57 protein-coding genes and 1 riboswitch (2 of these 58 only partly in view) are annotated in these 57,207 nt (G+C 64.8%); of the genes, 13 read left to right on the top strand and 44 right to left on the bottom strand.

The features are described 5' to 3' along the window. On the bottom strand, positions 1–266 hold the 5' portion of the coding sequence (locus tag AO716_RS11745; protein ID WP_055242217.1) for a DinB family protein. It extends 256 nt beyond the left edge of the window; the window shows 266 of its 522 coding nt (coding positions 1–266); its start codon is at positions 264–266; its stop codon lies off the left edge, out of view. Positions 267–353: 87 nt separating this feature from the next. On the opposite strand from AO716_RS11745, the gene AO716_RS11740 reads away from it, so the two are divergent. Further along, positions 354–773, top strand: coding sequence for an Hsp20/alpha crystallin family protein (locus AO716_RS11740; protein ID WP_055241008.1), 420 nt, complete (start codon positions 354–356; stop codon positions 771–773). Here AO716_RS11740 and AO716_RS11735 read toward each other — a convergent pair. The 13 genes from AO716_RS11735 to pyrR all read right to left on the bottom strand — a co-directional run bounded on the left by AO716_RS11735 (position 770) and on the right by pyrR (position 15,886). Next, positions 770–3,043: a primosomal protein N' gene (locus AO716_RS11735; RefSeq protein WP_160317930.1), complete on the bottom strand. Its 2,274-nt coding sequence runs from the start codon at positions 3,041–3,043 to the stop codon at positions 770–772. The two genes, AO716_RS11740 and AO716_RS11735, sit on opposite strands and share 4 nt — an antisense overlap. Positions 3,044–3,048: 5 nt before the next feature. Next, positions 3,049–4,275: a methionine adenosyltransferase gene (metK, locus tag AO716_RS11730; RefSeq protein WP_055241007.1), complete on the bottom strand. Its 1,227-nt coding sequence runs from the start codon at positions 4,273–4,275 to the stop codon at positions 3,049–3,051. A gap of 120 nt (positions 4,276–4,395) precedes the next feature. After that, positions 4,396–5,676 carry a bifunctional phosphopantothenoylcysteine decarboxylase/phosphopantothenate--cysteine ligase CoaBC gene (gene coaBC / locus AO716_RS11725; protein WP_055241006.1) on the bottom strand — a complete coding sequence of 427 codons (1,281 nt, stop codon included), beginning with the start codon at positions 5,674–5,676 and terminating at the stop codon, positions 4,396–4,398. 33 nt (positions 5,677–5,709) lie between these two features. Beyond that, positions 5,710–5,970: a DNA-directed RNA polymerase subunit omega gene (gene rpoZ / locus AO716_RS11720; protein ID WP_055241005.1), complete on the bottom strand. Its 261-nt coding sequence runs from the start codon at positions 5,968–5,970 to the stop codon at positions 5,710–5,712. 39 nt (positions 5,971–6,009) lie between these two features. Beyond that, positions 6,010–6,579, bottom strand: coding sequence for a guanylate kinase (gene gmk, locus AO716_RS11715; protein ID WP_055241004.1), 570 nt, complete (start codon positions 6,577–6,579; stop codon positions 6,010–6,012). Positions 6,580–6,643: 64 nt separating this feature from the next. Beyond that, on the bottom strand, positions 6,644–6,961 hold the full coding sequence (gene mihF / locus AO716_RS11710) for an integration host factor, actinobacterial type (protein WP_055241003.1): 318 nt from the start codon (positions 6,959–6,961) through the stop codon (positions 6,644–6,646). Between the two features lie 142 nt (positions 6,962–7,103). Further along, positions 7,104–7,967 carry an orotidine-5'-phosphate decarboxylase gene (pyrF, locus tag AO716_RS11705; protein ID WP_055241002.1) on the bottom strand — a complete coding sequence of 288 codons (864 nt, stop codon included), beginning with the start codon at positions 7,965–7,967 and terminating at the stop codon, positions 7,104–7,106. Beyond that, the gene (gene carB / locus AO716_RS11700; RefSeq protein WP_055241001.1) at positions 7,960–11,256 is read right to left on the bottom strand and encodes a carbamoyl-phosphate synthase large subunit; all 3,297 of its coding nucleotides are present in this window, start codon (positions 11,254–11,256) and stop codon (positions 7,960–7,962) included. Before carB ends, pyrF begins: the two co-directional genes overlap by 8 nt. Then, the gene (carA, locus tag AO716_RS11695; protein WP_082413517.1) at positions 11,256–12,392 is read right to left on the bottom strand and encodes a glutamine-hydrolyzing carbamoyl-phosphate synthase small subunit; all 1,137 of its coding nucleotides are present in this window, start codon (positions 12,390–12,392) and stop codon (positions 11,256–11,258) included. Before carA ends, carB begins: the two co-directional genes overlap by 1 nt. Before the next feature lie 38 nt (positions 12,393–12,430). Then, positions 12,431–12,946 (bottom strand): hypothetical protein, encoded by a 516-nt coding sequence (locus AO716_RS11690; protein WP_321164370.1) that lies wholly within the window; start codon positions 12,944–12,946, stop codon positions 12,431–12,433. After that, positions 12,934–14,322, bottom strand: coding sequence for a dihydroorotase (locus AO716_RS11685; protein WP_414826584.1), 1,389 nt, complete (start codon positions 14,320–14,322; stop codon positions 12,934–12,936). The genes AO716_RS11690 and AO716_RS11685 overlap by 13 nt, the downstream gene beginning before the upstream one ends. Next, a complete protein-coding gene (locus tag AO716_RS11680; RefSeq protein ID WP_055240999.1) occupies positions 14,310–15,308 on the bottom strand; it encodes an aspartate carbamoyltransferase catalytic subunit in 999 nt (332 codons plus the stop codon). The genes AO716_RS11685 and AO716_RS11680 overlap by 13 nt, the downstream gene beginning before the upstream one ends. Then, positions 15,305–15,886, bottom strand: a complete 582-nt coding sequence (gene pyrR / locus AO716_RS11675; protein WP_055240998.1) for a bifunctional pyr operon transcriptional regulator/uracil phosphoribosyltransferase PyrR — start codon at positions 15,884–15,886, stop codon at positions 15,305–15,307. The genes AO716_RS11680 and pyrR overlap by 4 nt, the downstream gene beginning before the upstream one ends. A 112-nt stretch (positions 15,887–15,998) precedes the next feature. Here pyrR and AO716_RS11670 point away from each other — a divergent pair, with 112 nt between their 5' ends. Next, the gene (locus AO716_RS11670) at positions 15,999–17,192 is read left to right on the top strand and encodes a PrsW family intramembrane metalloprotease (RefSeq protein ID WP_055240997.1); all 1,194 of its coding nucleotides are present in this window, start codon (positions 15,999–16,001) and stop codon (positions 17,190–17,192) included. A gap of 80 nt (positions 17,193–17,272) precedes the next feature. Here the strand turns inward: AO716_RS11670 and nusB are convergent, their stop codons facing one another. From nusB to AO716_RS11600, 14 genes are all read right to left on the bottom strand, one after another. Then, positions 17,273–17,683, bottom strand: coding sequence for a transcription antitermination factor NusB (gene nusB, locus AO716_RS11665; protein ID WP_055240996.1), 411 nt, complete (start codon positions 17,681–17,683; stop codon positions 17,273–17,275). Next, positions 17,680–18,243 (bottom strand): elongation factor P, encoded by a 564-nt coding sequence (efp, locus tag AO716_RS11660; protein ID WP_055240995.1) that lies wholly within the window; start codon positions 18,241–18,243, stop codon positions 17,680–17,682. Before efp ends, nusB begins: the two co-directional genes overlap by 4 nt. A 71-nt stretch (positions 18,244–18,314) precedes the next feature. Continuing rightward, positions 18,315–19,436, bottom strand: a complete 1,122-nt coding sequence (gene aroB, locus AO716_RS11655) for a 3-dehydroquinate synthase (protein ID WP_055240994.1) — start codon at positions 19,434–19,436, stop codon at positions 18,315–18,317. Beyond that, positions 19,437–19,952 (bottom strand): shikimate kinase, encoded by a 516-nt coding sequence (locus tag AO716_RS11650; RefSeq protein WP_235472071.1) that lies wholly within the window; start codon positions 19,950–19,952, stop codon positions 19,437–19,439. Beyond that, entirely contained in the window at positions 19,945–21,156 is a 1,212-nt protein-coding gene (aroC, locus tag AO716_RS11645) for a chorismate synthase (RefSeq protein ID WP_055240993.1), read from the bottom strand. The genes AO716_RS11650 and aroC overlap by 8 nt, the downstream gene beginning before the upstream one ends. A 32-nt stretch (positions 21,157–21,188) precedes the next feature. Further along, positions 21,189–22,094 carry a shikimate dehydrogenase family protein gene (locus tag AO716_RS11640; RefSeq protein WP_055240992.1) on the bottom strand — a complete coding sequence of 302 codons (906 nt, stop codon included), beginning with the start codon at positions 22,092–22,094 and terminating at the stop codon, positions 21,189–21,191. After that, positions 22,095–23,438 carry an endolytic transglycosylase MltG gene (mltG, locus tag AO716_RS11635; protein ID WP_235472070.1) on the bottom strand — a complete coding sequence of 448 codons (1,344 nt, stop codon included), beginning with the start codon at positions 23,436–23,438 and terminating at the stop codon, positions 22,095–22,097. Next, complete coding sequence (ruvX, locus tag AO716_RS11630; protein WP_055240991.1) at positions 23,435–24,004, bottom strand: Holliday junction resolvase RuvX; 570 nt, start codon at positions 24,002–24,004, stop codon at positions 23,435–23,437. Before ruvX ends, mltG begins: the two co-directional genes overlap by 4 nt. Positions 24,005–24,011: 7 nt before the next feature. Then, positions 24,012–26,705, bottom strand: a complete 2,694-nt coding sequence (alaS, locus tag AO716_RS11625) for an alanine--tRNA ligase (protein WP_055240990.1) — start codon at positions 26,703–26,705, stop codon at positions 24,012–24,014. 61 nt (positions 26,706–26,766) lie between these two features. Continuing rightward, positions 26,767–27,021 (bottom strand): hypothetical protein, encoded by a 255-nt coding sequence (locus AO716_RS11620; RefSeq protein WP_154578147.1) that lies wholly within the window; start codon positions 27,019–27,021, stop codon positions 26,767–26,769. Between the two features lie 36 nt (positions 27,022–27,057). Next, a complete protein-coding gene (locus AO716_RS11615) occupies positions 27,058–27,432 on the bottom strand; it encodes a DUF948 domain-containing protein (protein WP_055240989.1) in 375 nt (124 codons plus the stop codon). Positions 27,433–27,631: 199 nt separating this feature from the next. Beyond that, the gene (rpsD, locus tag AO716_RS11610) at positions 27,632–28,258 is read right to left on the bottom strand and encodes a 30S ribosomal protein S4 (protein WP_055242205.1); all 627 of its coding nucleotides are present in this window, start codon (positions 28,256–28,258) and stop codon (positions 27,632–27,634) included. Between the two features lie 318 nt (positions 28,259–28,576). Beyond that, positions 28,577–29,971, bottom strand: a complete 1,395-nt coding sequence (locus AO716_RS11605; RefSeq protein WP_404320089.1) for a replication-associated recombination protein A — start codon at positions 29,969–29,971, stop codon at positions 28,577–28,579. 104 nt (positions 29,972–30,075) lie between these two features. Then, positions 30,076–30,912 (bottom strand): PhzF family phenazine biosynthesis protein, encoded by an 837-nt coding sequence (locus AO716_RS11600; protein ID WP_055240988.1) that lies wholly within the window; start codon positions 30,910–30,912, stop codon positions 30,076–30,078. Positions 30,913–30,981: 69 nt separating this feature from the next. Here AO716_RS11600 and AO716_RS11595 point away from each other — a divergent pair, with 69 nt between their 5' ends. From AO716_RS11595 to AO716_RS11585, 3 genes are all read left to right on the top strand, one after another. Next, positions 30,982–32,016, top strand: a complete 1,035-nt coding sequence (locus AO716_RS11595; RefSeq protein ID WP_055240987.1) for an MFS transporter — start codon at positions 30,982–30,984, stop codon at positions 32,014–32,016. A 257-nt stretch (positions 32,017–32,273) separates the two neighbouring features. After that, positions 32,274–32,393: riboswitch (SAM riboswitch) on the top strand. A gap of 51 nt (positions 32,394–32,444) precedes the next feature. Beyond that, on the top strand, positions 32,445–32,951 hold the full coding sequence (locus AO716_RS11590; protein WP_055240986.1) for a flavin reductase family protein: 507 nt from the start codon (positions 32,445–32,447) through the stop codon (positions 32,949–32,951). A gap of 134 nt (positions 32,952–33,085) precedes the next feature. Further along, complete coding sequence (locus AO716_RS11585) at positions 33,086–33,943, top strand: PhzF family phenazine biosynthesis protein (RefSeq protein WP_055240985.1); 858 nt, start codon at positions 33,086–33,088, stop codon at positions 33,941–33,943. A gap of 111 nt (positions 33,944–34,054) precedes the next feature. Here AO716_RS11585 and aspS read toward each other — a convergent pair whose 3' ends face one another. Beyond that, positions 34,055–35,848 carry an aspartate--tRNA ligase gene (gene aspS / locus AO716_RS11580; RefSeq protein ID WP_200907618.1) on the bottom strand — a complete coding sequence of 598 codons (1,794 nt, stop codon included), beginning with the start codon at positions 35,846–35,848 and terminating at the stop codon, positions 34,055–34,057. Positions 35,849–35,976: 128 nt separating this feature from the next. Between aspS and AO716_RS11575 the strand changes: the two genes are divergently transcribed. Further along, on the top strand, positions 35,977–37,284 hold the full coding sequence (locus AO716_RS11575; protein WP_055240983.1) for an APC family permease: 1,308 nt from the start codon (positions 35,977–35,979) through the stop codon (positions 37,282–37,284). Here AO716_RS11575 and AO716_RS11570 read toward each other — a convergent pair. The 5 genes from AO716_RS11570 to AO716_RS11550 form a co-directional block, all read right to left on the bottom strand. Continuing rightward, entirely contained in the window at positions 37,281–38,282 is a 1,002-nt protein-coding gene (locus AO716_RS11570; RefSeq protein WP_055240982.1) for an adenosine deaminase, read from the bottom strand. The two genes, AO716_RS11575 and AO716_RS11570, sit on opposite strands and share 4 nt — an antisense overlap. Before the next feature lie 115 nt (positions 38,283–38,397). Then, entirely contained in the window at positions 38,398–39,432 is a 1,035-nt protein-coding gene (locus AO716_RS11565; protein ID WP_055240981.1) for a nitronate monooxygenase, read from the bottom strand. 28 nt (positions 39,433–39,460) lie between these two features. After that, positions 39,461–39,667, bottom strand: a complete 207-nt coding sequence (locus AO716_RS11560) for a helix-turn-helix transcriptional regulator (protein WP_055240980.1) — start codon at positions 39,665–39,667, stop codon at positions 39,461–39,463. Next, positions 39,667–40,128, bottom strand: a complete 462-nt coding sequence (locus AO716_RS11555) for a hypothetical protein (protein WP_055240979.1) — start codon at positions 40,126–40,128, stop codon at positions 39,667–39,669. Before AO716_RS11555 ends, AO716_RS11560 begins: the two co-directional genes overlap by 1 nt. A gap of 666 nt (positions 40,129–40,794) precedes the next feature. Next, the gene (locus tag AO716_RS11550) at positions 40,795–41,547 is read right to left on the bottom strand and encodes a DMT family transporter (protein ID WP_235472110.1); all 753 of its coding nucleotides are present in this window, start codon (positions 41,545–41,547) and stop codon (positions 40,795–40,797) included. Positions 41,548–41,716: 169 nt separating this feature from the next. Between AO716_RS11550 and AO716_RS11545 the strand changes: the two genes are divergently transcribed. Then, entirely contained in the window at positions 41,717–43,135 is a 1,419-nt protein-coding gene (locus AO716_RS11545) for a PLP-dependent aminotransferase family protein (protein WP_055240978.1), read from the top strand. Between the two features lie 35 nt (positions 43,136–43,170). On the opposite strand, the gene AO716_RS11540 is transcribed toward AO716_RS11545, so the two are convergent. Further along, positions 43,171–44,001, bottom strand: coding sequence for a MerR family transcriptional regulator (locus AO716_RS11540; protein WP_055240977.1), 831 nt, complete (start codon positions 43,999–44,001; stop codon positions 43,171–43,173). A gap of 112 nt (positions 44,002–44,113) precedes the next feature. On the opposite strand from AO716_RS11540, the gene AO716_RS11535 reads away from it, so the two are divergent. The 4 genes from AO716_RS11535 (at position 44,114) to AO716_RS11520 (ending at position 47,011) form a co-directional block, all read left to right on the top strand. Further along, on the top strand, positions 44,114–44,794 hold the full coding sequence (locus AO716_RS11535; RefSeq protein ID WP_055240976.1) for a hypothetical protein: 681 nt from the start codon (positions 44,114–44,116) through the stop codon (positions 44,792–44,794). Positions 44,795–45,039: 245 nt separating this feature from the next. Continuing rightward, positions 45,040–45,690: a maleylpyruvate isomerase family mycothiol-dependent enzyme gene (locus AO716_RS11530; protein WP_235472069.1), complete on the top strand. Its 651-nt coding sequence runs from the start codon at positions 45,040–45,042 to the stop codon at positions 45,688–45,690. Positions 45,691–46,200: 510 nt separating this feature from the next. Continuing rightward, on the top strand, positions 46,201–46,455 hold the full coding sequence (locus tag AO716_RS11525) for a hypothetical protein (protein ID WP_055240975.1): 255 nt from the start codon (positions 46,201–46,203) through the stop codon (positions 46,453–46,455). A gap of 268 nt (positions 46,456–46,723) precedes the next feature. Continuing rightward, positions 46,724–47,011 (top strand): hypothetical protein, encoded by a 288-nt coding sequence (locus AO716_RS11520; protein WP_152969953.1) that lies wholly within the window; start codon positions 46,724–46,726, stop codon positions 47,009–47,011. A gap of 601 nt (positions 47,012–47,612) precedes the next feature. Here the strand turns inward: AO716_RS11520 and AO716_RS17090 are convergent. The 4 genes from AO716_RS17090 to AO716_RS11500 form a co-directional block, all read right to left on the bottom strand. Continuing rightward, a complete protein-coding gene (locus AO716_RS17090) occupies positions 47,613–48,155 on the bottom strand; it encodes a DinB family protein (RefSeq protein WP_082413515.1) in 543 nt (180 codons plus the stop codon). A gap of 259 nt (positions 48,156–48,414) precedes the next feature. Next, on the bottom strand, positions 48,415–48,723 hold the full coding sequence (locus AO716_RS11505) for a hypothetical protein (RefSeq protein WP_055240971.1): 309 nt from the start codon (positions 48,721–48,723) through the stop codon (positions 48,415–48,417). Between the two features lie 1,129 nt (positions 48,724–49,852). Further along, complete coding sequence (locus AO716_RS17085) at positions 49,853–50,323, bottom strand: RES family NAD+ phosphorylase (RefSeq protein WP_082413609.1); 471 nt, start codon at positions 50,321–50,323, stop codon at positions 49,853–49,855. Positions 50,324–50,435: 112 nt separating this feature from the next. Next, positions 50,436–50,975 carry a chloramphenicol phosphotransferase CPT family protein gene (locus AO716_RS11500; RefSeq protein ID WP_055240970.1) on the bottom strand — a complete coding sequence of 180 codons (540 nt, stop codon included), beginning with the start codon at positions 50,973–50,975 and terminating at the stop codon, positions 50,436–50,438. 181 nt (positions 50,976–51,156) lie between these two features. Between AO716_RS11500 and AO716_RS17300 the strand changes: the two genes are divergently transcribed. Continuing rightward, positions 51,157–51,624 carry a hypothetical protein gene (locus AO716_RS17300; RefSeq protein WP_152969952.1) on the top strand — a complete coding sequence of 156 codons (468 nt, stop codon included), beginning with the start codon at positions 51,157–51,159 and terminating at the stop codon, positions 51,622–51,624. Between the two features lie 674 nt (positions 51,625–52,298). Further along, positions 52,299–52,802, top strand: a complete 504-nt coding sequence (locus tag AO716_RS11490) for a hypothetical protein (RefSeq protein WP_152969951.1) — start codon at positions 52,299–52,301, stop codon at positions 52,800–52,802. Between the two features lie 313 nt (positions 52,803–53,115). Here the strand turns inward: AO716_RS11490 and AO716_RS11485 are convergent, their stop codons facing one another. The 5 genes from AO716_RS11485 to AO716_RS11465 form a co-directional block, all read right to left on the bottom strand. Continuing rightward, the gene (locus AO716_RS11485; RefSeq protein WP_055240967.1) at positions 53,116–54,258 is read right to left on the bottom strand and encodes an ABC transporter substrate-binding protein; all 1,143 of its coding nucleotides are present in this window, start codon (positions 54,256–54,258) and stop codon (positions 53,116–53,118) included. Between the two features lie 72 nt (positions 54,259–54,330). Beyond that, the gene (locus tag AO716_RS11480) at positions 54,331–55,182 is read right to left on the bottom strand and encodes an ABC transporter permease (RefSeq protein WP_082413513.1); all 852 of its coding nucleotides are present in this window, start codon (positions 55,180–55,182) and stop codon (positions 54,331–54,333) included. Continuing rightward, entirely contained in the window at positions 55,179–56,039 is an 861-nt protein-coding gene (locus AO716_RS11475) for an ABC transporter ATP-binding protein (protein WP_055240966.1), read from the bottom strand. The genes AO716_RS11480 and AO716_RS11475 overlap by 4 nt, the downstream gene beginning before the upstream one ends. After that, a complete protein-coding gene (locus tag AO716_RS11470; RefSeq protein ID WP_055240965.1) occupies positions 56,036–56,926 on the bottom strand; it encodes an ABC transporter permease in 891 nt (296 codons plus the stop codon). Before AO716_RS11470 ends, AO716_RS11475 begins: the two co-directional genes overlap by 4 nt. Then, positions 56,923–57,207, bottom strand: partial view of a TIGR03842 family LLM class F420-dependent oxidoreductase gene (locus tag AO716_RS11465; protein ID WP_055240964.1) — the final stretch only. The gene runs 732 nt beyond the window's last position; only the last 285 of its 1,017 coding nucleotides appear in the window; its start codon lies off the right edge, out of view; its stop codon occupies positions 56,923–56,925. The genes AO716_RS11470 and AO716_RS11465 overlap by 4 nt, the downstream gene beginning before the upstream one ends.

The raw sequence follows: 57,207 nt of genomic DNA, 5'->3' as shown, positions 1-57,207 counted from the left end.
TCCGTGTCCACCATCAGCAGCAGCCGCATCCGGTAGACCTCGCACAGGTCGCGGACATGCGCGGCGTATTCAAGCGGGGACCAGGTGCTCTCATCCGGCCGCTGGGCCGCGTCCGTCCGCTCGAGAACGTCCTGCCAGGCGTCGGCATTGGCCCGGAGCATTCGGGGTATGTCTTCAAAGTTCGTCTCCGATGCAGTGAAACCGCATTCGGGGCAGGTCCGGTCCAGGACCCAGGTCCAGTTCTTGGTATCGGGGGTTATGGCCATTGCCACACTGTAGAGGATTCGGACCGTGAGCCCTACCGCTCCTAAAATTGCTACACCGGCACAGCGTTTTTTCAGGAGATGATGACAATGCCCACGGGGCCCGCGCCCAGGGACCGGGAACGTCTAAGAGCCATGCTGGAAGCCCGCAGCCAGGCACGCGGCGGAACCGCCGTCGACCTGTACCGCGACGGCGGGTATCTGGTGCTCAATGCGGACCTGCCCGGCATTGATCCGGGTTCCCTCTCGGTGGAACTGGACGGCCACTTCCTGCTGATCAGGGCGCACCGTTCCCTCCGCGGCCTGGACCGCGAGACCCGCTGGGATGTCCGTGAGCGGGAGGACGGAATGATCCTGCGGCGCGTTCCGGTGGGCAGCAGAGTGGCAGCGGACCGGATCGCCCCGCACTATGCCAACGGCATTCTCAGCCTTCACATCCCCCTCGCGGAATCTGGCCACCAGCGCAGTGTCCCCGTGCAGTACCGGGGCAGCGCTCCGGAAGCCGCTTAGAGGCCATCCGGCGCATCGACCCGGACATAGACCGGGTCGCCCGTACGGCGGGCTGAAAGTGCTGCCTTCGCGGCCCGCATTGCCGATGTGACGGCCGGGGCCTCCCCGTACGGGAAGAAGCACAGGGTGCGCCAGCGGGCTGCCCCGTTGAGGGTTTCAGCGTCCTCGCCACGGTACGACGGCGGTTCCTCCACGGGCGCCGGGCCTACGGTCCGGGCGTCCCGGGGCAGCTCCAGGCGGGACGCGAAAGCGTCCAGGGCATCCCGGGAACCGGACAGTTCGGCATAGCGGACTGCCGGAGGAAGCCCCAGCTCACGGCGGAGTGCGAGTTCGCGCTCCGCAGCTCCTGCCGGATCCCAGCGCAGCAGGTGCCCAACCGTGGCGGTGTCATCCGCGGTCACGACCACAACTCCCCCGTCCGCTGCCGGACGCACCAGTGCCGCCGCAGTGAGCCAGCGGCGCAGGGTTTCTTCCTGGGCACGCAGGGATTGCCGGGAGAGCATCATGGTTCCGTCCAGCAGCAGCGCTGCGGCATAGCCCGACGGCGCCACGGGTTCCGCGCCGGGGGTAGCCACTACCAGCGCGGGCGTGTCCGGGACCTCGGCCCGGATATGGTCACCGGCTGAGGAGACGACGGTTACCGAGGGGAAAGCGCGTCCAAGTTCTTCGGCCGTCCGGCCGGCGCCGGCGGTGGAGGCCCGCAGCCGGAAGCTGCCGCAGTGCGGACAGTGCCACCGGGGTTCCGGCCGCGCACACCAGCGGCAGGCGGGCGGAGAGTTCCTCCGGCTTTGAGCCAGCGGACCCTGGCACTGGCGGCAGCGGGCCGGTTCCCGGCAGTCCTGGCAGGAAAGCGCCGGGGAAAACCCGGTCCGGGCCACCTGCACCAGGACCGGACCGTGCTTCAGCCCGTCCTGTGCGGCTTTCCAGGCTGCGTGGGGAATCCGGGCACGGGCCGCCAGCGGATCACGCTCCATGTTGAAGGTATCGGCGGTGCTCATCACCCGTGGTGTGGAAGCCCGGACTACGGGGCGTTCAGCGTTCAGCGCTGCAGCCCACCCGGATTCGACGAGCCGCTGGGCCTCCGTGCTGCGGGTATGTGAGGCAACGAGCATCGCGGCGCCTGCAGCTTCCGCGCGCAGCAGCAGTACGTCGCGGGCGTGCTGATAGGGAGCGCGCTGTTCTGCATGCAGGTCATCGGCGTCGTCCCAGATACACACCAGGCCGAGGTTGGCCACGGGTGCGTAGGCAGCAGAGCGGGTGCCGACAGCCACGGCGGCATCCCCGTAGAGGAGCTGCAGGAAGCTCCGGTAGCGCGGCGTGGGTCCGTCCTCGGCGGTCAGCCGCACCGCGGTTCCGTTGGGAATGCGCTGCTCGAGTGCCGCCATGACACGGGCAAGGTCTTTCTGGTCCGGGACCACAACGACGGCGCCTCGCCCGGAGAGCAGGGTGGCTTCCACGGCTGCCGCGATCTCTTCCGGCCAGGCATCCGGGCCGTAGCCGCGCAGGGAACTCAGTACTGCCCTCGGACTGTGGCCGGCTGCGAGGTGGCTCAGGAAGCGGGGGCCGTGCGGGTAGCGGCGGTAAGGGCTCGCGGCGGCATCCCGAGCAGGCGCGGCGTCGTTATCCGTACCTGATTCCTTCCCCGGCTGCGCACCGTCCGGCCGGGCACCGTCCGGCCGGGCACCGTCCGGCCGGGCACCGTCCGGCGCCTCCGGGACGCGGACGCCGGGGGTACGGCCGGAGAACTCCTTCTCCACCCGCGCCACGCGGGGAGGCACCGCCACGCGGAGCACATCGTGGACGCTGCCGGCATACCGTGCAGCAACAGCCTCGGCCAGGGAGAGGACCTCAGGGCTCAGTACGGGGACTCCCGAGACGACTTTGCCCAGGCTGACCAGCCGGGCAGTGGTAACAGTGGTGGCAAGCCGTTCGGTGAGGAATCCGGGGAGCTCCTGCCCGCCAAAGCGGACCTTGACCCGGACGCCGGGCACTGCATCGCCGTCGAGCTCTGCCGGAACCAGATAATCAAAAGGCCGGTCCAGGTGGGGCAGCGGGGAATCCAGCAGGACCCTGGCAATCGGCAGCTCCGGGGCGGGCAGGGACTTGCCCACGGGTGCTGCGGGCGGCGCGAAGCCGTGCAGCAGGGACAGCTGCACGCCCTGGTCTTCGCCGGTACCCGGTTTCCTTGCCGCGGGCTGGTCGGCAGAGGCGCTCCGTTCCGGCGAAGCGCGCCCATCCTTCGACGCGCGCTGGAACGGACGCTCTTCCATGGGTACTAGGCGTTAAACCAGCGGCGCAGTTCCTCGACCTTGTCGAGGCGTTCCCAGGTGAAGCCTTCGTCCTCGCGGCCAAAGTGTCCGTGGGCTGCAGTCTTCTGGTAGATGGGACGCTTGAGGTCGAGGGCGTTGATGATACCCAGGGGCCGCAGGTCGAAGACCTCGTTGATGGCCTGGGAGATCTTCATCGGGTCAACGGTTTCCGTGCCGAAGGTCTCTACGTAGATGCCGACCGGACGGGCCATGCCAATCGCGTAGGCGATCTGGATTTCTGCCCGGCGGGCCAGCCCTGCGGCCACAACGTTCTTGGCAACCCAGCGCATCGCGTAGGCAGCTGAACGGTCCACCTTGCTCGGGTCCTTGCCGCTGAAGGCACCGCCGCCGTGGCGGGAGAATCCGCCGTAGGTGTCCACGATGATTTTGCGTCCGGTCAGGCCGGCGTCTCCCACCGGTCCGCCAATGACGAACGGTCCGCCGGGATTGATGATGTGCCGGACCCCGGAGGTATCCAGTTCCGTCCCTGCCAGCACCGGATTCACCACGTGCTCAATCATGTCCTGGCGCAGCTGGGCCTGTTCCAGCTCCGCTGCGTGCTGCGTGGAGACGACTACCGAGTCCACTGAAACCGGACGGTCGCCCTCGTACCCAATGGTCACCTGGGTCTTGCCGTCCGGACGGAGGTAGGGAAGTGTTCCGTCCTTGCGGACCCTGGTCAGCCGCTCAGAGAGGCGGTGTGCTAGCCAGATCGGAGTCGGCATCAGGACGCTGGTCTCGTCGCTGGCAAAGCCGAACATAATGCCCTGGTCGCCGGCACCCTGGGCGTCGAAGGGGTCCTGCGCCTCGCCCGACCGGTTCTCTACCGAGTTAAAGACCCGTGAAGCGATCTCAGGTGACTGCTGCCCGATCGAGACGGAAACGCCGCAGCGTGCACCGTCGAACCCGTTGGCAGAAGAGTCGTAACCAATTTCCAGGATGGTGTCGCGCACCAGCTGCGGGATTTCGACATAACCCTCGGTGGTGACCTCGCCGGCAACGTGGACCAGCCCGGTGGTTACCAGGGTCTCCACGGCAACACGCGATTCGGGGTCTGCCTTCAGCAGCCCATCCAGGATGGCGTCACTGATCTGGTCGCAAATCTTGTCCGGGTGGCCCTCGGTCACGGATTCGGACGTGAAGAGCCGCAGTGCGCGGGTATCGGCGGGGGCAGTCGTATTGCTGGAAGTCACGGGTTTACTCTACTTCGTTCCGGGGACAGTCCCCGTCTGGGGTCAAGCCGTGCCATGCACGGTCATACAGGGTCGCAGTGCTACACAGGGTGAAACATGCTGGGGAAATGCAGGAAGGGATCAGCCGGGCGGGACCGGGATGCTGCCGTCGCGGCCCCGGGATGATCCGGAGAACTCGGCAGCAATGCGCTCCATTAGGTGCCGGGCGATCTCAGCCTTGCTGCCGGTCAGTGCTGCCGGCTCGGCCTGGGGGTCGTCATGCGGGGACAGGATGCGCACCTCGGTGCTGTCTTGGCCAAAAACAAGCGACCGGCCCACCTGGTTCAGTACCAGGAGGTCACAGCCCTTTCGTTCCAGCTTGCGGCGGCCGTATTCAAGCACCGAACCGCTGCCGTCGCCGGTTTCTGCAGCGAACCCGACAATCAGTGCCGGCCCGGCCCCGGTCTCGGCGCGGTTCTGGACGGTCTCGGCCAGGATGTCCGGGTTACGTACCAGCGTGATAACGGGGTCGGAGCCGTCGTCGCGCTTTTTGATCTTGGTTTCCGCGTTCTCACCGGGCCGAAAATCAGCTACGGCGGCGGACATCACCAGTACGTCCGTGGAATGAGCGGCTTCGTGAACGGCTTCCCGAAGTTCCAGGGCGGTCTCGACCTGGACCAGTTCCACGCCCCGGGGTACCGGAACTTCCAGATGCGCGGCAATAAAACGGACACGGGCGCCTTCAGCCAGGGCAGCTTCCGCAATGGCAGCTCCCTGTTTGCCGGACGACCGGTTGCCGAGGAAACGCACGGGATCCAGGGGTTCCCGCGTGCCGCCGGCGGTGACCGTTACAGTCTTTCCGGACAGCAGGCCGGACGGGCCGGCGGGCACGGAATCCGTCCGCGCCGCAGCCAGAGCTGCAGCGAAGATGTCTTCCGGCTCAGGCAGCCGTCCCGGACCGGAGTCCTTGCCGGTCAGGCGTCCCGTTGCAGGATCCATCACGACGGCGCCGCGGGCACGCAGTGTTGCCACGTTTGCCTGGGTGGCGGGGTGGTTCCACATCTCCGTGTGCATCGCGGGCGCGAAGAACACCGGCCCGCGTGCCATCAGGAGCGTGTTGGTCAGGAGGTCGGCAGCAAGACCTGCTGCCGCCTTGGCCAGCAGGTCGGCTGTGGCAGGTGCCACCACAATCAGGTCAGCCTCGTGGCCGAGCCGGACGTGGTTGACGGTATCCACGGCGTCGAACACCGTGGTGCTGACCGGGTGGCCCGAGAGGGCTTCCCAGGTGGCTATGCCCACGAACCGGGTGGATGCCTCGGTGGGCACCACCTGGACGCTGTGGCCGGCTTCGGTGAACAGGCGCAGCAGTGACGCTGCCTTGTAGGCTGCGATGCCGCCGCCCACCCCCAGGACAATGCGCACGCCTGTCCTACCTCCTAGCCGTGGGTATGTGCCTTACTCGGCGGTTTCGTTGGCGCGGACTACCAGCATGCCGTCGTTGATCTCGCGCAGGGCGATGGACAGCGGCTTTTCGTTCAGCTTGGTTTCCACCAGCGGGCCAACGTACTCGAACAGGCCCTCGTGCAGCTGGGAGTAGTAGGCGTTGATCTGGCGGGCGCGCTTGGCACCGTAGATGACCAGGGCGTACTTCGAATCAGCGGCCGTCAGCAGGTCGTCGATCGGCGGGTTGATGATGCCTTCAGGCTGGGTAGACAAAAGATCTCCAAAGTTTTCGTGCGGATCAAGAACAGCAGCTCAGCGTTGGCGAGGGCTGATCCCCATGAGTGAAACGAGCTCTGCTGCAGCCCGCTGAACGTCATCATTGATGACAGTGTGATCGAACTCGGGCTCGGCAGCAAGTTCCAGTTTAGCGGTTTCCAGCCGCCGCTGCTGCTCCTCGGGTGTTTCGGTGCCCCGCCCGACCAGACGGCGGACCATTTCGTCCCACGACGGCGGCGCCAGGAACACGAAATTCGCCTCCGGCATTGACTTCTTGACCTGGCGTGCTCCCTGCAGGTCGATCTCCAGGAGCACCGAGCGGCCCTCGGCCATGGCGGACTCCACGGTCCGACGCAGCGTGCCGTAGCGGTTGTGGCCGTGGACTACGGCCCATTCAAGCATTTGGCCTTCCTCCACCAGGTCATCGAACTCGTCGGCGGTGACGAAGAAATAGTGGACTCCGTTTTCCTCGCCCGGGCGCGGGGCCCGGGTGGTGGCGGAGACGGAAAGCCAGACTTCGGGATAGTTGTCCCGGATATAGGTGGACACAGTGCCTTTGCCAACGGCGGTGGGACCTGCCAGAACTGTCAGCCGCGGTTGCGACACGTAGACCTCACTTTGTGTTTGTTGAGGTCCGACGCCGCTGCCGCCGCGGTGGGCGGCCGGTGGCTTAGTCGGACTCCAGTAATTCGATCAGCGCCTTGCGCTGGTGGACGCCAAGTCCCCTCACCCGGCGGGTGGGGGCAATACCCACGGTAGCCATTATTCCAGCTGCGCGGCGCTCCCCCACACCAGGCAGTGCCCGCAGCAGGTCCACGACCTTCAGCCGGCCCACGGCTTCCTCCGAGGAACGGGAAACTATGACTTCCTGGACCGAGAGTTCTCCGGACTTGATTTTGGCCTTGATGTCGGCCCGCACGGTGCGGGCGGCGGTGGCCTTCTCCCGCGCCCTGGTGCGCTCTGCTTCAGTCAGTGGTTTGAGGTTCAATTGGCTCTCCCGGGCGAAGACTGACCGCCCGTCAAACGGGGTGTGACCGGCGGCTTTGCGGTTTCTTGGGCTAGGGTCCGAACCTATCCGCCAGATGCGGGCAATGCAATGGAAACCGGCACGGAAGCCGTACCGGTTTCCACTATGGCTGCGGCAGGCCGTCCAGCGTGCGGGAGGCCGCCTCACGGAGTGCCTGGCGCTCCGGGCCGGCTTTGAGGATGTCGCGGCTGGAGGTGGCCAGCACATTGGCGTACGCCGCTCCGAAGGTTTTCCTTAGGTCCTCCCCCGTTGCGCCCTGTGCACCAAGGCCGGGGGCCAGGATCGGCGCGTTGGCAGCAGCCAGGTCAATTCCCAGGTCCGACAGGGCGGAACCGACAGTAGCTCCGACCACCAGCCCCGTAGATCCGAGGGTCCCGGCCGCAGCGTTTTCCGCCGCTGCGGCATCCACGATCCGTGCCGCCACGGAACGGTCCGCCCCGACGTGCTGCACTGTGGAACCCTCCGGGTTCGAGGTCAGTCCCAGGACAAAGACTCCCCTGCCCATGGCTGCAGCAAGGTCCAGCGCCGGGCGCAGCGACTCGTAGCCAAGGTAGGGGCTAAGCGTTACCGAGTCGGCAGCCAGCGGAGACCCGTCCCGCAGCCATGCGTCAGCGTAGGCCGCCATGGTCGAGCCAATGTCCCCGCGTTTTGCATCCGCGATGGACAGAACCCCGGTCTCGGCGCACGCCGCCAGCAGGCGCTCAAGTACGGCGATGCCCGCCGAACCGTGGCGTTCATAGAGTGCAACCTGCGGCTTCAGGGCAGCAGCCTGCTCCCCCACCGCCTCCAGGACGGTGAGGGAAAAGCGCTCCAGTCCGGCGGCGTCGTCATTCAGGCCCCACGCGGCCAGGAGGCCGGGGTGGGGATCGATGCCAACGCAAAGCGGTCCGCGGGTGTCCATGGCCGCCCGCAGGCGCGCACCAAACGGTGCGCGCCTGCCGGCAGCTTCAGTGCTGTGCTCAGGCAACGGTCGAGGCCTGGAGCTTGGCCGCATACTCCTGCAGCGAGCAGACGTCCCATTCGTAGGACCGCATGGCCTCGATAGCCTGAACTGCCGCAGTGAATTCGGACACGGTGGTCATGACCGGGCAGCCAATCGACGTCGCGGCGGCGCGGATCTCATAACCGTCCCCGCGGGCCTGGCCGCCGGATGGGGTGTTGATCACCAGGTTGATGTCCCCGGCCGTGATCAGGTCGACCACGGTTCCTTCGCCGTCCGGACCCGCGCCCTCGCCGACCTTGCGGACGGTGGTGGCCTGGATCCCGTTGCGGCGCAGGACGTCCGCGGTGCCGCCGGTGGAGAGGATCTCGAAGCCGAGGTCGCTCATGAGCTTCACCGGCATGATGATGGCGCGCTTGTCCCGGTTGGCGACGGAGACAAAGATCTTGCCGGCAGTGGGCAGCGCCGAGTTTGCGGCCGCCTGGGACTTGGCGAAGGCAGTGTCGAAGTACTTGTCGATGCCCATGACTTCGCCGGTGGAACGCATTTCCGGGCCGAGCAGGGAATCCACAACCGTGCCTTCAGGGGTGCGGAAGCGGCTGAACGGCAGTACTGCTTCCTTGACCGCCACCGGAGCGTCCAGCGGGAGTGCGGAGCCGTCGCCTGCCGCCTTGAGCTTCCCTGCGGCACGCAGTTCCGCGATGGTGGTTCCGGTTCCGATCAGGGCAGCGGCCTTGGCCAGCTGGACGCCGGTGGCCTTGGAAACGAACGGAACCGTACGGGACGCGCGCGGGTTGGCTTCAATGACGTACAGCACGTCGGAGGCCAGCGCGAACTGGATGTTGATCAGGCCGCGCACACCGACGCCGGACGCGATTGCCCGGGTTGCTTCAACCACGCGGTCGATCACGTCGGTGCCCAGCGTGATCGGGGGCAGGACGCATGCCGAGTCGCCGGAGTGGATACCGGCTTCCTCGATGTGTTCCATGATGCCGCCCACGTACAGGTCGGTGCCGTCGAAGAGCGCGTCGACGTCGATCTCGATGGCGTCTTCCAGGAACCGGTCCACCAGCACGGGGTGGTCCGGGGTGATCTCCGTGGCGTTGGCGATGTAGCGGGAGAGGTTGGCCTCGTCGTAGACGATCTCCATGCCGCGGCCGCCCAGCACGTAGGACGGGCGGACCAGGACGGGGTAGCCAATCTCGTCGGCGATCTTCTTGGCGTCCTCGAAGGATACGGCGGTGCCGTTCTTCGGGGCGATGAGCCCGCCTTCGTCCAGCACGCGCTGGAAGGCTCCGCGGTGCTCTGCCAGGTCGATTGCCTCCGGCGAGGTGCCCAGGATCGGAATACCGGCGTCGGCCAGTTCCTGTGCGAGCTTCAGCGGGGTCTGTCCGCCGAGCTGCACGAACACGCCCAGCACGCCGCCGGTGCGCTGTTCGGCGTGGATGACTTCCAGCACGTCTTCGAGCGTGAGCGGCTCGAAGTACAGGCGGTCGGAGATGTCGTAGTCCGTGGATACGGTCTCCGGGTTGCAGTTGATCATGACCGTCTCGTGGCCGGCTTCACGCAGCGCCATGGTGGCGTGGACGCAGGAGTAGTCGAACTCGATGCCCTGGCCGATGCGGTTCGGACCGGAACCGAGGATGATCACCGACGGCTTGGCGTGCTGCGCCACCTCGTCTTCCTCGTCGTAGGAGGAGTAGTGGTACGGGGTGTACGCCGCGAATTCGGCGGCGCAGGTGTCCACCGTCTTGTAGACCGGGCGGATGCCCAGGACGTGCCGCACTCCGCGGACCACGGCCTCGGACTGGTTGGTGAGCCTGCCGATCTGCTCGTCGGAGAAGCCGTGGCGCTTCGCCAGGCGCAGGACGTCCTCCGTGACCTGGGCTGCGCCGCGGATTTCCTCGGCGACCTCGTTGATCAGCTCAAGCTGGTCCAGGTACCAGGGGTCGATGCCGGTGGCTTCGTAAAGCTGCTCGGCAGTGGCGCCGCCCAGCAGTGCCTGCTGGACCTGGGCCAGGCGGCCCGTGGTGGGGCGCTTGGCTGCCTCGATGAGTGCCGGAACCTCGGCGGGGTCCACGGGGTCGAAGCTGAGCTGGGAGCCCTTCTGCTCCAGGGAGCGCAGCGCCTTCTGCAGCGCCTCGGTGAAGTTGCGGCCGATCGCCATGGCCTCGCCGACGGACTTCATGGTGGTGGTCAGCGTGGGGTCCGCGGCCGGGAACTTCTCGAACGCGAAGCGGGGAACCTTCACTACTACGTAGTCCAGGGTCGGCTCGAAGGACGCCGGCGTCTTCTTGGTGATGTCGTTCGGGATCTCGTCCAGGGTGTAGCCCAGGGAGAGCTTGGTGGCGATCTTCGCGATGGCGAACCCGGTGGCCTTGGAAGCCAGTGCCGAGGAGCGGGAGACACGCGGGTTCATTTCGATGACGACGACGCGGCCGGTGTCCGGTTCGATGGCGAACTGGATGTTGCAGCCGCCGGTGTCCACGCCAACTTCACGGATGACGGCGATCGCGATGTCGCGCAGCTTCTGGTACTCGCGGTCGGTGAGGGTCATGGCCGGTGCCACGGTGATGGAGTCACCGGTGTGGACGCCTACGGGATCGAAGTTCTCGATGGAACAGACAACCACCACGTTGTCGTTCTTGTCCCGCATCATTTCAAGTTCGTATTCCTTCCACCCCAGGATGCTCTCTTCGAGCAGCACCTCGGAGGTGGGGCTGTACTGGATGCCGGCGCCGGCGATGCGGCGCAGGTCCTCGGCGTTGTAGGCCAGGCCGGAGCCCAGTCCGCCCATGGTGAAGGACGGGCGGACCACCATCGGGTAACCGAGTTCCTCGGCGGCGGCGAAAGCCTCATCCATGCTGTGCACGATGATCGACTTCGCGGACTCGGCGCCGCAGCGCTCGACGACGCCCTTGAACTTCTCGCGGTCTTCGCCGAGTTCAATGGCTTCGATGTTGGCGCCGATCAGCTCGACGTTGTACTTCTCCAGCACGCCGTTCTTGTCCAGGGCGATCGCCGTGTTCAGGGCGGTCTGGCCGCCCAGGGTGGGCAGCACGGCGTCGGGGCGTTCCTTGGCGATGATCTTCTCGACCACCTCGGGAGTGATCGGCTCGACGTACGTAGCGTCGGCGAACTCCGGGTCGGTCATGATGGTGGCCGGGTTGGAGTTGACCAGGATGACCCGCAGGCCTTCCTCCTTCAGCACGCGCAGTGCCTGCGTGCCGGAGTAGTCGAATTCGGCGGCCTGGCCAATGACGATCGGGCCGGAGCCGATCACCAGGACGGACTTGAGATCGGTTCTGCGGGGCATTAGCGGGATTCCTTGTTCTTGCTGGAGGCCATCAGGTCGACGAAGCGGTCGAACAGGTAGGCGGAGTCGTGCGGGCCGGCGGCGGCTTCGGGGTGGTACTGGACGGAGAATGCGGGGATGTCCAGGCAGGCGAGGCCTTCCACCACGTTGTCGTTGAGGCTGATGTGGCTGACCTCCACCTTGCCGAAGCGTGCTTCGGGGGCGGTGACCGGGCCGTCCAGCGGGGCGTCGACGGCGAAACCGTGGTTCTGGCTGGTGATTTCCACCTTGCCGGTGCGCCGGTCCAGGACCGGCTGGTTGATGCCGCGGTGGCCGTAGGGCAGCTTGTAGGTACCGAAGCCCAGGGCGCGGCCCAGAATCTGGTTGCCGAAGCAGATGCCGAAGAACGGAGTGCCGGTGTCCAGCACGTCGCGCAGCAGCTTGACCTGGTTATCCGCGGTGGCGGGGTCGCCGGGGCCGTTGGACATAAAGACGCCGTCGGGGTTCAGTGCCTGGACGTCTTCAAGGGTGGCGGAGGCGGGCAGCACGTGCACCCGCACGCCGCGTTCTGCGAAGCGCACCGGGGTCATGGACTTGATGCCCAGGTCCAGGGCAGCAACGGTGAAGAGGGGCTCGCCCTCCCACCCATGGGCGGAAGGTTCAATGACGTAGCTGGCCTCGATGCTGACTTCCTCGGCCAGGCGGGAGCCGGCCATGGCTTCCTGCGCACGGACCTCGGCGAGCAGCTCGGCGTCAGTGCGCTGCGCTGCTTCGCCGGAGAAGATCCCGGCCTTCATGGCGCCGCGTTCGCGAAGGTGCCGGGTGATGGCGCGGGTGTCCACACCCGAGATTCCGACGACGCCCTGGGCTGCCAGGTCCTCGTCGAGCGTGCGCTCGGAGCGCCAGTTGGAGGGTTTGCGTGCCGCGTCGCGGACGATGTAGCCGGCCACCCAGATGCGGCGGGACTCGGCGTCGTCGCTGTTCACACCGGTGTTGCCGATGTGGGGTGCGGTCTGGACAACCAGCTGCCGGGCGTAGGAGGGGTCCGTGATGGTCTCCTGGTAGCCGGTCATGCCGGTGGCGAAGACTGCCTCGCCCAGGGCGGTGCCCGTGGCCCCGTAGCTGCGGCCGCGGAAGCTGCGGCCGTCCTCCAGCATGAGGACAGCTGTTCTCGGGGCGGGGGTTTGGTTCACTGTCACAGTTGTTCCTCGCTAGATGTTGCTGATTCCGGGCCCAGCGCCTTGATCGCCGAAACCAGGGGGTTCTTGTGGTCGGCCGCACGGGTACGGAACCCGGTGTCGACCCGCTTGGGTCCGAGCTGCCAGGTCACCATGACCAGGCCCTCCTTCTCCACGAACTTGCCGGCCATGCCGCGCTCCAGGCGGACTCCGCGCAGGTCTGCCCGCGGGATCCAGACGTCCGGTGCCCCGTGGCGGGCGAAGAGCAGGCCTTCGTCGAAGACTGCGGCGGTCGCCACGGACTTCACGCCCAGGCCGTACACCGCCACGCGGTCCAGCCAGTCACCGGCGGTGGTGGTGGCCACGTACTGGCCGTCAGCCTCGAAGCGCGGCAGCTCAAGTTCTTCGGGAAGCGGCAGGGGCCGCGGGATGTCTGACTGCCGCTGCCTGCGGCCGCGCCAGCCGAGCGCGAAAAGCGCCATGATTGCAGCTGCCGCGACGACTACACCGATAAGGAAAATTACCCAATCCACGGTGTCTCCTCAGCTGCGGCGGCACGGGGGCCGTTGAGTGCTCCCTCGAGGACTGTCGGATGGCCTGCGTAGAAGGTGGCTCGGACCTGGCCGGGCAGCTCGAGTCCGGCGTACGGACTGTTCTTACCCATGGTTGCCATCTTATGGGGGTCCACGGTGCGCCGCGCAGCCGGGTCAACCAATATGACGTTGGCCGGTTCGCCGCTTTCCAGCGGTCTTCCCTGCGTCCTCACGCCTCCGATCCGCGCCGGAGTGGCGGATGTCACGCGGGCGAATCCTGCCCAGTCCATCAGGCCGGTGTCGATCATGGTCGCCTGCACCACGGAAAGCGCCGTCTCAAGGCCCGTCATGCCCATGGCGGCCTGCGCCCATTCGCATTCCTTGTGTTCGCTGGGGTGCGGGGCGTGGTCGGTTCCAACGATGTCGATCGTGCCGTCGGCCAGGCCCCGGCGCAGTGCCTGCACATCGGATTCAGTGCGCAGCGGCGGGTTGACCTTGTACACCGGGTCGTAGCTGCGCACGGCTTCGTCCGTCAGCAGCAGGTGGTGCGGTGTCACCTCTGCGGTGACATTGATGCCCCGTTCCTTGGCCCACCGGATGATTTCCACCGATCCTGCGGTGGAGACGTGGCAGACGTGCAGGCGGGAGCCGGTGTGCTGTGCCAGCAGCACGTCGCGGGCAATGATGGATTCCTCAGCGACGGCCGGCCAGCCCGGCAGCCCCAGGACAGCGCTGACGTCACCTTCGTGCATCTGCGCGCCCTCGGTCATGCGGGGTTCCTGCGCGTGCTGGGCAACAACGCCGTCGAACGCCTTCACGTACTCCAGTGCCCGCCGCATCAGCACAGGGTCATGGACGCACATGCCGTCGTCGGAGAAGACCCGGACCCGGGCGCGGGAGTCTGCCATGGCCCCGAGTTCAGCCAGCCGTTCCCCCTTGAGGCCAACGGTGACAGCCCCGACCGGGCGCACGTCCACCCAGCCGGACTTCAGACCCAGGCTGTAGACCTGCTCCACCACTCCGGCGGTGTCTGCCACCGGATTTGAGTTGGCCATGGCGTGCACCGAGGTAAATCCGCCCAGTGCGGCGGCACGGGTACCGGTTTCAACAGTCTCGGCGTCTTCGCGTCCCGGCTCGCGCAGGTGGGTGTGCAGGTCGACCATGCCGGGCAGCGCCACCAGGCCGGCTGCCTCGACGGTGACGGCACCTTCGGGCGCTTCGAGGTCCTGGCCTACGGCCGCGATCAGGCCGTCCTGGATCAGCAGGTCAGCCGTCTGGGCGCCCAGCAGCGACGCACCGCGGATCAGGTAGGTGCCGTTGGCTGAGAGGATTGGCTGGGCGGCAGGTGCAGGTGTTGCAGTTTTCACTGTGCGGATACTTCCTGTGTCGTGCGCTGGGAGCTGCCCTCACCGGAGAGCAGCAGGTAGAGGGCGGCCATACGGACCGAGACGCCGTTGCTGACCTGGGCCAGAACGGTTGCCCGAGGGGAATCGGCAGCCCGGGAGGAGATTTCCAGCCCGCGGTTCATGGGGCCGGGGTGCAGCAGGATCGTATTGTCCAGGCCAAGGGTGTCCAGACGGTCAAGGCGGACGTCGTCGAAGCCCCATCGCCGGGAATACTCCCGGACCGTGGGGAAGAATGCTGAATGCATGCGCTCGGCCTGGACCCGCAGCATCATCACGGCGTCGGGTCTGGTTTCGAGGGTTTCGTCCAGGGAATAGCTGACCTTGCAGGGCCAGGATTCGACGCCGAAGGGCAGCAGTGTGGGCGGGGCCACCAGGGTGACTTCGGCTCCGAGGGTCTTGAGCAGCCAGAGATCCGACCGTGCCACACGGGAATGCAGGATGTCTCCCACGATTGCCACGTGCATGCCCTTCAGGTCGGTGCCCTGTGACGGCGTTCCGTGCAGCTGCGCCCAGTGCCTGCGCATCGTGAAGGCATCCAGCAGCGCCTGGGTGGGATGCTCATGCGTACCGTCCCCGGCGTTCAGGACGGCGGCGTCAATCCAGCCGGAGTTGGCCAGCCGGGCCGGTGCACCGGACGCACCGTGCCGGATGACGACCGCGTCCGCTCCGATTGCGGCCAGGGTCTGCGCGGTGTCCTTGAGCGATTCGCCCTTGGACACCGAGGATCCCTTGGCCGAGAAGTTGATGACGTCAGCAGAGAGGCGCTTGGCAGCGGCTTCGAAGGAAATCCGGGTCCGGGTTGAATCCTCGAAGAACAGGTTGACCACTGTCCGGCCGCGGAGGGCAGGGAGCTTCTTGACTTCCCGCTCCCCCACAGCGGCCATGGCCTCTGCCGTGTCGAGGATGGAGATGGCGTCCTGGTAGGACAGGTCCAGGGTGGAGAGCAGGTGTTTCACGCAGTGCCTTCGATCACGACTTCATCCACGGCAGGCTGGTCCGTTTCGGTAAGCCGCACCCGGACCTTTTCAACGGCAGCGGTCGGCAGGTTCTTGCCAACGTGGTCTGCCCGGATTGGAAGTTCGCGGTGTCCGCGGTCCACCAGCACTGCCAGGCGCACGGCGCGGGGCCGGCCAAGGTCGATCAGTGCGTCGAGCGCTGCACGGATAGTGCGGCCCGAATACAGCACGTCATCCACCAGGACCACTACCTTGCCGTCAATCCCGCTGGCGGGAAGCTCGGTGGGGTGCGGCGGACGGGTCGGCTGGTGCGCCAGGTCATCGCGGAACATGGTGACGTCCAGCTGCCCGGTGATGGCGTCGGCGTCGAGGGTGGGATCCGCAGCGGAGATCTTGGCTGCAAGCCGGCGTGCCAGCGGATAGCCCCTGCGTGGAATGCCCATCAGCACCAGATCGGTGCCGCCCTTGTTTGCTTCAAGGATTTCGTGGGCGATGCGTGTCAGCACGCGGTCAATGTCAGCTGAAGTCAGAACGGTACGGGCAGCCGCGGCGGCCTGCTGGGGATCGACAAGATCCATATTCTGCTTCCTCCTTCCCCGCCTCACAGGACGGACTTAAAGGTTGAATGCCTTTCAAAGCTATCACAGCAGGTGAGCCGTATATTCTTGGGTCCATGACAGGCATGCGCCCATGACGTTCCAGCCCGGAAGCGGGTATTCCCAGCTCCCGGAGCAGCCGGCCGGCCAGGTTCCCGAACTCAGCGTCCCCTCCCCTGCCCGCGGCACGACGGGCGTCCTCAACGTGCTGCTCATTACCGCTGCCGGCATTGTGCTGGTGCTGGTTGGATTGTTTCTTTTTGCGACGCTGGGCAGCGAGGCGTTCATTCTGTGCGGTGTGCTGGCCCTGATTCCGCTGGGCATCTGCCTGCTGGGCCTGCACTGGATTGACCGCTGGGAACCGGAACCACGGGGCGCACTTGTTTTCGCGTTCCTCTGGGGCGCCGGCGTCTCGGTTGCCATAACACTGCTCCTGGGCGGTGCCGTAAACGAGGTCCTGGTGGTTCTGCTGCCGCTTACGCCGGCGGACGTGATCACCACCGTGATCCAGGCACCGCTCGTGGAGGAAGCAGCCAAGGGTCTGGGCGTTCTGTTGCTGGTCTTTGTCCGCCGCTCCCATTTCGACGGGCCGCTGGACGGCATTGTCTATGCGGGCGTGGTTGGCGCCGGCTTCGCCTTCACCGAGAACATCCTCTACTTCAGTGCCGCACTGTTCGAAGCCGGCGGCGTGGGGCTGCAGCTCGGGTTCGTCTTTGTGCTGCGCGGACTCTTCTCTCCGTTCGCTCATGTGCTCTTTACGGCTGCGATCGGCCTTTCACTGGGCATCGCCGTCCGCAAACCCGGAGCCTGGCGGATCGTGGTTGGTTTCCTTGCCGGGCTGGCTGCCGCCGTGGCGGGACACATGTTCTGGAACGGCGGCATGGCATTGGTAGCCGACGACTTCTTCGTTTTCTACTTCCTGCTCCAGGTGCCGCTGTTTGCGCTGGCGGTAGGCGGGGTGACCTGGCTCCGGCGCCAGGAACAGCGCCTCACAAGGCAGCGGCTGGGCGAATATGCAGCGGCCGGCTGGTTCACTCCGGCTGAAGTGAACCTGCTCTCCACTCCCGCCGGACGCCGCCGGGCACTGCACTGGGCGGGGGCATTCGGAGCGAAGGCCCCCATGCGCACGTTCATCCGCGAAGCGACGCACCTGGCCCTTACCCGCCAGCAGCTGGTCAACGGCAGGGACCTGGAAAAGAACCTGCAGCGCGAGCACCTGCTCCTGGCAGCCCTCACCCGCACCAGGACCAGCCTGCTGAGCGTTACCGCCGCAGGACGCCGGTACTGACCTCTGCCGGCGACCGCCGCCGGGCACGCAAATGCCCGGCAGGCAAACCCTGCCGGGCATAGTGCATGATTCGCCGGACGCTAGGCCAGCAGCGAGTCCTTCAGCTGATGAAGGCGGCTAAGGAGCCCGTTGATGAACGCCGGCGACTCGTCCGTGGAGAGGGACTTGGCCAGTTCAACGGCTTCGCTGATGGCAACCTTGTCCGGGACTTCGTCGTTGTACAGCAGCTCCCAGCTGCCCAGGCGCAGGATGATGCGGTCAACCGCAGGCATCCGTTCCAGCGGCCAGCCCTGGGAATAGGTGCTCAGGAACTCGTCGATCTGCTCCTGCTTGGCAATCACGCCTTCCACCAGGTCCATGGTGTAGGGGTTGATTACCTGGTCCGTCTTTTCCCGGCGGGAACGCAGGGACTCGAGCGGAGACATGGATCGCTGTTCCGCTTCGAAGAGCACCTCAAGTGCCCGTGTTCTTGCTTTACTGCGTGCACTCACTCGTTAACGCGTCCCAGGTAGTCGCCGGTGCGGGTATCAACCTTCACCTTTGTGCCGGTTTCCAGGAACAGCGGAACCTGGATTTCGTAGCCGGTTTCCACGGTGGCGGGCTTGGTGCCGCCGGTGGAGCGGTCGCCCTGCAGGCCCGGTTCGGTGTAGGTGATCTCCAGGACCACGGAAGCCGGAAGTTCGATGTACAGCGGCGCACCTTCGTGCATGGCGATGGTGACCATCATGGACTCAAGCATGAAGTTGGCGTAATCGCCGACGATCGAGCCCGGGACAGTGAGCTGGTCGTAGTCCGAGGTGTCCATGAAGACGTAGTCTTCGCCGTCCTTGTACAGGTACTGGTAATCGCGGCGGTCAACCGTGGCGGTTTCGATCTTGATGCCCGCGTTGAACGTCTTGTCGACGACTTTGCCCGAACGGACGTTGCGCATCTTGGTACGGACAAACGCACCACCCTTGCCCGGCTTTACGTGCTGGAACTCAATGATGCTCCAGAGGTTGCCTTCAAGCTTCAGCACGGTGCCGTTCTTGATGTCGTTGGTCGTTGCCACAGTTTCTCTTTCGTCGTTTCGCTTCTGCTTCGAGTCTTATCCGTCGACCATTCTACCTGTTCGGCGATTCCCTACAGGCTGAGGCGAATCCCGGTCTCCGGTTCGGAGGCGATCTCCTGGTAAGCGGCAAAGAGCAGCGAGGTGTCCGGGACTTCCAGGATGGAAGGTTTCGCGAGTCCGTCCAGGACAACAAAGCGCAGCAGGTCACCACGGGATTTCTTGTCCCGGCGCATGCCGTCCAGCAAGGCGCTCCAGCGGTCCCGGCGGTAGCTCACCGGAAGCCCCAGGGAGGTCAGGATTTCCTTGTGCCGGTCTGCCGTGGCGTCGTCGAGCCGGCCCACAGTGCGGCCCAGTTCAGCTGCAAAGACCATACCGACGGAAACCGCGGCACCGTGGCGCCACTGGTACCGTTCGGCCAGCTCAATTGAATGTCCAAGGGTGTGGCCGTAGTTCAGGAACTCACGGCGTCCTGCTTCGCGCAGGTCACCTGAAACAACTTCTGCCTTGACCCGCACCGCACGCTCAACGAGTTCACGCACGACGTCGGAGCCGCCGTCAGCGACTGCCTCCGGGTTCGCTTCGATCAGGTCCAGGATCGCCGGGTCGGCGATGAAGCCGCACTTGACCACTTCGGCCATGCCGCTGAGCAGTTCGTTCTTCGGCAGCGAGCCAAGGGCATCAAGGTCTGCCAGCACACCGGCGGGCGGGTGGAAGGCGCCAACCAGGTTCTTGCCTTCAGCGGTGTTGATGCCCGTCTTGCCGCCAACAGCGGCGTCCACCATGCCCAGCAGGCTCGTGGGGATGTGCACCACCTTGATGCCGCGCAGCCAGGTCGCGGCCACAAAACCGGCGACGTCGGTGACTGCGCCGCCGCCCACGGCCACAATGGCGTCTGAGCGGGTGAAGTCGTTCTGGCCCAGCACCTGCCAGCAGAAGGAAGCCACCTGGATGTGCTTGCCCTCTTCGGCGTCGGGAATCTCTGCGGTGAGTGCAGTCAGGCCGGCTTCTGCCAGTTCGTCGCGCACGGTGTCCCCGGTGGTGCGCAGGGCGCGGGGATGGATGACCAGCACCCGGCGGACCCGCTCCCCCAGCATGGCCGGCAGGCGGCCCAGCAGCCCGTTGCCGATCACGACGTCGTAATTCTCTGCGGGTCTCTCACCCGTCACTTCAATGGTGGTGGCTTCAGCGGGCATTTAGTTCTCTCCTTCGTCCAGGGCTGCGGTGATGCGTTCCACCACCTCGGCTACTGCCAGGCCCCTGGTATCTATGACTATGTCTGCCAGCGATTCGTATATTGGCCTGCGGACCTCGGCCAGCGCACTCCACCGCGCCGCGGGGTCGCCGGCCAGCAGCGGCCGGTGGGCGGTGCGCGAAATGCGCGGCAGCACCGTGGCCAGATCCGTGTCCAGGAATACCACCGTAGCGCGATCCAGCAGCTGCTGGGTTCCGGTGTTCAGGACGGCTCCGCCGCCCAGGGAGATCACCGAGCGTTTAGGGGAACCGAGCGCACCGGCCACTGCCTGCGCCTCTGCCTCGCGGAAGAAGCGTTCACTGTGGCGCGCGAAAATCTCCGGGATAGGTCCGTGTTCCTCCACTACCAGCTGATCAGTATCAACGTACGGCAGTGAGTGGCGGGCTGCCAGTGAGCGGCCGACAACGGATTTGCCGGCTGCCATGAGCCCGATTAGGACCAGGTGCTTATCAGGCACCTGTAACGGTACCGGTCGAGGCGAGGAACTCCGGAATGTTCTCAAGGTAGGTCCGCAGGTTCCTTGCGGTCTCCACCACCGAATCACCGCCGAACTTTTCCGTCATGGCCTCAGCCAGCACCAGGGCAACCATGGCTTCGGCAACCACGCCGGCAGCGGGCACGGCACAGACGTCCGAACGCTGGTGGTGTGCGCGGGCGGGCTCGCCGGTAGCGACGTCCACCGTCTTCAGGGCACGGGGAACGGTGGCAATGGGCTTCATGGCTGCACGGACGCGCAGCACTTCGCCAACGCTCATGCCGCCCTCGATGCCCCCGGCACGGTTGCCGGAGCGGACAACCCGTCCCAGTTCATCCTGCAGGATCTCGTCGTGGGCTGCCGAGCCGCGGCGGGATGCCGTGAGGAAACCGTCGCCCACTTCAACGCCCTTGATGGCCTGGATACCCATCAGGGCTCCGGCCAGGCGTGCGTCCAGACGGCGGTCCCAGTGGACGTAGCTGCCCAGTCCCGGCGGGAGTCCGTAGGCCAGCACCTCGACGACGCCGCCCAGCGTTTCGCCTTCCTTGTGCGCGGCATCCACCTCGGCAACCATCGCTTCGGTGACTGCAGGGTCAAAGCAGCGCATGGGGTTTTCATCCAGTGCTGCGACGTCGGCGGGCAGCGGCAGCGCGGAGCCTTCCGGGGAACCGACGCCGGCGATCGAGACAGTGTGGCTGACCAGTTCGACGCCGAGCTGGTTCAGGAAGGCTGAGGCGACGGCGCCAAGCGCCACACGGGCTGCGGTCTCCCGGGCGCTGGCCCTCTCAAGTACCGGCCGGGCCTCGCTGAAGCCATACTTCTGCATACCGGTGAAATCCGCGTGTCCCGGGCGGGGCCGGGTCAGCGGGGCGTTGCGTGCCTGGCCCTCAAGGATTTCCGGGGCCACAGGATCAGATGCCATGATCTGCTCCCACTTGGGCCACTCCGTATTGCCGACCTCGATCGCCACCGGGCCGCCCTGGGTCAGTCCGTGGCGGACACCCCCAAGGATGCGGACCTCGTCCTGTTCGAACTTCATCCGGGCGCCGCGGCCGTAGCCAAGACGGCGGCGGGCCAGTGCTTCCTGGATGGACGGGGTGCTTACCTCGACGCCCGCGGGGACGCCCTCAATAATTCCAACCAGTGCAGGCCCATGGGACTCACCGGCGGTCAACCAACGCAACATGGCTTCAATACTGCCACGTTCGGAAGGTGCGTTCAGCGCGCAGGCAGTCCCACTGCGTCACACATCACGTTTATGACGGCGTCCTCGTCGCGGAACGCGTTCCCGGTAAACAGACGGACCTGTTCCACTGCCTGGTACAGAAGCATTTCAAGGCCCGGCACGATCGTTCCTCCGGCGCTTTCCCAGGCCTGCGCGATCCGGCTGGGCCACGGGTCGTAGGCAGCATCCAGCAGGACGGCGCCGGTGCGGGCAGCACCGAGCGCGTTAAAGGCGTCAGCAAGGGCATCTGCTCCGCGCGGCGGGAGGGTGCAGATGACGACGTCGGCCTCCGTGCACGCCTGTGCAGCGTCGTTCCAGGGGTGCAGATTGACGGTGATGCCAAGCGCGGCACCGACCTTCGATACGTTGGCCGCCTGGGCCGATCCCCGTGATTGGGTATTCTGCGCCTGGTCCCCGCGCTGATGGCTGCGGGCGTAGACGTCCACAGCGGTGCAGCCCATCCGGGAGAATGCGGCCACGGCGGCACACGCGGTTCCACCGGCCCCCAGGACAATTCCGCGGGGCGCGTCCCCGGCGCCGGCATGGCGCAGGGCGTTAACCAGCCCGAGGACGTCGGTGTTCCAGCCGGTGAGCACGGCCCCGCCGGGTCCATGGTCAAATGTGACGGTGTTCAGCACACCAAGGGCGTGTGCCAGCGGATCCAGGTGGTCGACGGCGGCAGCCATGGCAGCCTTCAGCGGCATGGTGACGGACAGTCCGTTCCATGCCGGGTCCTGACGGGCAGCCGCAGCGAAGTCCGCTGCGGCTGCTTCCTCTACGTCAATCGCCTCATAGCTGCAGTCAAAACCCAGGTACTCATACGCGGCACGGTGAAGCTGGGGGGACCGGGAATGCCCAATCGGATGTCCCAGTACCGCCGCGCGTTTGCGGCCAGGCAACTATTCGCACCTTCCGGCTTTCTGCGTGCCGCACCATTCCTGGTACTCGGCAACGTAGCGTCCGTGTTCGGCCAGCGTGCTGGAGAACTTGGTCTCCCCGGAGTCCAGGTTGACCGTCACCCAGTAGAAGTAGGGAACGTCCGCCGGGTTGGCGGCAGCGTCGATCGCTTCCTCGCTGGGAGAGCCGATCGGTCCCACCGGCAGGCCCGGGTTCGCATAGGTGTTCCAGCGGTTTGAGGTGTCCGCCTTCTCCTCCGGTGTGAGGTTGTAGCTCTTGCGGTTCAGGCCGTAGGTCACCGTCGCATCGGACTGGATGAGTCCGTTGGTCTCCGTATTGTCGGCACGCAGGCGGTTCTCGATTGCACCTGCCACTGTGGCGTAGTCGGCCTCCCCTGCCTCCGCCTGGATGATACTGGCCTTGGTCAGCACCTCGTACTGCTGCGTCGGGTCCGTGATGCCTGCGTCCTCAAGAGCGGCAAACGCGTTCTGGGTCATTTCGCCAATAATGTCCTCGGCGGTCATGTCCACCGGGAACCGGTACTCACCGGGGAAGAGGTAGCCTTCCAGGCTGACTGCCTGGGCCGGCAGGCCAAAGTCCTGCGGATTCTGTGCCAGGGCAGTGAACGTCTCCAACGGAATGCCGGTGGATTCGACGAGCTTGTCAAAGGTCTCGCTCTGGCGCAGGTCACGGTCGATTGCGGCGTAGTGAACTGCCGTCCCCCCGTCACCCAGCAGGGCTTCCAGTGCCCCTGAGGAACTCATCTGGTAACGCATCTCGAAGGTTCCCGGCTGGATCTCCCGGCCCTGGGATTCCTGCTGGAAGACCTCGAGGAAAGTCTTGCTGTTCGCGACGATGTCCTGGCCGGCAAGGTTGTTGCCGATCACCAGGGGCCCGTCACCGGGCTGGACCACGAAAGAGACAGTTCCCTCCCCCGGTCCCTCATAGTCCTTGACCTCGTTCATGCCCAGCAGGTCACGGAGGAAGACGGTCAGTCCGAAGACAGCACCGGCGAAGACCGCGAGGACTAGGACCATAACGATTGTCCGGCGCCGCCGGCGGCGCTGCTTGGCGCGGGTTGGGCGGCGGCTGCGCCTGCTGGGAGCCTCATCCTCAGCAAAGAAAGTCTGCACGGCGGGAGCCGGTTCATGGTGCCCGGTCCCGCTGTAGGCCTCCGCGTACTGTGCCTCTGCGTAACGGGCATCCTGGTACTGCGGCTCTTCGTAGTGCCCCTCCGCGTAGGCATCCGCATACTGGTCATCCGGGTGCTGGGCATCGCGGTTCACGCCGGGCACATGGTCCGGATGCTCTTCTGCACCGTGGGAGTCGGGGTACCTGTGGCTCACGACGCCGTATCGCTTTCGGGGCGGCTTTCCTCGGAAATAGTTGGCTCCTCGTTCGGGGCCGGAGCAGCAGATCGCTTGCTCCGGCGCAGTGTGACCGGCACCCCCACATCGCGTCCCAGGGAACGCTGCATGTCAATGGCCTGCTGCAATATACCCACAGCGGCCACTTGGTCTACTACTCTACGGTGATTTCTTGTGTCCAAGCCAGCTTCCCGCAGGGAGCGGTGTGCGCTCACTGTGCTCAGCCGCTCATCAATAAGCCGGACAGGCACGTCCAGTCCTGCCTTATCCAGGAACTCTGCGAGGACCTGGGCATAGTCTCGGGCCATCGCGGTGGAAGCTGTTTCCGTGCCCTTCATGCTCTGCGGCAGGCCGACAAAGAACTCGACGGTTCCCCGCTCGGCAGCTTCCCTCACCAGCACCTGGATATCGCTGTTCTTCTTGGCATCGCGTTTCAACGTGCGCACGGGGGTGGCCAGCAGGCCGTCGGGGTCGCAGGAGGCGACCCCGACGCGTGCCAGTCCAACATCGACGCCGAGCTTCGTTCCGCGCGGGTAGCCGGACACTGTGGTACTAACCCCGGTTCGCCACTGCTGCGCGGATTGCTCCCAGCGCCTCGGAGATCCTGGCAGCATCCGATCCGCCGCCCTGGGCGACGTCGTCCTTGCCGCCGCCGCCTCCTCCAAGGACACCGGCTGCGGTTTTCACCAGGGCACCGGCCTTGACTCCTGCTGCACGGGCCGCCTCATTCGTGGCCACGATCACCACCGGGCGGCCGTTGGCTGCACCGGCTACTGCCGTCACGGCTGCTTCGCTGCCAAGGCGGCTGCGCAGATCCAGGGCGAGCGTCCGAAGGTCATCGGCACCGGACACCGTGCCGGCGTCGTGTGCCAGGAGGCGGACTCCGTCAATGTCCACGGCCGTGCCCACCAGCGCAGCAGCAGAAGCTGCAAGCTGGTCGCGGCGCAGTCGTTCGAGTTCCTTCTCAACCTGCTTCAGCTTCGCGAGGGTGGCTGCCACGCGTTCCGGCACCTGGACAGAGGGGACCTTGAGCATTTCGGAGAGCTCGTTGACAAGTGCGCGCTCAGCGGCGAGGTGCCGGAAGGCATCCATGCCAACAAAGGCTTCCACGCGGCGGTTACCCGAGCCTACGGACTGCTCACCGAGCAGCGTTAGGGAACCGATCCGGGAAGTGGAGTCAACGTGCGTGCCGCCGCAGAGTTCGCGGGACCATGCGCCGTCGATCTCCACCACACGCACCTGGTCGCCGTATGCTTCACCGAACAGGGCGGTAGCTCCCAGCGCCTTGGCATCTGCCAGGGACATGATCTTGGTTTCGACCTTGTGGTTGCTGCGGATGGCCAGGTTGGAGACCTCTTCGATTTCCGACTTGGCGGCATCGGAAAGGCCTTCGCCCCAGGAGAAGTCGAAGCGCAGGTAACCGGCCTTGTTGAAGGAACCGCGCTGCAGCGCTTCCGGGCCGAGGATCTGGTGCAGGGCGGCGTGCACAATGTGCGTACCGGAGTGCGCCTGCTCGGCGGCGTGCCGCTGCTCGGCATCAACCACGGCCTGGGCCAGGGCGCCCGCGGAGATTTCACCTTCGCGGACCACTGCCTTGTGGACAGTGAGGCCCTTGACCGGGCGCTGGACATCGGAGACCTCAACGACGAAGCCGTCGCCGGTAATGAGCCCGACGTCGGCAGCCTGGCCGCCGGCTTCTGCGTAGAACGGGGTTTCGTCCAGGACCAGCTCGATCTCGGTGCCCTGGCCTGCGTAGGAGACTGACTGGCCGTTGGACACGATGCCGCGGACGGAAGACTCGGTGGCGAGCTCGTCGTAGCCGGTGAACACGGTGTTGCCGGACTTCAGCAGTTCGTTGAACACGGACATGTCCGAGTGGCCGTGCTTCTTGCCGCGGGCATCTGCCTGGGCGCGCTGGCGCTGTTCCTGCATCAGGGAACGGAAACCTGCTTCGTCCACCTTCAGGCCGGCTTCTTCTGCCATTTCGAGGGTGAGGTCGATCGGGAACCCGTAGGTGTCATGCAGCGCGAAGGCGTCGGCGCCGGAGAGCGGCTTGCCCGCAGCCTTGGACTCCTGCACTGCGGCTTCGAGGCGTTCGGTGCCCGAGGCGATGGTGCGCAGGAAAGCCTTTTCCTCGGCGTAGGCGATGCGGGAAATGCGGGCGAAGTCGGTCTCGACCTCCGGGTAGGTGCCCTTCATGGCGTCGCGGGAGACGGGCAGCAGCTCGGGCAGCACAGCGGTTTCCACGCCGAGCAGGCGCATGGCGCGGACGGCGCGGCGGATCAGGCGGCGCAGCACGTAGCCGCGGCCTTCGTTGGACGGGGTAACGCCGTCGGAGATCAGCATAAGGGCCGAGCGGATGTGGTCGGCCACAACCCGCATCTTCACGTCATCGGCGTGGTGCGGGTCCGAGGGATCCTCGGCGGAGGTGTAGGCCTTACCGGAGAGCTCGGCTGCCTTGTCCAGGACCGGGCGGACCTGGTCCGTCTCGTACATGTTCTCGACGCCCTGCAGGATCATCGCGAGGCGTTCCAGGCCAAGGCCTGTGTCGATGTTCTTCTTCGGCAGTTCACCTGCGACGTCGAAGTCCGTCTTCGAACGGACCTCGGAGAGCTGGTACTGCATAAAGACGAGGTTCCAGATCTCGATGTACCGCGTCTCGTCGACTGCCGGTCCGCCTTCGAGGCCGTAGGCCGGGCCTCGGTCGTAGTAGATCTCCGAGCAGGGACCGCCGGGGCCGGCCTGGCCGGTGTTCCAGTAGTTGTCTGCCTTGCCGGTGCCGATGATGCGCTCGTTCGGGACGCCGATCTTGTCCCGCCAAATGGCGCGGGCCTCGTCGTCGCGCTCGTCGCCGTCCTCGTAGACGGTGACCCAGAGGCGCTCGGGGTCAAGGCCGTAGCCGCCCTCTGCCACGGGGCTGGTCAGCAGCTCCCAGGCAAAGGTGATGGCGTCTTCCTTGAAGTAGTCACCGAAGGAGAAGTTGCCGGCCATCTGGAAGAAGGTGCCGTGGCGCGCCGTCTTGCCGACCTCTTCGATGTCTGCTGTGCGGATGCACTTCTGGACGCTGGTGGCCCGGCTGTACGGAGGGGTCTCCCGTGCCGTGAGGTACGGGATGAAGGGCACCATGCCCGCGACGGTGAAAAGCAGCGAGGGGTCGGTGGTGACGAGCGACGCGGAGGGAACGACCGTGTGGCCCTTCCTGCTGAAGAAATCCAGCCAGCGGCGTGCGATCTCGTGGGACTTCATGGTGGTTCTTACCCTTCTGGTAAATCAATTCCGCGCAGGGCGGCTGCGCGGTGGAAGAAAGTCAGCGGCGGGCCGAAGACATGGTCTGGGCGACCGTGTCCGTGGTTTCCAGGCCCAGGGCGGAGCGGAGCTCGCCTTCACGGGTGGTCATGGCGTCGCGGAAGGCGTCGGTGAAATCGTGCAGGGCGTCGGCTGCAGTGCCAACGGCGCGGTTGAGGCCGGCCGGGCCAAGGGTCTGCTTGGCGTCGGAGATGCGGCGGACCGCAATCACGCCGATCGTGATGCCGATCGACATCCAGAAAACACGCTTAATCATGTGCTGCTCCTATTGTGGACTGCGTGGCGGTTGGCCTTAGCGGCTGCGGCGGCCGCGTCCGGCGGGCCGGCGTGAAGCAAGTGCGGTGCGGACTCCGTAGGTGAAGGCGGAAACCTTGATCAGCGGCGAACCGACCGTGGCGGCGACCAGGGAAGTCAGCGCAGAGACGTTTGCAGAGGCATCGGAGACGTTGGAGGAGATGCCGTCCACCTTCTGCAGCTGCAGGTTGGTGGTGGACACCGTGGTGGTCACCTCGTCGATCAGCGGAGTGGTCTCATCGCTCAGGGTCTTGATCGATCCGCGAAGCTCGTCGAACACCTTCCCAAGCTTGAGGATGGGGACGGCCAGCAGTGCAACCAGCACGGCAAAAACCCCGGCTGCGATCAGACCGGCAATATCTCCACCTGACATGGTTCTCCTTGGGTTGTATTCGAAGAGTTTCCGCTATGTACCTTACCCACTGACGGGACAGGACACTTACTTGGCGGCGGCGCGTTCCCGCACCGGCCTGTGGCCGGGGGCCTGCACGAAATGAAACAGCCCGCGGCACAAAGGCCACGGGCTGTTCCATTTTCGCGCATGTCTCCCGGAAACCGGGAAAACAGTCGAATTAGCGTGCGTAGTATTCCACCACGAGCTGCTCTTCGCAGGTCACGGGGACTTCCGAGCGCTTCGGGCGGCGAACCAGGCGAGCCTGCAGCTTGTCCAGGGAGACATCCAGGTAACCCGGAACAGCGGGCAGGACGTCGCGGTGGGCGCCGGCAGCGGCAACCTGGAACGGCGTCATGGTCTCGCTGCGCTGGTGCACATGGATGAGCTGGCCTTCGGACACGCGGAACGACGGGCGGTCCACGCGGGCGCCGTCAACCATGATGTGGCGGTGCACAACCAGCTGGCGGGCCTGGGCGATCGTCCGGGCGAAGCCGGCACGCAGCACGAGGGCGTCAAGACGCATCTCGAGAAGCTCGATCAGGTTTTCACCGGTCAGACCGGCGGTGCGGCGGGCTTCTTCGAAGACACGGGTCATCTGTGCTTCGCGGATGCCGTACTGTGCGCGCAGGCGCTGCTTTTCGCGCAGGCGGACTGCGTAGTCGCTGTCCTGCTTGCGGCGTGCGCGGCCGTGCTCACCCGGGGGGTAAGGCCGGCGCTCGAAGTACTTTGCTGCCTTGGGGGTCAAAGCAATGCCGAGGGCGCGCGAAGCGCGGGCCTGACGGCGTGCACGTGTTGAATTAGCCACGTTCACCTTTCACTGTTTTGGCGGTTTTGCCGTACGCGCCGGGAAACCCGCCGTGCACGGCTAATGCGTAGTCACTGGCCTCCATTAGGGAGAGCTCCGGCCAACCGCTGCCTTCTGCTGCAACGCAGTTACCGGACACAGTCCCACCGCGTCCGGACGCTAATCCGGAGATGAGGTGGGATTGTCCGGCAGTGCGCTTGCCAGTCAACCATCAATCCTAGCATGCGCGGGCCTTCGGGTACGGGCCGCGCACCGCGGGGCGCTGTTCCCTGCCCGTTCCCTGCCCGACAGGGTCCGACAGTGTCCGTCCCCGGTCCGCTACTGTCCGCGGATGATCCCGCGCAGGCGCTCCAGCCGGGCAGCGATGTCCCGCTCCGCGCCGTTCGCGGTGGGCTTGTAGTAGTCCTTCCCCACGAGGTCATCCGGCGGGTACTGCTGTTTCGCCACGCCGTGCGGCTCATCATGCGAATACACGTAGCCCTTGCCGTGGCCCAGCTGCTTGGCACCTGGATAATGGGCGTCGCGCAGGTGCGCAGGGATACCTTTCCCGTAGCCGGCGCGTACGTCTGCCGTAGCCGCGCCGATCGCCTTGTAAGCGGCATTGGATTTAGGAGCAGTGGCGATATGGACCACCGCCTCCGCAAGGATCAGCCGTCCCTCCGGCATACCGATCATCTGAACCGCCTGGGCGGCGGCCACCGCCGTCTGCAGCGCCGTCGGATCCGCCATACCCACGTCTTCGGCCGCGGAGATCATCAGCCTGCGCGAGATAAACCGGGGGTCCTCCCCCGCTTCGAGCATTTTCGCCAGGTAATGCAGGGCGGCGTCCACGTCGGATCCGCGCAGCGACTTGATGAAGGCGCTGGTGACGTCATAGTGCTGATCCCCCGCCCGGTCGTAGCGCAGGGCTGCAACATCCAGTGCCTGTTCGGCATGGGTCAGCAGCACAACCGGTACTTCAACGTCCGGGTCCCGTTCCGAATAGGCGACGCCGGCTGCGGCTTCGAGCGCGGTCAGCCCGCGGCGTGCGTCCCCCGCGGCAAGACGGACCAGGTGTTCCAGCGCTTCGTCGCTGAGTTCAACCCGCCCGGCCAGCCCGCGTTCATCCTGGACTGCGCGGACCAGCAGCGCAGCGATGTCTTCTTCCGTGAGCGGTTTCAGGGTCAGCAGCAGGGACCGTGAGAGCAGCGGCGACACCACTGAGAAGGACGGATTCTCGGTAGTGGCCGCGATAAGTACTACCCAGCGGTTCTCCACACCGGGCAGAAGTGCGTCCTGCTGGGCCTTGTTGAAGCGGTGGATTTCGTCCAGGAACAGGACGGTTGTGACACCGTGCAGGTCCCTGGCGGTCAGGGCCTCGTCCATGACCCGCCGGACGTCCTTGACGCCGGAGGTGATTGCCGAGAGTTCAACGAATTTGCGCCCGGGCCCGCGGGCTACGACGTGCGCCAGGGTGGTCTTGCCGGTGCCGGGCGGGCCCCAGAGCATCACCGAGGAAGGGCCGGCTGGTCCTCCCTGCGGAGCTTCGGCGAGGGTCCGCAGGGGTGACCCGGGCGCCAGCAGGTGCTGCTGCCCCACCACCTCGTCGAGGCTGCGGGGGCGCATCCGTACCGCCAGCGGGCTGCGCGGGCGCTGACGGGAGTCGCCCTCCGTGGCGTCGTCGTCGTGGTCCTGCAGGTCCTGGTCCTCGCCGCTGTTGAACAAGTCATTCACGCTTCAAGGCTACCCGCGCCATCGAGATGACACTTACGGCTCCTTTCAGCGCTGAAAAGAGCCGTAAGTGTCATCTCGATGGGCATGATGCGCTAGGTGAACTGTTAGAGCGAAACGGAGCCGTCAATGCAGGTGACGGACTCGCCGCCGATCCAGATGCGGCCTTCGCGGGTGAAGACGCGCACCAGGCCGGACCGGTGGACGGCGGTGCCCTGGGTGACCGTATAGCGTTCCTCCGCAATGCCCTGGCCGATCAGCCACTGCGCCAGGCCGGCGTTGAGGCTGCCGGTGACCGGATCTTCGGAGACCCCGAGACCAGGTGCAAAGGCGCGCACTTCGAAGTCCGTCTCGGCGGCTTCCGGCTGCCGCCCGATCAGCCCCACCCTCAGTCCACCGAGTGCAGCGTGATCGGGCTGCACAGACAGAACAGTCTCCGCGTCAGGCAGCAGCAGTCCCAGCCAGCCCGGGCCGTTGTCCACCCACTGATGGTCCAGGACCTGGTCCGGAGTGAGTCCCAGGGCTGCCGTCACCCGGGCCAGGACATCGGGCTCCACCGGACCGGTCCGCAGCAGCCGCGGTGCAGCAAAGGCAGCCAGCCCGGCATTGACCCGAAGCGGAACCAAACCGATGCCGCATTCCTGGACCACCAGTCCGGGCTTCATCGGAGTGTTGCCGGCTTCGGTCCACGCATGGCAGGTGCCGAGCGTCGGATGACCTGCGAACGGGATTTCGCCCCCGGGCGTGAAGATCCGCACCCGGTAATCAGCCTCGTCCTGCGTTGCCGGCAGGACGAACGTCGTCTCCGAGAGGTTCGTCCAGCGGGCGAACTGGAGCATTGCCTCATCGTCGAGGTCTTCCCCGTCCAGCACCACGGCCAATGGGTTGCCCTGGTACGGCTTTTTACCGAAGACGTCTACCTGTTTGAACCACCGTTGTCTCATGCGGACACTGTAGTGCTTCGGCGTGTCGGCGCGGAAAGGCATGCCGCACGGGTCGGCTACGCTCAGCGCATGAGAAACAGGCCTGGCTCCCGCAGAGCTGTCTCAGCGGCGGCGGCTGCGCTGGGAGGCTCAGCTGAGCTGGTGGACTTCCTGATCCCGCTGTGGGCAGGAATCGAACTGGAAATCGGCAGTGCCGCCATCGGGGTGCTCATTGCTGTGGAGCTGACCGTCTCGGTCGCAGCGCGGCCCGTTGCCGGACGGCTGACCGATGCCTTCGCCCGGACCCGGATCGCAGCTGCCGGTGCCCTCGTTTACGCCCTCAGCTGCCTCGGTTACGCCTTCGCCGGCTCGCTTTCCTGGGCGCTGGCGGCGGCCGCTTTGGGAGGAATCGGGGGTGCCCTCTTCTGGATTGCAGTGCGCGCGGTCGCCGCCGAGTTCCTGGACAGCGACTCCGGGTCTATGGCGGGGCTGCTGTCCTCCGAATCGTTCGGGTCCTGGTTCTTCTGGATCCCGGCCATGGTCCTGCTTCCCGCCATCGGGTTTTTCGGGGTCTTCACCGCTCTGGCTGCCGCCTGCCTGGCCGCAGCGCTGTGGCTGGTCCTGGTTCCAGCGGCGCCGTCGTCAGCTCCAGAAGCGGCGGAGGCTGAATCCCGGGGAAGCGGGCTCCGTCCGCTGCTGTTCCTCGCGGCACTGACCGCCGTTGCTGAAGCCGGTGTGGGGCTGCTGCTTCTTCTGTATCTGCAGAACACTGCTGGGCTGGAGGTCTACCAGATCGCCCTCGTCTACCTGCCCGGCGGAATCGCGCTGACTGTTCTCCCCCGGGTGCTGCACCGCTATACGGAACGCCGCGGACGCCGGGCCGGATACGTGGCGGCATCAGTCTGTTCCGGCGTAGCGGCCGGATGCCTGGCATTCACACCCTCTCCGCTGGTGATCGCGGTGCTCTGGGTGCTGACCTGCGCGTCCTGGGCGATGCTGATCCCGATGCATGGGGCGGTCGTGGCTGAGACCGGCAGAGTTCGCCTCGGCCGGGGAATGGCGCTCCTGAGTAATGCAGGACTGATTGGCGCCGCGGCAGGATCCCTGTTGGCAGGCTTCCTCTAGGACGGCGGTTCGTGGCTGGTTTCCTGCCTGGTGCTGGGAGCCGTCATTCTCAGCGGGTCCATCCTGAGGCCGCTGGCCCTGAACAGGATGGGTGTCAGAGACAGACCGGACTTCCCTGCCGTGGCACCGGCCCCTGTGGAAACAGGAAACGGGCCGGCAACCGGTTAAGTACTCCCGTTACGAACTGTTGCCCGCCACAGCCGGTATGTGACGAACGTTTGCCCCGGGCCCCTTTCCGCTCCTAGATTGGTAGCCAGAATCAAGAGTTCCAGCCACAGGCCCTGGCCGGCTGGGCGGCAACCCTCTCGCCGTAGCGGGGTGCTCCAGGTGACGATTCGGCCGTTCCGGTGGATCTCCCGGTCCGGCAAGTACAGCGCTGGCATTTCGCGGTTCGCACCGCAGGCTGCGCGTCAGGCAGAGGAATCTCCATGGCACTTGAAACCGATCTCCAGCCCAACGCACTGCGCCGGGCCTTCGGGCGCTTCCCCTCCGGAATCGCAGCACTCTGCGCCGAAGTCGACGGCGCGCCACAGGGAATCGTGGCCTCTTCCTTCACCGTGGGCGTTTCGATGGATCCGCCTCTGGTCATGTTCGCGGTGCAGAATACCTCCCGCACCTGGCCGCTGCTTCGGGCTGCGGACCGGATCGGCGTGTCCATCCTGGGCACGGGGCACGACGGCGTCTGCCGCCAGATCGCTTCCCGCGACGGCGACCGCTTCGCCGGACTAAGCCTGCACGAAGCCGACACCGGCGCCCTGTTCCTGGACGAGGCCGCCCTCTGGCTTGAAACGTCGGTTGAGAACGAGGTTCCGGCCGGGGACCACGCCGTCGTACTGCTCCGCGTTCACGGCTACTCAACCCACGACGGCGCCCATGAGCCGCTTGTCTTCCACGGCTCGGCGTTTCGGAATCTCGCGGTTCCGGCTTTCGCCTGAGTCGCCCGAACGCGCAAAACGCTCCGTTTTGGGAAATCGCTCCGCCGCGCCACGGAGCGAACAGCACAAACTGGAGCAGCTTGGGGCAATCCGTGGCTAGCGGATCCACCCGGCCGACTCACTAAGCTCAAATAGTGACTTCCGAAATTCCCGTATCCACCCGCCCGTTTGTCCAGGTTGACGTGTTCAGCCCGGAGCCCTTCGGCGGCAACCCGCTCGCCGTCGTCCTTGAAGCCTCCGGCCTAACCGCCGCCCAGATGCAGCGGTTCGCGAACTGGACCAACTTGTCCGAGACCACTTTCCTGCTGCCCCCGGAAGATCTGCGCGCTGACTACCGGGTCCGGATTTTCACTCCGACCGAGGAGCTGCCGTTCGCCGGGCACCCAACCCTCGGCTCCGCCCATGCCTGGCTGGAAGCCGGAGGCAAACCCCGCCAGGAGGGCACGCTCATCCAGGAATCTGCCGCCGGGCTGGTGCGGATAAAAGCGGACGGCGGCGGGCGGCTGGCGTTCGCGGCTCCGGACCTGACACGGTTCGGGCCTGTTGCTGGGCACGAACTGGACCGCGTTGCGGCAGGGCTGGGACTCCCACGTGAGGCGCTGCTGGACGCTGCCTGGCTGGTCAACGGTCCTGAGTGGATCGGTGTGCTGCTGGGCTCCGCTGAACAGGTGCTGGCGATCCAGCCCAACTACCCGGCCATGGCGGGCCTGGCAGTCGGCGTCATCGGCCCGCATCCCGACGGCGCGGCCACCGAGTTTGAAGTGCGCACGTTCATCTCCGATGAGCTCCCCTGCGAGGACCCGGTGACTGGAAGCTTCAACGCCGGCGCAGCGCAGTGGCTGATTGGCAGCGGCCGGGCGCCGTCGTCCTATACCGCTGCCCAGGGAACGGTCCTGGGCCGGACTGGACGAGTCCATGTGGAAGCTGACGGCGAAGACATCTGGGTGGGCGGGGAATGCACTACCCGCATCTCCGGGACCATCAGCATCTGAGGCAAGCGAATCGCTGCGGTTTGGAAAACGCGCTAACCGTCCGCATCGTAAAGGTTACGAACAGAAAAAGACCCGGCCGCCAACATGGCGGCCGGGTCTCTTACATTTCAGCTAGGACGCGGGAGTCTCAGCAGGCTTTTCCTGCTTCTTCTCCGGCTTGAAGTCCACGCCGGCTTCCTTGCGCTGCTGGGCGCTGATCGGCGCGGGAGCGGAGGTCAGCGGGTCGTAGCCGCCGCCGGACTTCGGGAAGGCGATGACGTCGCGGATTGAATCGGCGCCGGCCAGCAGGGCCACCACGCGGTCCCAGCCAAAGGCGATTCCGCCGTGCGGCGGGGCGCCGTACTTGAAACCTTCAAGCAGGAAGCCGAACTGTTCCTGGGCGGTCTCCTCGGAGATACCCATGACCTTGAAGACGCGCTCCTGCACATCGCGGCGGTGGATACGGATTGAGCCGCCGCCGATTTCGTTGCCGTTGCACACGATGTCGTACGCGTAGGCAAGTGCGGAGGCCGGATCCTTGTCGAAGGTGTCCAGGAACTCGGGCTTCGGGGAGGTGAACGCGTGGTGCACTGCGGTCCACTCGCCTTCGCCTGCTGCGACGTCGCCGGCTGCAACTGCTGCTGCGGCGGGCTCGAACATCGGGGCGTCAACAACCCAGACGAAAGCCCAGTCCTTCGGGTCGATCAGGCCGGTGCGGTGGCCGATTTCCACGCGGGCAGCGCCGAGCAGGGCACGGGCCTCGTTGGTCTGGCCGGCGGCGAAGAAGATGCAGTCGCCGGGATTGGCGCCGACCTTCTCTGCCAGGTGTTCGCGCTCAAAGTCGGTGAGGTTCTTGGCGACCGGGCCGGTGAGGGAGCCGTCTTCCTGAACCAGCACGTAGGCAAGGCCCTTCGCACCGCGCTGCTTGGCCCATTCCTGCCAGGCATCCAGGGTGCGGCGGGCCTGCGAGGCACCGCCCGGCATTACGACGGCGCCGACGTACGGTGCCTGGAAGACGCGGAAGGTGGTGTCCTTGAAGAACTCCGTGAGCTCGGTCAGCTCCAGGCCGAAGCGCAGGTCCGGCTTGTCCGAACCGTAGCGGGCCATTGCGTCCGCGTAGGTCATGCGGGCAATCGGGGTCTGGATCTCGACGCCGATCAGCTTCCAGAGTGCCTTTACGATCTGCTCGCCGAGGGCAATGATGTCGTTCTCTTCAACAAAGCTGGCCTCGATGTCCAGCTGCGTGAACTCCGGCTGGCGATCGGCGCGGAAGTCTTCGTCGCGGTAGCAGCGGGCAATCTGGTAGTACTTCTCGAAGCCGCCAACCTGCAGCAGCTGCTTGAACAGCTGCGGTGACTGCGGCAGGGCATACCAGGAACCCGGTGCCAGGCGTGCCGGGACCACAAAGTCGCGGGCGCCTTCCGGCGTCGAACGCGTCAGGGTCGGGGTTTCGATTTCAACGAAGCCCTCGTCGTGGAGCAGTTCGCGGGCCACGCGGTTGGCCTCGGAACGCAGGCGCAGTGCCGCGGAGGGAGCCGGACGGCGCAGGTCCAGGTAGCGGTGCTTCAGGCGGGCTTCCTCACCGACCTCAACATGCTCATCGATCTGGAACGGCAGCGGATCCGAAGTGTTCAGGATGACGACGTCGTCGGCAATAACCTCCACCTCGCCGGTGGCCAGCGCGGGGTTCTCGTTGCCCTCGGGGCGGCGCTCCACCTTGCCGGTGATCTGCAGGACGTACTCGTTGCGCAGGCCGTGGAAAACGTCCTCTTCACGGACGACGACCTGGGCTACGCCCGAGGCATCACGCAGGTCGAGGAAGGCGACGCCTCCGTGGTCCCGGCGGCGGGCTACCCAGCCGGCCAGGGTGACGGTCTGTCCAATATGCTCGGCCCTCAGGGAACCAAGGGCATGTGTGCGCAGCACAGCATTCCTTTCAACTACGGTTACTTGCGGAAAACACCAGTTTCCGCCCATTGTGAGTAAAGATCTTCTTTGAGTTTACCGGTGTTCCCCAAGCTTCCCGGCCAAGGGCTGACCGATCGGAGGCCCGTTTGTCCGGCAATGCTGCCACTGCCCGCCCGCTGGGGGGCTTCGACGCGACCACTGCCGGCATCGGTTCCATTGTCGGTGCGGGCGTGTTCATTGTCTTCCCTGCAGCCGTGGCCGCGGACGGCGGCCCGCTGACCGTTCCCCTGGTGATCGCCGCCGTCGTCGCCTATGCCTGCGGCGTCGCGGTTTTCCAAATCAGTGCAGCCCTTAATGAGGGCCAGGCAAATTACGACGACGGCGGTACCCGGGCCGCCCGGGTGATCCTTGGCCCCACCGCGGCTTTCGTCACCGGGTGGGTCTTTTTATGTTCCCGGCTAGCGGCCTCCGCGGTGGCAGCCCTGATGGTGGGCACGTATCTGGCGCCCGATTATGCTGTGGCGGTGGCCGTCGCGGCCGTAGCCGTGACCGCAGTGCTCAACCTGTTAGGGGCAACCCGCAGCGACTGGGTATCCCGGTTCATCGTTGCCTTCGTGATTGCAGTCCTTGCCTTTGTGGCCGTGGTGGCGTTCAACTCCGAGCTGCCGGCCGGCAACCCCAAGCTCGCTACGCTGCCCGAACCCGGTCTCGCCGGACTCCTTGAATCCTCGGCCCTGCTCTACTTTGCCTTCATTGGCTACGGGTACCTCGCCTCGCTTGGACCCCATGTCCGCTCCCCCGGCAGAAACATTCCGCTGGCGCTTCCGGCAGCAATCGCCGTCGTCCTGGGCCTGTATCTGGTCCTGGGCCATTCCCTGCTCAGCTACTTCGGCCCGGCCCGGCTCGCTGCCGAAACCACACCAATGGTGGTGCCGGTGGCCGACATGAGCGGCGGAGTGGGAGTCGGCGTTGTCCTGATCGCCGCGGCTGCCACCGGGCTGGGTGCATTGTCAGCGCTGAACGCCGGCTGCGCCCGAATCGGGGCGGCGATGGCCGCGGAGGGTGAGCTGCCTGCGCCGTTCGGGCGGAAGCGGTCCCTGCTCCGCGGCAGGCCGGAAATCCCTTGGGTTGGCGTGGTGGCCGGCGCCGCCGTCGTTATGGCTCTGGTAATTGCATTCCCCTTGTCCACTCTGCTGGGCGTCGCTGCGTTCACCGGGCTGCTGTATGCCGGAGGTACCGCGGTGATTGCCTTTACGCTGCATAAACGCCGCTGGTACACGCCGCGGGTGCTGAATGTGGTCGGAATCGCCGGAACGCTGCTGCTGGCGCTCTCGCTTCCGCTGCTGGACATCTCGCTGGGGCTGATGGCCGTTATTGCCGGCGCTGTGGTGCGGCTGACGTTCCGCCGCGGGCGCGGCGATGCACGCGGCGGACCGGTCAGGCCGCCTGACTAGTCGATCCCCTCCACCAGGAGCCAGGCCTCGACTTCGGCCAGCAGCTCGGCCTTACGTTCAGCAGAAGCGAACGACGCCGTAATCGAGTTCTCCGCGAGCCTGGCCAGCTGGGCGGGGTTGAGGTCGAACGTTTCGCGCAGGACGGCAAAGTTGTCGTCAACGTAGCCGCCAAAGTACGCAGGGTCGTCGGAGTTCACCGACACGTTGAGCCCCTGTTCGAGCAGCAGCGGCAGCGGGTGGCTCTCCAGTGAATCGACGGCCTGCAGGCGGACGTTGGAGAGCGGGCAGATGGTCAGCGGAATCTGGTCGCGTTCAAGCCGTGCCACCAGCTCTGGGTCATCCATGCAGCGGATACCGTGGTCGATCCGGTCCACCAGCAGCAGGTCCAGTGCCTGCTCAATGTAGTGCGACGGACCTTCTTCCCCGGCGTGGGCCACCAGCTTCAGGCCGGCAGCACGGGCCTGCTCGTAGAGCGGGACAAAGTCCTCCGGGGGGTTGCCCAGCTCGGCTGAGTCCAGGCCGATCCCGATGATGGGCGCGTCCATGGCCAGCAGGTCAGCGAGGACCCGTGACGCTTCCTCCTGCGGACGGTCGCGCAGGAATGCCGCGATCAGCGCCGTAGAGATTCCGAACTCAGCTTCGGAGGTCTTTAGCACGGAGGCCACACCGCCAATGCAGGTTTCAAGCGCGACGCCGCGGGCCAGGTGCGCCTGCGGGTCCACCATCATTTCAACGTGACGCACCCCGGCGGCAGCTGCGCGGGCAAGGTAGGCGCGGGTCATGGCGGCGAAGTCGGCTTCGGTGCGCAGCACGTCCATGTTGGCGTAGTAGAGGTCCAGGAAGGACTGCAGGTCCGTGAACTCGTAGCGGGCACGGAGCTCATCCAGGTCCGCGTAGGGCAGCTCGATGCCGTTGCGGGCAGCCAGTTCAAAGATCAGTTCCGGCTCCAGCGTTCCTTCAATGTGCAGGTGGAGTTCGGCGCAGGGCAGCTTGCTCAAGACGGTCCTCTCAAAGGTTTCGGGCGGGCGCGGCGTGCCGCTTCCTCCCTTTCAGCCTAGGATGCCCGGACTGTCCAAACCATTCCGGCCCGGCCCTGCCTACGCGTGAGATTGGCTACTGCAGGGTGTGTTCCGGCCCGGACAGCCAGGCGATGATGTCCGCTGCCGGACGCCGGGGCGCGCTCCGCCAGCCGGTGCCCGCCCACAGGTGGAGGGTATCGGCGTCGCCCGCTTTTCCGGCAGCCTGGCGCAGTTCCCGGGTGAGGTGGTGGACGGCGGGATAGGCGGTCGGTGCGTGGTGTCCGTGCCGGTCGGCGAATCCGTTGCGCAGTGCCCGTGCCGGCCGGCCTGTGAAGGCTCTGGTAAGCACGGTCTCGGTGAACGTGCTGCTGGTCAGCGCGGCCCGGTGGGTTGGCGAGGTTCCTGCTTCGTCTGCGAGGAGCAGCAGGGTGCCGACCGCTACGGCTTCAGCGCCGGCGGCCAGCAGGGCCTCGACTGCTGCCGGGCCGTCGACGCCGCCGGCGGCGATGATTGGGAGGCCTGCTGCTGCCCGCACGGCTTTGACCAGGTCTGCAGTCGATGCGGGATCGATCCGGCGGGCGGGGTCGAAGGTGGCGCTGTGTCCCCCGGCCTGCGGCCCCTGGACCACCAGACCGTCGACGCCGGCAGCCTGCGCCTGGTGTGCTTCCCCAGGCGTGGTCACCGAGGCGAGGACTTTGGTTCCAGCAGCCTGCAGCGCCGCGATATCCGATGCCGCCGGGAGGGCGAAGGTCAGCGACACGACGTCGACCGGATACTGAATCAGCAGCGCCAGCTTTTGCGCCCAGGAATCGTCATCGTCCACGGGATGCTCGCTGAGGATCAGCCCATAGCGGTCCGCCTCAGGCTGCAGCGCGCGGGCGTAGGTTCGGAAGGCTGCTTCATCGACGGTTTCAGGGGCGGGAACAAAAAGGTTCACACCGAAGGGCAGCCCGGCGGCGCGCAGCACGCTGATTTCCTGGGCCAGGGCTTCCGGCGTTTTGTAGCCGCCTGCCAGGAACGGGAATCCGCCGGCTGCGGCAACTGCGGCGGCCAGCGCCGTCGACGTTGGTCCGCCGGCCATGGGCGCTGCGGCTATCGGCAGGCGGGAGGGAAGCAGAGGGTTTGTCATCGCGGCGCCTTTCTGTCTTTGTGTCCGGTCATTTGCCGGGCGCGTGACCGGGGGTAAACAGGTCTTCGATGCGGCAGTGGAAAACTGCGGCCAGCCGGAAGGCCAGGGGCAGTGACGGATCGTAGCGGCCTTTTTCGATCGAGATGATGGTCTGCCGCGAGACCCCCAGTTCGTCGGCGAGGCGCTGCTGCGACCAGCCGAGTTCAGAGCGGCGGCTGGTGAGGGTGTTCTCCATCAGGCAGCGGTTTTCTTCAGCCACAGGTAGCGTGCGCCGAAGTCGAGCATGGCGAACGCGACCACGCTTCCCAGGATCGGACCGGCGGTTCCCTCGGTTCCCAGGAACGAAAGGGCCGCACAGCCCAGTCCCCCGACCAGGAGAATGTCCGTAAACGCACCGCTGGCCGCTTTTTCGTACCAGGCCGATTCGACGGAGTCCTCGGGTTTTTCGAGGGCCCCGGCCAGCGTTGCGCGGTCAACGAGCACTGCCCAGGCGAGCACAGCTGCAACCGGCAAGGTGAAGACTGCCATAACTGCGAAGGCAAGCAGCGGACGGTCTCCGTTTCGCAGCACCATAAAGAGCCAGCCCAGAGCGCCCGACAGGAGCACTCCGGCGGCCAGCGAAGCGGCCAGCAGGTGTGCGCTGCTGCCGCCGAATTTCGCTCTGCCCCATTTGCTCGGGGCGTTTTTCACGGTCATCAGTTCACCTTTCTCCGGGTCATGTCAAGGTAACTGTACTGTCAAGCGAGCTATACGTAAAGGGTGCTTGACTACACGGCGTCGCATTTCGGCTCCCTGCCCGGTCGTCTCGGCGGCGGCTAACCCAATCCCGGTTGGTGCAACAGCCCCGGCGGGTTTTTATTACTATCTTCGAACTTGATGCAAGCACTTGAATTGGGCCATGCGCTATTTGTTAGCGTCGAGTAGATGAAAAACATAATTTCGCCGGGAAAAGCGGCCGCTGCACTTACTGCTGTTTTCTTACTGACGGGGTGCGCAGGGCAAGGTGAGCCGGAAGGCGCATCCACCCCATCGACTTCAATTGATCAAAGTCCAGGAACAACCAGCGCTCCCGTCGAGGGAACATACACGGGCACACAGTCCATTACTCTGGATGCCCGGTCCGGGGAAGCTACACAGGTCTGGGTAAGCCTCACGTGTATCAGCCCCGGAACACTTTCCCTGCCGGACGGCGCGCAAACGGTCTGCATCGATGGCAGTGCGGGGGCAACAAGCACTACGCCTCATGATTTGCCACCCGGGCAAGACACAATTGAGGTCACAACAAATGACCCCTCTGTCGAGTACAAGGTAAAAATTGCTTATGAGAGCGGGTAAATCTCTGCTCCGTCGTCGGAATTATGCTTACGCAGAACGCTTCAGCCGCACCCGAACGGCCATGCCGGCGCTAAGGATGACGGCGACACATCCGAGGACCGTGGTCCAGGTGAGCTCCTCGCGGAGAAGAACCACGGCCCAGAGGACGCTGAGGACGGGTTGGACGAGCTGCACCTGGCTGACTTGGGCCATCGGGCCGATGGCAAGTCCGCGGTACCAGGCGAAAAATCCCAGGAACATACTCACCACTGCCAAATATCCGAAGGCCGCCCACTGGACGGGAGTCCCTGACGGCGGATGCTGCACGACGGCAGTGATTGTGAGGGTGAGCATCAGCGGAGAAGCGATGACGAGAGCCCAGGAGACCGTCTGCCATGCGCCCAGCTCACGGGCAAGCAGTCCACCCTCTGCGTATCCGATCGCTGCGGCGAAGACCGCTCCAAACAACAGCAGATCCGCTGAGGTCAGTTCCTTGGGCCCTCCACCATTCAGGAGAGCAAAACCCACAGCAACGACGGCGCCGATGGCAGCCATTAGCCAAAACGAGTAGTGCGGGCGTTCTTTCCCCCGGATGGCGGCCGTTACCGCGGTAGCTGCCGGCAGCAGGGCTATGACGACGGCGCCGTGGCTTGCCGGTGCCGTCGTGAGCGCGAAGGAGGTAAGGAGGGGGAACCCGACGACGATTCCGCCGGCAACCACGGCCAACCGGATCCACTGGCCGGCACTTGGGAACCGCTGCCGGGTCAGGGAAAGGGCAGCCGCGGCAAGGGCCGCGGCGATGACTGCACGACCCTATCCAATGAGAAGTGGGGACAAACCTTCGACCGCGATTCGGGTGAGCGGAACGGTCAGGGAAAAGGCGAGGATCCCTAGAAAACCCCAGGCAATCCCCGTCCGCTGAGCCGATAGCGGGGCCAATGAATTGAGAGTAGCGCTACTATGTAGTTTCATGACCAACGATAGCAGTAGAAGGATCGTCGAAGCACTGCAGGAGTGGATCAAAAGTGCTCCTGCTGGGGCAAAGCTCCCGTCGACCCGTTCCCTGGTGTCCCGCCATGGGGCCAGCCCGGTAACGGTTCAAAAGGCCCTGCGTGCCCTGGCCAGCCAGGGCCTGATCGAGAGCCGGCCGGGGGTTGGTACCTTCGTCCGTGCCGCCCGCATTGCCCGGCCAGCGGATTTCGGCTGGCAGACTGCAGCCCTTGGTGCACCCCGTAATCGTTTGTCATCATCACCGGCGGCAATGAGGCCCGCATCCACTGATGCCATCGCCTTGAACGGCGGCTATCCGGACCGTGAACTCCTGCCCGAGCGTCTGATCCGCTCCGCTCTGGGCCGGGCAGGCCGGCACGACACAGCGTTGAGCCGCTCCCCGGCGTCGGGTCTTCCGGAGTTGCGGTCCTGGTTTGCCTCGGAACTGGCTGCCGTGACTCCCGCCGGCGTCGCCCCGGCGTCGGCGGCTGATGTGATCGTTTTGCCCGGCAGCCAGAGCGGACTCAGTTCCATTTTCCGTGCCCTGGTCACGGACGGCCGGCCCCTGTTGATCGAATCTCCGTCTTACTGGGGCGCCATCCTCGCTGCAGCACAGGCGGACGTCCGTCTGGTCCCAGTTCCTACCGGACCCGCGGGACCCGACCCCGAGGAGGTAGCCCGGGCTTTCGAGGAAACCGGTGCACGGGCCTTCTACGTCCAGCCGAACTACGCCAACCCCACCGGCTCCCAATGGACCCGTGATACCTCGCAGCAGATCCTCGAGGTCGCCAGGACCTATGGCGCGTTCCTCATCGAAGATGACTGGGCGCACGATTTCGGCATCACCACCGACCCGGCACCCGTTGCGGCTCACGACGACAGCGGACACGTCGTCTACATCCGGTCGCTGACAAAAAGTGCATCACCCGCCCTGCGTGTGGCTGCGATCATCGCCCGCGGACCAGCCCGGGAAAGGATCATGGCAGACCGCGCGGCTTCGTCCATGTACGTCAGCGGTGTCCTTCAAACAGCGGCCCTGGACATCGTGACGCAGCCCGGGTGGCAGACACACCTCCGGGGACTTCGGCACCAGCTGCGATCCCGCCGCGACCTCCTTGCTGACAGTCTCGAGAAGCACGCTCCACTGGCCACCCTCACAGCCCTGCCCTCCGGCGGGTTGAACCTCTGGATCAGACTTCCCGATGCCACGGATCTCCCGTCTTTCATCCAGAGGTGCGAGACCAACAACGTCCTCGTGGCCGGCGGCAACGAATGGTTCCCAGCCGAACCCACCGGCCCCCATATCCGCCTCAACTACTCCGGACCCAATCCCGGCGCCTATCCGGAAGCAGCCCGGGTCATCGGCCACATTCTTGGGGAATCCGCTATACGTGAATGATCGGTTCCTGAGAGCCGCCCGGTTGCTGATCCCTGTTAGGAAGCGGAAGACGCGTTGGCTGCGAGTTCTCCGGTCAGTTCCATGCAGCGCAGACGCGCCGGGGAGTAGTTGTAGGGCATCATTCCGACGGCTTCGAGGAGGCTTATCCGCTCTCCCCCGCCGCCGGCGTCGTCCTCATTTTCTGCGCCAGCCGGATGCACCGCATCCCAGGAGTCAAAAAGCTCATCGTCGCTTTGTGCCTGACCGGAATCGTTGATGGCGGCATCGAGTTTCAGTTCAAAAGCGTGCCGTTCTGCAGCGGCTTGCGCCACGCAGGGATCGTCGACGGCGACCGTGTCATCCAGTGCGTCCTCGGCGGCCTCGACGCGGTCGGATTCCTCCCGCAGACCGGGGTGAGTGGCCAGGGCGATATAGCGGCCGGCATTAACGGCCGCACCGAGCGGGCCAAAGATCCGCTCGATGACCAGCAGGTTGTCCAGGTCTGCCTGGCGAAGCGAGCCCGCTGGCAGGCCTCTAAGGCGGCCGGTGACGAACTCGGAGAGCAGACCCATCCGGCCCTCCACGGTGCGCATTCGCTGCACGACGGCCGTGTGGCGGCCGTTATCGACGGCAGCAGGAGCAGCGTCAGCGAAGATGTCACGGATGTCGTCCTCATCGATCCCGGCGCTGACCATTTTGTGGATCCACAGCAACCGGATCATGTCGTCATAGCCGTAGCGGTGGTGGCCGTCGCCGGCCCGTTCCAGCTCAGGAAGCAGACCCAGCTCGCGGTAGCGATGGATCGCGTCCGGAGTGGCGCCGGTGAGCTGTGCCGCGTCACCGATCTCGACCTGACGCGGCGGAAGGGGGAAAGGGGACGAATGCATGTGCGGGGCCTTCCAGTACAGGGCGGGACGTCGCGCCACTCCTCAGCGGGACATTTGGGGCCCTAAACTCTTTTCCATTTACAGGCACCCTTAATTGATTCATAGTCTAGGCATGGAATGGGTTGGCATTCTCCCGGAAGACGCCCCAGACCCCCGTGCCGAATGGGCCGAAAACCTAAAGCTCATGCCCATTCCAGTGCTGGGGCTGATGTCCCAGCCATCTCTTGAGGACACCGACTCCGTCAGTCTGAACTACGCCCTGGATGACCATGGGTACAGCGGAATGACAGCGAGCATCACCTACAGTCTCTGGCGAAATCCGGATGACCGATCAGACCCCGTTAACCTGGCGGACCTCGACGAGGAGACCCTCAGAGGGATCGACGATGTTCCGCGGTGGCCCCGGCCCCCTTGGCTGATCGAGCAGGTGGAGCGGATGCGCTATCCGCAGCTGTGGGAGGCCGTGCGGACCACTTGGCACCGCGAGCCGCACTCTTCGCTTGAAAGCCTCCTGGCTGACCACGTCAACCACATCCTGTTGAACCAGTACCGGCAGCACCTCTGGCCCGGCGGTAAACCCTGGGACCAGCACGCACCCGTAGTAACTGCCCGGACGGTAAACGGCCAGGCCAGAACCGTCGTCAACGGAGTCGAGGTGCCCGGCGCAGAGGTCGATACTGATCCGTTTGTGTACGGCATCGGAGCCAGCCTCGCTGGCGGCGGCGTCGTTACCGCGGTGCTTCCACGCGCTGAGCTCAAATGGATCCAGGTCCGGTTTGCGACCCGGCGCTGACGGCCACACTCCTCCGCCAAGCTGGGGATCCTTCAACGGACAGCGGCCATGTTGCTCTCTTCAAGTTATCAACCTGCTGAAAGGCTAGCCTGCGGTTGCCGCGGTCATCAGTGAGGACGAGCCAATCCACATTGTCCGGCATGCCTGCTCCTTGGGCTGCCGGTCCGTCCTCGAGGGCACACGGGCGAAGTTCGACAACCTTCTCATTGCTGAATCGCGCACGCTGAGGGATCCATATCCGGACGTTGGATTGGGAGGATGCCGGTGTGGAGCGGAACATGGTCTGGCAGAGCATCGACGTTGAGCGGGAAGCTCTCGCGGACCAGCTTGCGCAGGTAGACGAGGCGCAGTGGTCAACTCCTTCGCTCTGCGCTGGCTTGACAGTACGCGAGGTGCTCGCGCATCTGACTGTCAGCGGAGCGGTGTCGGGGCCCCGTTGGTTCGCGGGCGTCGTGCGTGCCCGGTTCGACTTCGACAAACAAGTGGAGGACCGCCTTCGCGAGCAGCTGGGCACCTCCTCCTCAGAGACACTGAGCCGATTCAGGTCGACCATTGGCAGCCGCACATCTCCGCCGCTGCCGCGGCTGGCGCTGCTAGGCGAGATGGTCGTTCACGGAGAGGACATCCGTCGGCCGCTTGGTCTGGTCCGCGACTATCCGGCCGCGGCCCTCGTCGCATTGCTGCGCTATTACGCGGGTACCAATCAGGTGGTCATCGCCAAGAAACGGGTTCGTGGCCTGCGGCTGGAGGCTGTGGACACGGGCATCAGCCTCGGGGAAGGCGACGTCGTCCGTGGTAGTACCGTCGCACTCATCATGGCGATGACAGGCCGGAGCGCCTACTGTGCCGAGCTCACCGGCCCCGGAGTCGCCGAACTTGAGGCCCGCACAAGCTGACAACCCACGGTCGCGTCAGGCGCTGCGGCAGGGACGTTCAACCTGGGGCCTCGTACCGGGAACCGTGCCGTTTGGAGAGTTGGACCGAGGCGAATCGTTTCAAATGTTCACCTCCAAACCTGGGAAATGGATAGGGTGAGCCATGACTTCTGTGCAGCGTCGTCCGTCCCCGTTGCCCGCAGTGTTAGGCGTGGTGACAGCCGTGGCGCTTTTTCTCATTCCAGGATGGCTGCCGGCAGAGTTCCGATCGCGTTGGGACTGGGTCATCGCTATCAGTCAGTGCATCGCCGCAATAGCCGCGGTGGTATATATCGCATGGTTCGTACGACGGCAGCGAGACGACTATTGGCGCGAACGTGGAAAGGACCCCAGACATCCCGAGCTGTGAGTGATAGCTTCCATGACGGAGAGTCCTGTTCACGGATCCATATCGGTCATGTGCCTGTCCCGGACCGCGCGGGCTCGCTCAGGACCAGCAATGAATGTTAGCGGCGTCGAGGAGGACGCAGGATGGCACGAAATAAAACCGTTAGCGGCAAGTCACTCCTTTACTTCCTCGGCTTCTCGATCGTTATCGGCGTCGTGGTGGGTTTAACCCAGGGCTGGCAATACTCCTTACTTGGCCTTGGCGCCGGCCTGGGTCCAATAATTGGTGTCTACTTCGGCAATAAGAAGGCAGCAGAGGTGGACGCGTACCGCGACGAGTGGCTGGCGAAGCGAAAGGCGCGCCGCGAAGAACGTTCGCCCGAAAGCTCCACTGAGTAGGCGTCCCGTTCAGGGATCGCCTAATGGGACCCCTCAAGTGCTTATCTTCGGGGTAAGTCCTGCACCGTCCGCTAGGCTGGGGCCGTTGCATCGATGGGGTGTGGCAGCGGGTCAGGGGGGCACCATTAACAGAAGACCGTCAGTAGGAATGATCGTCGTACTAGCGATCTTGGGTGGCTTTGTCCTTGGAATAGGAACGACGCCCTTATCGGCGCCTGGTGAATCCGCTACTGAGACCGCCACAGTTGCGATGGCTCCAATAGCGTCGATGGGGTCTTCTGAGCTGAAGGATGATCCTGCGACGGCGGTCTACGAACCGTTCATCGCTTGTTCTGCTGATTATGCCTCCGGTCCCGGCGCGGCCCTGGACCGGAGTGACCAGATCGGGCCGGAGAACAGCGTGATGGTTTCACCCGAGCAGCTGAGAGCCATGGGCCTGCCGGATTCAGAGGTCACAGCCCAGGCACACGCGTGGCATGGGTTGAGTCCCGAAATGCGCGAAGAGCAGTTGTGCCGTGCGTCTCAGGAGAACGCAGCTGTGGATGAGCTGCGTTGAGTACCCAGCAAAGCACGACGGGTTTCAAGCGGCGGGGCAGGTCAACTAGGCCTGATCTCCTCGTGGCAGTTGTAGGGGTCGTGGCTTTTCTCCCTATCCTGCTTTCAGTTGTCCTCTTCGCAGTAACTCTTATTTCCTTTGTCCAGCGAACGGGTGCCGTGTGGACCCAGGTAGCGATGTACCTGCCATTTGTCGCGTTGGCATTTGCGGCCCTTCTGACTTGGAGGGCAATGAGACGAGCGGAGACAAATCGTAAGGCATGGGCGATGTGCCTTGTCACGGTGACGCTGCTCATCAGCGCCGCCTTCCCTCCCGTCTATAGCCTGGGCAAGGGAATAGCCGAGGAGCTATGCGAAAGCGCGCCGGGTGGCCGCGGATACGCGGGGACATCGCTTGAAGCTCCGGGAGTGTGCGGCTGGGCAAGAACCTAATCGCGCTTCAGAAATCATTTTTGGTTAGGCGGCTAACCGCAGGGACAGATCACTCGCTAGACCGTCTAACACGTGTCGCACTGAGGGATCCTTCAGCGGGCGCACAACACGGTTTTCAATGGCTGAGGTTGGCTACCGGCGACCTGGTCCTCGGTAGATCTAGCAGCACACTAGACGACTTTGCGCAGACCTTCCTTCGCATCCTGAAGATGGTGCTCGACCTCGTGGAGGACAAAGGATGAGAAGGATTGAACTGTGAATTCTTTGCCGTCCCCGCGGAGTCCTGCGCGGTCCCAGGAGTTGTCGGGAACTTGGTCAAATACGCGAGCAGCAAGCTCCAATTGGCTCTCTAGGTCTGCAGACAGGGCGAGCCTGTCCGAGTTCAGATAGTCGTTGATTTCGGCTTGTTCGTCTTGATCCCAGTTGGAAAAAGTCGGCACGCTCTCTGCCAGCATGAGCCCTACTCGCTCACATGCCAGCCGGCACATGTCACGCACATGGGCTGCGTATTCGAGAGGCGACCATACCTGGGGTACGGGTCGCTGGGAAGCTGGAGGATGGCTGAGTAATTCTTTCCAAGCGGTCGCTGTATGGCGGAGACGACCCCCGGTTTCCGGACCGAAGTGAGGTGAATATCCGCATTCAGAACAGCCTTGATCGGCCACGAATGACCAGTCTTTTGTCTCCTTGGGAATTGCATTCAGATTGGTCATGCGCCGATCCTATCGCTGGCCCATGGGATTGGATGTATTAGTTCCCTCGACTGAGTTGTCCTTGTTTAGCAAAACCCCAGGGTTACGTTCCACCGTCTCGACCAGCTCCGCGACCGCTAACTACCCATTACACCCACAGCCCCACAGCCCCACAGGGGAAGCGGACCAAGTGCCGATGGGCGCATTTCGGCTCACTCGTACCCATGAGGTGTCGCGCTGAGGGATCCTTCTACGGGACATCTGTAGTGTCGGGGCCCCGCTACTCGTCGTATTCCACGTCTGCGAAGGCTTTGACCTCTGATCGAAGTTGCTGGGCGATGCTGGCGCCCTCAGCCTTCCAAGCCCGTTCCTTGGCGCTTGAACTCCAACCGTTTTCATAAAGGGTCTCTGCCTCCCAAGCGTCGTACCAGGTGCGGAGTCGGTCAGTTAGGGTTTCTGACAGCCCGAAGTCTGCCGGCTCCATTGTGTATTTGCTCGGGTGGCCGGGGGTGCTGTTCTCCCAGAGTGGCCAGCGGTGCCCGTAGTCAGGAAACAGGCGGATGACTCGACGGGCGCGGTCGTCTGACATGACCAAATTCTAGCCCCAAGCCGGGATGCTAATGTCGGCCTTTACGGTCTCGATCGGATTGCCTGTAAGCCGATCCTTATCCGCGACACGTTGTCAGTCCAGGTTAGGGAACACGGTCCTTGCGTCTGATGGGCACTCGGGTAAATCCACCCCCGCAGGGACCACCGACTGCATGGCGCGCATAGCCAGGCGTCGCGGGTGAGCAACCCTCAAACGAGGCAACTGTGTCCCGGGTTTTACTGGTCGGACCGAGTTGCATCATCAGATTTGCCTGACGGAGGTGGTGGATTGCGGACCATATTGGCACCAAGATTCGCCATGTAGCCGACGAAAATAGCTCCCGGAATGCCAAGAACCACTAGTGAGTACTCGGTTGGCACAAGGAATCGCAGCACGGCGAATACAGCCAGACAAATCCCGAACATGAGAAGGAGCTTGCTCGGCGCTTTCCAGTTCTTCATACGCAGTTTCCGTTCGTAAAGTCATTGCGCTATTTATCGGTGTGCCCGCCTTCCGTCCCCAAGACTAAGCTGGCGTGCTCTGATGATGGGAGTGGGATCGGCCATACGCGTTAGGGGATCCCTTAGCGCGACACCTTCAGCACCCCCTACTATGGAAATGCGCCGTCCGGATACTGGCCGCAGCTGTCATTGGTCGGCGGAGCCTGTTGTCAACGTCGCATACGTGAGCCCTGGGCCCTCTAAATCAACTAAAACTGGGCCGGTCGGCATTTCGCCCGGGCACTGCGTAAGCATTTCGTACAAGCCGTGGGACTGCACTAACTCGACACTCCCGCTTTGGTCCGAAGTACCAGAGGAAGCCGTTACCGTTGCTGGTTCACCGAACGACGGTTCCAGCTTTACCAGGCAGCCCGGCACAGCAGATCCGCTGTTCTGCTGAACGACAACTGTCAGAAAAACATGTCCGTCCGGCGGCATGGGAGCACTCTCCACCGCACATCCAGATAAGGCAACAATAGGGAGCAGGACAGTCGAATATGGGAGCTTGTTAAAAGAACTCCTACCGATTCCCCACTTAGCACCTTTCCCGGTCGACATAGCGACAGTCTAACCATCGGTCACGGGGATCTCCGTCTAGGTGCGCGATAGCCCCGTCCCATAGAGATCCCTTACTGGGCTGGAACTTCCCGGACGCTCGGAGCGCCGTCAGCGTTCCAGCTAAAGAGCGTCAGATGCCAGAGGTGCGGCTGCTTACGTGACGGGTCGATCAACCCGCGGGCGCCAAAACTCTCCAGAGCCTCCCGGACCTTCCAAGAGGACGGTGAACGGCCAGCGGCAACAAGTTCCTGCCAGTCCGCCGCAGCGTCCGCAGGATCAATGCCCAGCGATTTCAATGCCTCGTGATCACGAAGATCGACGATTCGCTCGGCCTCCACATCGAACTGCAGCACTTCGAGATTTGGTGTGCGATTGTCCGCATGGGCGATCATTGCAGCGGCTACACCCTCGCGTGACGAGCTGAGGTACAACGTTGGTACATCCGGCGGTGAATACCGGCCGGCAGATCTGGACCCCTCGAGAGCTGTGGCTCGGTAGGCGGGGTCAACAGCCCGAAAGAACGATCCTGTCACGGTGCACATCACAGAACCGTCCCGACTGACCTTTGGTTCGTCGCTCTGCATATGAATGGCCCCCTCTATTACTGCGGCTCAACTCAGACTGCCAGCATGCCATGTGCCGTAAGCCGATCCTTTAGCGGATGAAAGCCTCAAGCGAGAGCTGGCGCGCGATGTCGCGTGCGCACCCTTCCGTTGAGCGATAGGTGGTGTCGACCTCGACGTCGTAGTCAACTCCGTCGTGCACGCTTAGGGCTTGCTGTCGAGCCATCCCTTCCACGCGGTCGACGCGTCGTGCCTCGCGGGATGCGGCGACGTCCGGGTCGCAGCGCACGGCCACCCAAATCAGCTCCACATCGCTGAAGGCTGACCGCAGACGATCCTGACCCGCTCCCCCTGACAGAAGGACCTCATCGAGGATCAAGTGGGCTCCCGCGCGGGCCATATCGCTGAGTCCGGTGTACCAGCTGCGTTCCAAGGCCCGATGCTCAGCACTGAAAGTGATGGTGCCGTCCTGCTCGAAGGTGATTCCCGCACGCGGACTGTCACCCCCGGCAGGAAGTGCGTCGATGAAAGTGTCGACGCCGAAAGTCAACCAAATGCCTGGGAGGATTTCCTGAAGAGCCCGAGCAATTGAAGACTTGCCGGAGCTTGAGCCGCCGTTCAGTATGATCACTTGGGGATTCTGATTGGTAGACACCCGTCGAGCCTAGTACGGAAATTGAGGATTGAGGCACGCCCGCAAGCCGGTCCCTCAGCGGGACACAGCCGCGACTCCTGCCACAGCATGTAGTTCCTCGACACCAAAGTAACTAACGGCTAAATTGTCACCACCGTCAAAGACTCCCGGGGGAACCATGAGAATATCTGCCATCAGCCCTGTCCTCGCACTACTGCTCCTCACCGGCTGCAGTACGGCAACTACAGGAGCCGAGGCCAAACCGCCAACTGCTTCGGAAACCGCAGCCCCCACCGTCGCACCAGAGGTTGGGGACACTGAAGAGCAGTCATGCCTCAAACTCCTCGGCGCAGACGGTCAAGGACCGCTGACACAGATGATCTCGGTGGTGAAGATCGGTGGCGGCACTTCGGGCGTCAATATGAGCCCGGAGGATGCGCGCCCGCTCCACGATGAAGTCCTGGCCATTGCCAATGATGCTCCTGCGGACATCGCTCCGCTGGTGAAGCAATTCTCCTCCCCCACCGAGAACGTTCTCCGGAAAGCGGATAACCCGGACGCGTCGTGGAACCTGGACGCGGATGCCTGGACCGCGGCTGCTACTGAACTCCAGGCCCGTTGCGAAGCGTACGAGGCCTCGAGCTAAACATCTTTCCATTGAGCAACGACTGAGGTGTTCGTTCAGGAATCGGCTTGCGGACTGCTCATTGCGGGTTGTCGCCGCGCTCAGTGTCCCCGTCGGGGATCCCTGAGCGGGACGCGTGGCGACTGCATCATCTGCCATCATGGCGGCCATTCTCGTCATCGCCTAGTCTGTGCGTCAGACTCGAGATTGGGGGACGCTAATGAACACCAGCGTGAGGATCTCACTCTTGGCTGCCTCGCTGTTGGCCGTCCTCTGCGCATGCTCAGACCCACAGCTCCCCCACCCCGGTGCCTCAACGGACGCACCGGCCGGAGGGCCTTCAAGCCAGCCAATCATGCTTTACACACACTGTGGCATAGAGGAAGTGCGCGTTGACGACACGTTCTTCATTGCAGAGACGCCGTTGCATGATGGCCAAGGCAATCCCCCACCGGGATGGGGGAACCCCTATCAGGCGGGCACTGTGACCGTATCCGGATCACAAGCTGTCTTCGAGGACGGCGACGGCCATGTTGTGACGTTCGAGGCTCGGCCAGGTGCCACAAGTTTCGTGAAGACCTGTTCCTGAAAGTCGACCGGGTGGCCACAGCGGATCCCTCTACGGGACAGGCATGAAGAGTGATGAGACGTTCGTCTTTGTGACGCGTGCGAACCAGGGCCGCTAATGTGGCTGCATGATTGCACTCACACATGCGCCTCATGACCTCGTGGTGGGAACCACCGATGGTATCGACGTGCGCTTTGCAGGTGTCGAGTTCAAAGACGCGCCAAACTACGCCGGTGCCAGCGCCGGAAAGCCGAGCATCCATGTGCACTTCAGTGGGGTGCGCGGAGAAGAGACAATGTCCCGGGACATCCGGTACGAGCGAGAACTCGAGGAGTGGTGGAAGCAGCGTAAAGCTGCAGGATCAGAACGATCTGAGGACCCACCTCAGATGCCTGGCGTCGCAGTTTTTGAGGAGCTCACCACGGTTGTATCTGATGATATTGGTACCGAGTACCAGTGGTCAGGAGGCAAATCGGCCGGCACTCGTATGGAGTGGGACGCTCTCCGGGTCTACACGCCGGCTCCCCCTGCGGAGGCTCAGATGCTTCGGCTCGAGTTCAGCGTCGGCGGGGAACTGACCGGCGAGTATTGCGAGTTCAGTCTCTCCAACCCCATCAGCGCGGATGGTTAGCGAACGACCCTGCACTCGTAAGCGTCCCACAAGCCGGTCCCTCACCGCAGCACCGCTCCGACACCCGGCACCCGGCACCCGGCACCCAACAATCCCAGGACTCCCGAGTCGCATATACCCCGCCCGCATTGATTCGCGGTGAGGGTAGCTCAAACGCTACAGCTTTTGACCGGTGAACATCCCGACTGGCCCAGCCGCACTGCACCACAAAAAAGCCTGGCAGGCACACCACCATCAGCCACGGCCGCCCGGCGGGCGGACAAGAAGCCGAACTAGCGATGCGCCGGCCAGGCCAACACGGGTTCAAACCGGGTCAGTTCCCTCCGGGCTGAAGCTCAACCTCAATGGGCGCAAAGTCCGCACCCTTGGTGTCTACGCCTTCTTCCTCCAGCTCGGCCAGCGCCTTCTCCACGTACTCGTTGGTCCAGGCCGTGGCCGGCGGCTCCTCACTGATGATCGTTGCACCAGTTTCGTTCTTGGTGCCCAGCGCGATCTCAACCGTCTGTTCCCACGCAGCCTCATCGATCAGGCCGACGCCGTTCGTGGACGGCCAGATCAGCTTGGACGTTTCATTGGTCATCCACAGCTGGTGGCTCGTGCCCAGCGTGGACCCGGCCCCGGTCACGATCTCCGCCGCTTCCTCGGGGTTGTCCTTCGCATACGCCCAGCCTTTGATGGCGGCCTTGATGAAGGCAACCGTGGTTTTCTGGTACTCCTCGTCATCCTCGAGCCGCTGTGTGTCCGCCCAAATGGCGTCCTGGAGCATTGCGGTTCCCTCTTCGTTCCAGTCGATGACGGTGAGGTCCTCCGGCTGGTACAGCTCACCCGTATCGGGGTTCTCCGTCTCCAGCACCTGCGCGTATTCGTTGTAGGTCATGGCCTGCGCGGCGTCGATGTCCCCGGCGAGGAAACCGTTCATGTCAAAGGCCTGCTGGATCAGTTCAATGTCATCGATCTCCACGCCGGCCTGCTGCATTCCGGCGAATAGCTCCCATTCGTTGCCGTAGCCCCAGGAGCCGACCTTCTTTCCGGCCAGGTCCTCTGGACCGTCAATGCCCGAGTCCGCCATCGCGACCTGCAGGGTAGCGCTTCGTTCGAAGATCTGCGCCACGTTGGTGATGGCAGCGCCCTGCTCGATCGAGCCGAGAACCTTGGGCACCCAGGAGATAGCGTAGTCGGCGTCGCCCGAGGCCAGGACATCCTGCGGCACAATATCGGCACCGCCTTCCAGGATTTCGACGTCGAGGCCCTCCTCCTCGAAAAAGCCCTGGTCCAGGGCTGCGTAGTAGCCGGCAAACTGGGCCTGCGCGAACCACTGCAGCTGCAGCTTCACCGGGGTGAGTTCATCGGCAGCGGCCGAGCCATCCCCGGATTCCCCGCCGCAGCCTGCCAGCGCCAGGGCAGTGATGGCCAGCCCGGAGGCCAGGATTGTGAGCGGTTTCCTTCGTGTGTTCATTTGCTTCCCCTCATACGGGCGGTTAGTGCGGACGGAGTGGTGCGGTGAAACATCTATGGAGCGGCGCCCGGCTCAGGAGCCGCCGGTGTGCCGGGAAAAGTACTTCTCCAGCGCGGCGGTGACCGCGTAGAACAACAGTCCAAGCAGGACGGCGCCAAGCACGTAGGCCCAGGCCAGCGTGTAGTTGCTGCTCGACGCCGCTGAGGTCACCGACTTGCCCAGGCCACCTACCGGCCCGCCGAAGTACTCGGCAATCAGTGCCGAGACGACGGCCAGCGACGACGCAATCCGCAGGCCGGTGAACATGTACGGCACTGCACTGGGCAAAGTGACACTGCGGGTAATCTGCCACTTCCCGGCAGCATAGGAACGCATCAGGTCCCGGTGCACCGGCTTCACCTGCCGGAAACCGCGCAGCGAGTTGACGTAGACGGGGATGAAGACGGCGATTCCCGCCACGATCTGCCGCGTGGCCTGCTGGTCCGCCCCGTACATCGTGTAGAGCACCGGCGCCAGCGCCACGATCGGAATGACCGAAAGCGCTACCACCAGGGGTGCCGCCAGCCGGTCCAGCACCGGCACAGCAGCTGCGGCCACAGCGGCTGCGACCCCCAGCAGGGCTCCAACCACCAGCCCGACGGCGGCGTTCACCCCAGTCACGACGGCGGCGCCCAACACGTTCGCCAGGTTGCCGGCGAAGGCTTCGGCAATCGCCAACGGTCCCGGAACGATGAACGGCTCAATCTCCAGCACCCAAACCGCACCCTGCCACAGCAGGAGTGCCGCTGCCCCCAGCAGCAGCGGCGCTCCGATGTGGCGGCCAAGTCCGGACAGACGGCCGGGATCGATGCCGGCTGCTCCACGAGTTTCCGCCGGCGCACCCGCTGCCGGTGCGGCCGGCGGGTCCTGGACGATTCCGCTCATCGGGTTTCCGCTCCCCGGACCGCAGCAGGTTCGGCCCCGTGCAGCGCCTCACGCACTGTCCGGATCGCCTCGTAAAAAGAAGCCTCTTCCCGCAGCCCTGCACCGCGGGCGCCGGCTGAGCCCAGCGTGATGTCCACGATGTCCCGGATTTCACCCGGCCGTGGTGACATCACCACCACCCGGTCGGAGAGGAACACGGCCTCCGGAATTGAATGGGTGACAAAAACGACGGCGCAGCCCGTCTCCGCGCAGATGCGGACCAGCTCGTTCTGCATCTTCTCCCGCGTCATCTCATCCAGGGCTCCGAAAGGCTCATCCATCAGCAGCAGCTTCGGTGACTCGGCCAGCGACCGTGCGATAGCCACCCGCTGCTGCATCCCGCCCGATAGCTGGTCCGGGTAGTGCTCACCGAAGTCGGAGAGGCCCACCATCTCCAGCAGTTCATCCGAGCGCGCCCGGCGGGCTGCCGGGGCCGCGCCGTGGGTCTGCAGCGGCAGCTCAATGTTGCCGCGCACGGTCCGCCACGGCAGCAGCCCGGCCTGCTGGAAAGCGATGCCGTAGTCCTGGTCGAGCCGGGCCTGCCGTGCACTCTTGCCGAACACGGTGAGCGTTCCGGAACTGGGTGCATCCAGGTCCGCGATCAGCCTCATCAGGGTGCTTTTGCCGCAGCCGGAGGGACCGATCAGGGAGACGAACTCACCGGCAGCCACGCTCAGGCTGACGTCCCGCAGTGCCTGCACCGGGCTGCGTCCGGCACCAAAGATGCGGCTCACCGAGGCCGCGTGAACCGCGGGGACCGGCGCCGCTCCCCCGTCCGCCGTCGCCGTCCCACCCATTGAATCCGTAGTGCTGTTCATACTGCCTGTTCTCCTCTGCGGTAACGGCGCAGCAGTGCGCCGATCAAAGCAACGAATCCCACCGCGGCCAGGCCGAGCACCACAGCTCCGAATATTGGCGCCCAGGGCTTGCCCGGGTCACCTCCCGCGGCTGCCGCGAATTCGACGATCATGCGGCCAATACCGCCGCGCAACCCGATTGAAACCTCCGCCACCACAGCCCCGATCACCGCGTTCGCGGCCGCGAGCCGCAGGGCAGGGAGCAGATACGGCACGCTGGCCGGCAGCCGAAGCCGCAGGAAGGTCTGCCACCAGCCAAGGGCATAGGTGCGCATGAGGTCCTCGTGCGCCTTCTCCGGGGCGCCGAAGCCGCGCAGGGCCCCAATCGCCACCGGAAAGAACGCCAGGTACGCGGCGATGACTGCCACGGACATCCAGTTTTCCCAGGTGAACGGGCCAAACTCGAGCTGTGACCCCCACCGGCGGACCAGCGGAGCAATCGCGATTAGCGGCACCGTCTGGCTCAGGATGATCCAGGGCAGCATCGCCGAGTTGGCGCTGCGGAACCGCTGCATCAGCATGGCCAGCCCCAGCCCAACCACGACGCCCAGCAGCCAGCCTGCCCCGGCAATGCCGAGCGTGAACCCGGCCGCCTGCAGCACCGCCACCCACATCGGTCCGGCGCCCGGGGCCGAGGATTCAGGTGCCAGCAGCCGCTGGAGCATCGTCCAGACATGCGGCATGGCCAGGTCCGTGGTCCGGGGAAGCAGCGGCATGCCGCCGACGCTAACCCCGGACGCCGGGCCAACGGCTTTGTACCCCTCCCAGAGAAGGACCGGCAGCAGCACCCCGCCCAGCCCCCACGCGATCGCGGACGGGCGCCACCGCCGTCGTACTTCCGTTTTCATGCCTTCGCAGCCACGTGGTCCCGCAGGGCAGGAATCACCGTCTCCCCATAGACGCGCAGGGTTTCCTCCTTATTGTCATGCTGGAGGTATCCGGCGAACTGGGTGACGCCCAGGGCCTTGAGCTTCTCGAGCTTTTCCATGTGCTCTTCGGCAGTGCCCAGGATGCAGAACCGGTCCACGATCTCGTCCGGCACAAAGTCGGCGTGGGTGTTCCCCGCGCGGCCGTGCTCGTTGTAGTCGTAGCCCTGGCGCCCGGCAATGTAATCGGTCAGTGCCTGCGG

The organism is Arthrobacter sp. Edens01, assembly GCF_001307035.1.
Taxonomy (GTDB): Bacteria; Actinomycetota; Actinomycetes; order Actinomycetales; family Micrococcaceae; genus Arthrobacter_B.
This window is presented reverse-complemented; position numbering and strand designations above follow the sequence as displayed.

Coding starts and splice junctions, on each gene's coding strand:
- pyrR (WP_055240998.1), bottom strand. CDS start 15,886: ATGGATCTTGTCGATCCCCAGCAGGCCGCCGCGGCTGCCCGTACCGTT.
- AO716_RS11555 (WP_055240979.1), bottom strand. CDS start 40,128: ATGACCGTGAAAAACGCCCCGAGCAAATGGGGCAGAGCGAAATTCGGC.
- AO716_RS11505 (WP_055240971.1), bottom strand. CDS start 48,723: ATGTCAGACGACCGCGCCCGTCGAGTCATCCGCCTGTTTCCTGACTAC.
- AO716_RS11520 (WP_152969953.1), top strand. CDS start 46,724: ATGGGGTCTTCTGAGCTGAAGGATGATCCTGCGACGGCGGTCTACGAA.
- AO716_RS11470 (WP_055240965.1), bottom strand. CDS start 56,926: ATGAAAACGGAAGTACGACGGCGGTGGCGCCCGTCCGCGATCGCGTGG.
- AO716_RS11670 (WP_055240997.1), top strand. CDS start 15,999: ATGACGTTCCAGCCCGGAAGCGGGTATTCCCAGCTCCCGGAGCAGCCG.
- AO716_RS11615 (WP_055240989.1), bottom strand. CDS start 27,432: ATGTCAGGTGGAGATATTGCCGGTCTGATCGCAGCCGGGGTTTTTGCC.
- AO716_RS11620 (WP_154578147.1), bottom strand. CDS start 27,021: ATGATTAAGCGTGTTTTCTGGATGTCGATCGGCATCACGATCGGCGTG.
- AO716_RS11485 (WP_055240967.1), bottom strand. CDS start 54,258: ATGAACACACGAAGGAAACCGCTCACAATCCTGGCCTCCGGGCTGGCC.
- AO716_RS11735 (WP_160317930.1), bottom strand. CDS start 3,043: ATGGAAGAGCGTCCGTTCCAGCGCGCGTCGAAGGATGGGCGCGCTTCG.
- AO716_RS11740 (WP_055241008.1), top strand. CDS start 354: ATGCCCACGGGGCCCGCGCCCAGGGACCGGGAACGTCTAAGAGCCATG.
- aroB (WP_055240994.1), bottom strand. CDS start 19,436: ATGCCCGCTGAAGCCACCACCATTGAAGTGACGGGTGAGAGACCCGCA.
- alaS (WP_055240990.1), bottom strand. CDS start 26,705: ATGAAGTCCCACGAGATCGCACGCCGCTGGCTGGATTTCTTCAGCAGG.
- AO716_RS11590 (WP_055240986.1), top strand. CDS start 32,445: ATGGCACTTGAAACCGATCTCCAGCCCAACGCACTGCGCCGGGCCTTC.
- AO716_RS11545 (WP_055240978.1), top strand. CDS start 41,717: ATGACCAACGATAGCAGTAGAAGGATCGTCGAAGCACTGCAGGAGTGG.
- AO716_RS11565 (WP_055240981.1), bottom strand. CDS start 39,432: ATGACAAACCCTCTGCTTCCCTCCCGCCTGCCGATAGCCGCAGCGCCC.
- AO716_RS17300 (WP_152969952.1), top strand. CDS start 51,157: ATGAGAATATCTGCCATCAGCCCTGTCCTCGCACTACTGCTCCTCACC.
- aroC (WP_055240993.1), bottom strand. CDS start 21,156: ATGTTGCGTTGGTTGACCGCCGGTGAGTCCCATGGGCCTGCACTGGTT.
- AO716_RS17085 (WP_082413609.1), bottom strand. CDS start 50,323: ATGTGCACCGTGACAGGATCGTTCTTTCGGGCTGTTGACCCCGCCTAC.
- AO716_RS11540 (WP_055240977.1), bottom strand. CDS start 44,001: ATGCATTCGTCCCCTTTCCCCCTTCCGCCGCGTCAGGTCGAGATCGGT.
- carA (WP_082413517.1), bottom strand. CDS start 12,392: ATGCTGGAGGACGGCCGCAGCTTCCGCGGCCGCAGCTACGGGGCCACG.
- AO716_RS11600 (WP_055240988.1), bottom strand. CDS start 30,912: ATGAGACAACGGTGGTTCAAACAGGTAGACGTCTTCGGTAAAAAGCCG.
- carB (WP_055241001.1), bottom strand. CDS start 11,256: ATGCCCCGCAGAACCGATCTCAAGTCCGTCCTGGTGATCGGCTCCGGC.
- AO716_RS11525 (WP_055240975.1), top strand. CDS start 46,201: ATGGCACGAAATAAAACCGTTAGCGGCAAGTCACTCCTTTACTTCCTC.
- AO716_RS11480 (WP_082413513.1), bottom strand. CDS start 55,182: ATGAGCGGAATCGTCCAGGACCCGCCGGCCGCACCGGCAGCGGGTGCG.
- AO716_RS17090 (WP_082413515.1), bottom strand. CDS start 48,155: ATGACCAATCTGAATGCAATTCCCAAGGAGACAAAAGACTGGTCATTC.
- AO716_RS11560 (WP_055240980.1), bottom strand. CDS start 39,667: ATGGAGAACACCCTCACCAGCCGCCGCTCTGAACTCGGCTGGTCGCAG.
- AO716_RS11535 (WP_055240976.1), top strand. CDS start 44,114: ATGGAATGGGTTGGCATTCTCCCGGAAGACGCCCCAGACCCCCGTGCC.
- AO716_RS11490 (WP_152969951.1), top strand. CDS start 52,299: ATGATTGCACTCACACATGCGCCTCATGACCTCGTGGTGGGAACCACC.
- AO716_RS11475 (WP_055240966.1), bottom strand. CDS start 56,039: ATGAACAGCACTACGGATTCAATGGGTGGGACGGCGACGGCGGACGGG.
- AO716_RS11595 (WP_055240987.1), top strand. CDS start 30,982: ATGAGAAACAGGCCTGGCTCCCGCAGAGCTGTCTCAGCGGCGGCGGCT.